Annotated in this window: 54 protein-coding genes and 1 pseudogene (1 of these 55 running past the window's edge); 16 read left to right on the top strand and 39 right to left on the bottom strand. The window is 42.4% G+C overall.

Features of this window, described 5'->3' with window-relative positions:
- Positions 1 to 581, bottom strand: the 5' end (the start) of a protein-coding gene (locus tag MKI85_RS14470) for a DUF2339 domain-containing protein (RefSeq protein WP_241628622.1). Its footprint begins 2,260 nt before the window's first position; the window shows 581 of its 2,841 coding nt (coding positions 1-581); its start codon is at positions 579 to 581; its stop codon lies beyond the left edge, outside the window.
- A 202-nt stretch (positions 582 to 783) separates the two neighbouring features.
- Here MKI85_RS14470 and polA point away from each other — a divergent pair, with 202 nt between their 5' ends.
- Positions 784 to 3,546 carry a DNA polymerase I gene (gene polA, locus MKI85_RS14465; protein WP_241628621.1) on the top strand — a complete coding sequence of 921 codons (2,763 nt, stop codon included), beginning with the start codon at positions 784 to 786 and terminating at the stop codon, positions 3,544 to 3,546.
- Between the two features lie 68 nt (positions 3,547 to 3,614).
- Here the strand turns inward: polA and MKI85_RS14460 are convergent, their stop codons facing one another.
- From MKI85_RS14460 to ppx, 5 genes are read right to left on the bottom strand one after another with little or no spacing between them, the layout of a single operon-like run.
- On the bottom strand, positions 3,615 to 4,184 hold the full coding sequence (locus tag MKI85_RS14460) for a YggT family protein (RefSeq protein WP_241628620.1): 570 nt from the start codon (positions 4,182 to 4,184) through the stop codon (positions 3,615 to 3,617).
- 26 nt (positions 4,185 to 4,210) lie between these two features.
- A complete protein-coding gene (gene proC / locus MKI85_RS14455; RefSeq protein ID WP_241628619.1) occupies positions 4,211 to 5,041 on the bottom strand; it encodes a pyrroline-5-carboxylate reductase in 831 nt (276 codons plus the stop codon).
- Between the two features lie 24 nt (positions 5,042 to 5,065).
- The gene (gene tilS, locus MKI85_RS14450; protein ID WP_241628618.1) at positions 5,066 to 6,421 is read right to left on the bottom strand and encodes a tRNA lysidine(34) synthetase TilS; all 1,356 of its coding nucleotides are present in this window, start codon (positions 6,419 to 6,421) and stop codon (positions 5,066 to 5,068) included.
- Complete coding sequence (locus MKI85_RS14445) at positions 6,358 to 7,182, bottom strand: acetyl-CoA carboxylase carboxyltransferase subunit alpha (RefSeq protein WP_241628617.1); 825 nt, start codon at positions 7,180 to 7,182, stop codon at positions 6,358 to 6,360. The genes tilS and MKI85_RS14445 overlap by 64 nt, the downstream gene beginning before the upstream one ends.
- Before the next feature lie 35 nt (positions 7,183 to 7,217).
- Positions 7,218 to 8,738 carry an exopolyphosphatase gene (gene ppx, locus MKI85_RS14440; RefSeq protein ID WP_241628615.1) on the bottom strand — a complete coding sequence of 507 codons (1,521 nt, stop codon included), beginning with the start codon at positions 8,736 to 8,738 and terminating at the stop codon, positions 7,218 to 7,220.
- A gap of 265 nt (positions 8,739 to 9,003) precedes the next feature.
- Here ppx and trxA point away from each other — a divergent pair, with 265 nt between their 5' ends.
- The 3 genes from trxA to MKI85_RS14425 all read left to right on the top strand — a co-directional run bounded on the left by trxA (position 9,004) and on the right by MKI85_RS14425 (position 11,573).
- Complete coding sequence (gene trxA, locus MKI85_RS14435; RefSeq protein WP_016166116.1) at positions 9,004 to 9,330, top strand: thioredoxin; 327 nt, start codon at positions 9,004 to 9,006, stop codon at positions 9,328 to 9,330.
- Positions 9,331 to 9,653: 323 nt separating this feature from the next.
- Complete coding sequence (gene rho, locus MKI85_RS14430) at positions 9,654 to 10,922, top strand: transcription termination factor Rho (RefSeq protein ID WP_241628613.1); 1,269 nt, start codon at positions 9,654 to 9,656, stop codon at positions 10,920 to 10,922.
- A 408-nt stretch (positions 10,923 to 11,330) separates the two neighbouring features.
- Positions 11,331 to 11,573: a hypothetical protein gene (locus MKI85_RS14425; RefSeq protein WP_241628611.1), complete on the top strand. Its 243-nt coding sequence runs from the start codon at positions 11,331 to 11,333 to the stop codon at positions 11,571 to 11,573.
- Between the two features lie 122 nt (positions 11,574 to 11,695).
- On the opposite strand, the gene MKI85_RS14420 is transcribed toward MKI85_RS14425, so the two are convergent.
- The 3 genes from MKI85_RS14420 to pheS all read right to left on the bottom strand — a co-directional run bounded on the left by MKI85_RS14420 (position 11,696) and on the right by pheS (position 15,471).
- Positions 11,696 to 11,992, bottom strand: coding sequence for an integration host factor subunit alpha (locus tag MKI85_RS14420; RefSeq protein WP_016166119.1), 297 nt, complete (start codon positions 11,990 to 11,992; stop codon positions 11,696 to 11,698).
- Positions 11,989 to 14,370, bottom strand: coding sequence for a phenylalanine--tRNA ligase subunit beta (gene pheT / locus MKI85_RS14415; protein ID WP_241628609.1), 2,382 nt, complete (start codon positions 14,368 to 14,370; stop codon positions 11,989 to 11,991). Before pheT ends, MKI85_RS14420 begins: the two co-directional genes overlap by 4 nt.
- 120 nt (positions 14,371 to 14,490) lie before the next feature.
- Positions 14,491 to 15,471 carry a phenylalanine--tRNA ligase subunit alpha gene (gene pheS / locus MKI85_RS14410; RefSeq protein WP_100242091.1) on the bottom strand — a complete coding sequence of 327 codons (981 nt, stop codon included), beginning with the start codon at positions 15,469 to 15,471 and terminating at the stop codon, positions 14,491 to 14,493.
- 155 nt (positions 15,472 to 15,626) lie between these two features.
- Between pheS and MKI85_RS14405 the strand changes: the two genes are divergently transcribed.
- On the top strand, positions 15,627 to 16,646 hold the full coding sequence (locus tag MKI85_RS14405; protein WP_241628608.1) for a hypothetical protein: 1,020 nt from the start codon (positions 15,627 to 15,629) through the stop codon (positions 16,644 to 16,646).
- Between the two features lie 110 nt (positions 16,647 to 16,756).
- On the opposite strand, the gene MKI85_RS14400 is transcribed toward MKI85_RS14405, so the two are convergent.
- The 3 genes from MKI85_RS14400 to rpmI all read right to left on the bottom strand — a co-directional run bounded on the left by MKI85_RS14400 (position 16,757) and on the right by rpmI (position 17,698).
- Positions 16,757 to 16,969 carry a hypothetical protein gene (locus MKI85_RS14400; RefSeq protein WP_241628605.1) on the bottom strand — a complete coding sequence of 71 codons (213 nt, stop codon included), beginning with the start codon at positions 16,967 to 16,969 and terminating at the stop codon, positions 16,757 to 16,759.
- Between the two features lie 163 nt (positions 16,970 to 17,132).
- The gene (rplT, locus tag MKI85_RS14395; RefSeq protein WP_004675688.1) at positions 17,133 to 17,492 is read right to left on the bottom strand and encodes a 50S ribosomal protein L20; all 360 of its coding nucleotides are present in this window, start codon (positions 17,490 to 17,492) and stop codon (positions 17,133 to 17,135) included.
- Between the two features lie 11 nt (positions 17,493 to 17,503).
- Complete coding sequence (gene rpmI / locus MKI85_RS14390; protein ID WP_001096359.1) at positions 17,504 to 17,698, bottom strand: 50S ribosomal protein L35; 195 nt, start codon at positions 17,696 to 17,698, stop codon at positions 17,504 to 17,506.
- Between the two features lie 236 nt (positions 17,699 to 17,934).
- Between rpmI and MKI85_RS14385 the strand changes: the two are divergent.
- Positions 17,935 to 19,184: pseudogene (locus MKI85_RS14385) on the top strand (MFS transporter).
- Between the two features lie 105 nt (positions 19,185 to 19,289).
- On the top strand, positions 19,290 to 20,027 hold the full coding sequence (locus MKI85_RS14380; protein ID WP_241628603.1) for a TonB family protein: 738 nt from the start codon (positions 19,290 to 19,292) through the stop codon (positions 20,025 to 20,027).
- 84 nt (positions 20,028 to 20,111) lie between these two features.
- On the opposite strand, the gene MKI85_RS14375 is transcribed toward MKI85_RS14380, so the two are convergent.
- The 5 genes from MKI85_RS14375 to thrS all read right to left on the bottom strand — a co-directional run bounded on the left by MKI85_RS14375 (position 20,112) and on the right by thrS (position 24,489).
- Complete coding sequence (locus tag MKI85_RS14375; protein WP_241628601.1) at positions 20,112 to 20,540, bottom strand: YqaA family protein; 429 nt, start codon at positions 20,538 to 20,540, stop codon at positions 20,112 to 20,114.
- A 4-nt stretch (positions 20,541 to 20,544) separates the two neighbouring features.
- Complete coding sequence (locus MKI85_RS14370; protein WP_241628599.1) at positions 20,545 to 20,838, bottom strand: hypothetical protein; 294 nt, start codon at positions 20,836 to 20,838, stop codon at positions 20,545 to 20,547.
- A gap of 359 nt (positions 20,839 to 21,197) precedes the next feature.
- Entirely contained in the window at positions 21,198 to 21,815 is a 618-nt protein-coding gene (locus MKI85_RS14365; protein WP_241628597.1) for a glutathione S-transferase N-terminal domain-containing protein, read from the bottom strand.
- Between the two features lie 194 nt (positions 21,816 to 22,009).
- Positions 22,010 to 22,561 carry a translation initiation factor IF-3 gene (gene infC, locus MKI85_RS14360; protein WP_241628636.1) on the bottom strand — a complete coding sequence of 184 codons (552 nt, stop codon included), beginning with the start codon at positions 22,559 to 22,561 and terminating at the stop codon, positions 22,010 to 22,012.
- Between the two features lie 5 nt (positions 22,562 to 22,566).
- A complete protein-coding gene (gene thrS / locus MKI85_RS14355) occupies positions 22,567 to 24,489 on the bottom strand; it encodes a threonine--tRNA ligase (RefSeq protein ID WP_241628595.1) in 1,923 nt (640 codons plus the stop codon).
- 492 nt (positions 24,490 to 24,981) lie between these two features.
- On the opposite strand from thrS, the gene MKI85_RS14350 reads away from it, so the two are divergent.
- On the top strand, positions 24,982 to 26,625 hold the full coding sequence (locus MKI85_RS14350) for an acyl-CoA synthetase (protein ID WP_241628593.1): 1,644 nt from the start codon (positions 24,982 to 24,984) through the stop codon (positions 26,623 to 26,625).
- Positions 26,626 to 26,714: 89 nt separating this feature from the next.
- Here MKI85_RS14350 and yjgA read toward each other — a convergent pair whose 3' ends face one another.
- From yjgA to cysM, 13 genes are all read right to left on the bottom strand, one after another.
- Positions 26,715 to 27,248 carry a ribosome biogenesis factor YjgA gene (gene yjgA, locus MKI85_RS14345; RefSeq protein WP_241628592.1) on the bottom strand — a complete coding sequence of 178 codons (534 nt, stop codon included), beginning with the start codon at positions 27,246 to 27,248 and terminating at the stop codon, positions 26,715 to 26,717.
- 2 nt (positions 27,249 to 27,250) lie between these two features.
- A complete protein-coding gene (locus MKI85_RS14340; RefSeq protein WP_241628590.1) occupies positions 27,251 to 27,520 on the bottom strand; it encodes an HPr family phosphocarrier protein in 270 nt (89 codons plus the stop codon).
- The gene (rapZ, locus tag MKI85_RS14335) at positions 27,517 to 28,368 is read right to left on the bottom strand and encodes an RNase adapter RapZ (protein WP_241628588.1); all 852 of its coding nucleotides are present in this window, start codon (positions 28,366 to 28,368) and stop codon (positions 27,517 to 27,519) included. The genes MKI85_RS14340 and rapZ overlap by 4 nt, the downstream gene beginning before the upstream one ends.
- A 22-nt stretch (positions 28,369 to 28,390) precedes the next feature.
- A complete protein-coding gene (gene panC / locus MKI85_RS14330; RefSeq protein WP_241628585.1) occupies positions 28,391 to 29,239 on the bottom strand; it encodes a pantoate--beta-alanine ligase in 849 nt (282 codons plus the stop codon).
- Between the two features lies 1 nt (position 29,240).
- Positions 29,241 to 30,050, bottom strand: a complete 810-nt coding sequence (panB, locus tag MKI85_RS14325; protein WP_241628583.1) for a 3-methyl-2-oxobutanoate hydroxymethyltransferase — start codon at positions 30,048 to 30,050, stop codon at positions 29,241 to 29,243.
- Positions 30,051 to 30,093: 43 nt separating this feature from the next.
- Entirely contained in the window at positions 30,094 to 30,582 is a 489-nt protein-coding gene (gene folK, locus MKI85_RS14320) for a 2-amino-4-hydroxy-6-hydroxymethyldihydropteridine diphosphokinase (RefSeq protein WP_241628582.1), read from the bottom strand.
- A complete protein-coding gene (gene pcnB / locus MKI85_RS14315; RefSeq protein WP_241628581.1) occupies positions 30,579 to 32,030 on the bottom strand; it encodes a polynucleotide adenylyltransferase PcnB in 1,452 nt (483 codons plus the stop codon). The genes folK and pcnB overlap by 4 nt, the downstream gene beginning before the upstream one ends.
- A gap of 133 nt (positions 32,031 to 32,163) precedes the next feature.
- Positions 32,164 to 32,568: a ComEA family DNA-binding protein gene (locus MKI85_RS14310; protein ID WP_241628580.1), complete on the bottom strand. Its 405-nt coding sequence runs from the start codon at positions 32,566 to 32,568 to the stop codon at positions 32,164 to 32,166.
- Between the two features lie 24 nt (positions 32,569 to 32,592).
- Positions 32,593 to 33,348, bottom strand: a complete 756-nt coding sequence (gene mazG / locus MKI85_RS14305) for a nucleoside triphosphate pyrophosphohydrolase (protein WP_241628579.1) — start codon at positions 33,346 to 33,348, stop codon at positions 32,593 to 32,595.
- A gap of 77 nt (positions 33,349 to 33,425) precedes the next feature.
- Positions 33,426 to 35,732, bottom strand: coding sequence for a RelA/SpoT family protein (locus tag MKI85_RS14300; protein WP_241628578.1), 2,307 nt, complete (start codon positions 35,730 to 35,732; stop codon positions 33,426 to 33,428).
- A 29-nt stretch (positions 35,733 to 35,761) separates the two neighbouring features.
- Positions 35,762 to 37,153 (bottom strand): 23S rRNA (uracil(1939)-C(5))-methyltransferase RlmD, encoded by a 1,392-nt coding sequence (rlmD, locus tag MKI85_RS14295; RefSeq protein ID WP_241628577.1) that lies wholly within the window; start codon positions 37,151 to 37,153, stop codon positions 35,762 to 35,764.
- Between the two features lie 6 nt (positions 37,154 to 37,159).
- Positions 37,160 to 37,978 carry a 3'-5' exonuclease gene (locus MKI85_RS14290; RefSeq protein ID WP_241628576.1) on the bottom strand — a complete coding sequence of 273 codons (819 nt, stop codon included), beginning with the start codon at positions 37,976 to 37,978 and terminating at the stop codon, positions 37,160 to 37,162.
- Positions 37,979 to 38,004: 26 nt separating this feature from the next.
- The gene (cysM, locus tag MKI85_RS14285) at positions 38,005 to 38,934 is read right to left on the bottom strand and encodes a cysteine synthase CysM (protein WP_241628575.1); all 930 of its coding nucleotides are present in this window, start codon (positions 38,932 to 38,934) and stop codon (positions 38,005 to 38,007) included.
- Positions 38,935 to 39,087: 153 nt separating this feature from the next.
- Here cysM and MKI85_RS14280 point away from each other — a divergent pair, with 153 nt between their 5' ends.
- The 5 genes from MKI85_RS14280 to rsfS all read left to right on the top strand — a co-directional run bounded on the left by MKI85_RS14280 (position 39,088) and on the right by rsfS (position 44,980).
- The gene (locus tag MKI85_RS14280) at positions 39,088 to 41,898 is read left to right on the top strand and encodes a GacS-like sensor histidine kinase (protein WP_241628573.1); all 2,811 of its coding nucleotides are present in this window, start codon (positions 39,088 to 39,090) and stop codon (positions 41,896 to 41,898) included.
- A gap of 91 nt (positions 41,899 to 41,989) precedes the next feature.
- Complete coding sequence (locus tag MKI85_RS14275) at positions 41,990 to 42,778, top strand: crotonase/enoyl-CoA hydratase family protein (protein ID WP_241628571.1); 789 nt, start codon at positions 41,990 to 41,992, stop codon at positions 42,776 to 42,778.
- A gap of 36 nt (positions 42,779 to 42,814) precedes the next feature.
- The gene (locus MKI85_RS14270) at positions 42,815 to 43,684 is read left to right on the top strand and encodes an NAD(P)-dependent oxidoreductase (RefSeq protein ID WP_241628570.1); all 870 of its coding nucleotides are present in this window, start codon (positions 42,815 to 42,817) and stop codon (positions 43,682 to 43,684) included.
- A 24-nt stretch (positions 43,685 to 43,708) separates the two neighbouring features.
- Positions 43,709 to 44,503 (top strand): hydroxypyruvate isomerase family protein, encoded by a 795-nt coding sequence (locus tag MKI85_RS14265; RefSeq protein ID WP_241628569.1) that lies wholly within the window; start codon positions 43,709 to 43,711, stop codon positions 44,501 to 44,503.
- Between the two features lie 75 nt (positions 44,504 to 44,578).
- Positions 44,579 to 44,980, top strand: a complete 402-nt coding sequence (gene rsfS, locus MKI85_RS14260) for a ribosome silencing factor (protein ID WP_016166152.1) — start codon at positions 44,579 to 44,581, stop codon at positions 44,978 to 44,980.
- A 136-nt stretch (positions 44,981 to 45,116) separates the two neighbouring features.
- Here the strand turns inward: rsfS and MKI85_RS14255 are convergent, their stop codons facing one another.
- From MKI85_RS14255 to MKI85_RS14230, 6 genes are all read right to left on the bottom strand, one after another.
- Positions 45,117 to 45,725, bottom strand: coding sequence for a hypothetical protein (locus tag MKI85_RS14255; protein ID WP_241628568.1), 609 nt, complete (start codon positions 45,723 to 45,725; stop codon positions 45,117 to 45,119).
- A gap of 13 nt (positions 45,726 to 45,738) precedes the next feature.
- On the bottom strand, positions 45,739 to 47,079 hold the full coding sequence (locus MKI85_RS14250; protein ID WP_241628567.1) for an ammonium transporter: 1,341 nt from the start codon (positions 47,077 to 47,079) through the stop codon (positions 45,739 to 45,741).
- A 307-nt stretch (positions 47,080 to 47,386) separates the two neighbouring features.
- Positions 47,387 to 47,665: a DUF3303 domain-containing protein gene (locus tag MKI85_RS14245; protein WP_241628566.1), complete on the bottom strand. Its 279-nt coding sequence runs from the start codon at positions 47,663 to 47,665 to the stop codon at positions 47,387 to 47,389.
- 313 nt (positions 47,666 to 47,978) lie between these two features.
- On the bottom strand, positions 47,979 to 49,433 hold the full coding sequence (locus MKI85_RS14240) for an NAD(P)(+) transhydrogenase (Re/Si-specific) subunit beta (protein ID WP_241628565.1): 1,455 nt from the start codon (positions 49,431 to 49,433) through the stop codon (positions 47,979 to 47,981).
- A gap of 3 nt (positions 49,434 to 49,436) precedes the next feature.
- Positions 49,437 to 49,760 (bottom strand): proton-translocating transhydrogenase family protein, encoded by a 324-nt coding sequence (locus MKI85_RS14235; RefSeq protein WP_241628564.1) that lies wholly within the window; start codon positions 49,758 to 49,760, stop codon positions 49,437 to 49,439.
- Positions 49,761 to 49,771: 11 nt separating this feature from the next.
- Positions 49,772 to 50,899, bottom strand: a complete 1,128-nt coding sequence (locus MKI85_RS14230; protein ID WP_241628562.1) for a Re/Si-specific NAD(P)(+) transhydrogenase subunit alpha — start codon at positions 50,897 to 50,899, stop codon at positions 49,772 to 49,774.
- A 934-nt stretch (positions 50,900 to 51,833) separates the two neighbouring features.
- On the opposite strand from MKI85_RS14230, the gene MKI85_RS14225 reads away from it, so the two are divergent.
- Positions 51,834 to 52,760, top strand: coding sequence for a DMT family transporter (locus tag MKI85_RS14225; RefSeq protein ID WP_241628561.1), 927 nt, complete (start codon positions 51,834 to 51,836; stop codon positions 52,758 to 52,760).
- 36 nt (positions 52,761 to 52,796) lie between these two features.
- Here MKI85_RS14225 and soxR read toward each other — a convergent pair whose 3' ends face one another.
- Positions 52,797 to 53,321, bottom strand: a complete 525-nt coding sequence (gene soxR, locus MKI85_RS14220; RefSeq protein ID WP_281070042.1) for a redox-sensitive transcriptional activator SoxR — start codon at positions 53,319 to 53,321, stop codon at positions 52,797 to 52,799.
- Between the two features lie 67 nt (positions 53,322 to 53,388).
- Between soxR and MKI85_RS14215 the strand changes: the two genes are divergently transcribed.
- Together MKI85_RS14215 and MKI85_RS14210 are read left to right on the top strand one after the other, a co-directional pair.
- Positions 53,389 to 53,811: a RidA family protein gene (locus MKI85_RS14215; RefSeq protein ID WP_241628560.1), complete on the top strand. Its 423-nt coding sequence runs from the start codon at positions 53,389 to 53,391 to the stop codon at positions 53,809 to 53,811.
- Between the two features lie 21 nt (positions 53,812 to 53,832).
- Positions 53,833 to 55,035 carry an MFS transporter gene (locus MKI85_RS14210; protein ID WP_241628558.1) on the top strand — a complete coding sequence of 401 codons (1,203 nt, stop codon included), beginning with the start codon at positions 53,833 to 53,835 and terminating at the stop codon, positions 55,033 to 55,035.
- Positions 55,036 to 55,101: 66 nt separating this feature from the next.
- Here the strand turns inward: MKI85_RS14210 and MKI85_RS14205 are convergent, their stop codons facing one another.
- Positions 55,102 to 55,746, bottom strand: a complete 645-nt coding sequence (locus MKI85_RS14205; protein ID WP_241628556.1) for a HEPN domain-containing protein — start codon at positions 55,744 to 55,746, stop codon at positions 55,102 to 55,104.
- A gap of 178 nt (positions 55,747 to 55,924) precedes the next feature.
- A complete protein-coding gene (locus tag MKI85_RS14200) occupies positions 55,925 to 57,475 on the bottom strand; it encodes an arylsulfatase (protein WP_241628554.1) in 1,551 nt (516 codons plus the stop codon).
- Positions 57,476 to 57,671: the final 196 nt, after the last annotated feature.

Genomic DNA, 57,671 nt, shown 5'->3' with positions numbered 1-57,671 from the left:
CAATCCAGTGCAGGTTGCCACCATGACGGATGCTGCGGGGAAGGTGCTGTATTTTGAATATCTGAACTTTGCTGCGGTTGCTGTACCGTTGCATCTTGTTGCTGGGTTTGCGTCAATTGCCCCTGAATTGGCACCGCGGATGTAATAGGCTGTTGTGCAACTATCGGCATGGAAGCTTGTATCGGTGGTTTAGATGACACTTGCTGCATCTGCTCCAACTGAGCCAAGCGGTTCTGAAATGTACTCATCAATTGAATGAAGCAGAACAGTAAAACCAGCACAGCCCCACCCAAGACCCACAGCCACATATTGGCATAAGCCCATAATGCCACCGCAGCTGCACTATAAATCAGAAGCTTCTGCACCCCAATTCCTGTGGATTGAATCAAAGTATTGGATGTCGCTTGTTCTAATTGCACTAAACGCTGATGAATATTCGAAATCGACTGCACTATTACGATGGTCAATCCGATCGCTGCAGCGAACACTGTAGATTGCCATTGCATACCAATCGCAACGACCAACAAGATGCTTATGGCGATTAAGAGTAGGAGCATTCCCTGCTTATCTTTTTTATACATGAGTCAATGAGTTACTCAACTTCAATTCATTTATCTTACTTGATCAGGCTTCAAGCAGATCATTTCACATACAAAATACTGCAATTTTATAGACTTGAAGCTCACCTTCCAAAGCTGCTGCGGTGCTGAGTGACATTCGGAATAAGACAGATTTGCCTTTTTCACGTAAGATAAGCCCTAATTCATAATCAGGATTTGCAGCATGCCACCATTTGTATTGGTCGATGGGTCATATTTCTTATTTCGCGCCTTTCACGCGGTCCCACCTCTGACAACTTCTACGGGGTTGCATACCAATGCTGTACGTGGCGCAATTTCTGCCATCCAGAAGTTGATGCGTCGCACACAACCCACGCATATGGCGGTGATTTTTGACACACCAGAGCCAACCTTCCGTCATGAACTTTCACCAATTTATAAGGGTGACCGCCCAAGCATGCCAGATGAATTGGCACAACAAATTCCTTACTTACATGCTCTGATTCGTGCTTTAGGTATTCCCGTGCATATGCTACCAGGTGCAGAAGCCGATGATATTATCGGTACACTGGCAAAACGTGCAGAAGCTAAAGGTCAGCAAGTTCTGATCTCGACGGGCGATAAAGACATGGCGCAGTTGGTGACTGAAAAAGTCACGCTTGAAGACAGCTTCAAAGAAAAGCCCATGGATATTAATGGTGTCTTTGAAAAGTTTGGGGTCTGGCCAAACCAAATTATTGACTATCTCACTTTAATGGGCGATGCCTCCGATGGCATTATGGGTGTCCCAGGTGTGGGTGCCAAAACTGCGGCAAAGTTACTGACTGAATACGGCTCGATTGGCGGGATTTTAGAAAATGTCGACCAGATTAAAGGTAAAGTCGGTCAAAATATTAAAGACAATGTTGAAGGCATCGCAATAGACCATCAGCTTGCCAGTATTGTCTGTGATTTAGAAATGGGGATTTGCTACGAAGATTTAGCCATTCAAGACCCGAATGTGAATGAATTACGCCGTTTATATACCGAGCTGGAATTCCGTAACCAGTTACAATCGCTTGATCATCCGAACAACCCAAACAATAAAAGCTATAAACAAAGCAGCGAAATCATTCAGCCTGCTTCAGCGCCGGCACCGATTGAAACTGAAGATCAAGCCACTGTAACCAGTGTCGATGATCAACTTGGTCAAGCCAGCTACCATACAGTGTTATCTGCCGAGGTTTGGGAAACACTGTTACAACGCATGCAGACTACCAGTAAGTTTGCGATTGATACCGAAACTACCAGTCTGGATTATCGTATTGCAGAAATGGTCGGCTTCTCGATTGCGTTTGATGCTGAAGATGCTTACTACGTCCCGCTCGCACATGATTATGAAGGTGCACCTGCGCAATTAGACCGTAATAGCGTTTTAGCACAAATCAAACCGATTTTAGAAAATCCTGAAATCAAGAAAATTGGTCATCACCTGAAATATGATGCGCATATTTTTGCTAATCATGGGATTGAACTGCAAGGTTGGTATTTCGACACCATGCTGGCATCCTATGTCTTAAACTCTGTCGCGACCCGTCACGGCATGGATGATGTAGCACGTCTTTACTTAAGCCATCTGACTACCACTTATGAAGAAGTTGCAGGTAAAGGGGCGAAACAAAAGACCTTCAATCAAATCGAGATTGAAACAGCGGCACACTATGCAGCCGAAGATGCCCATGTAACCTTCCGCTTATATGAAGTACTGGATAAAAAGCTTAAAGTACATCCTGAACTGATCAATATTTTGCATAATATTGAAGTGCCTGTAGCGCGTGTTCTCACCCTGATGGAAGAAAATGGTATCCAGCTAGATCTCCAATTCCTAGATCAATTAGGTGAAGATTTTTCCAAGACCATGCAGGATTTGGAAAATCAGATCACCGAATTGGCGGGTCAGCCATTTAATGTCAGCTCACCAAAACAGGTGGGTGAAATCCTGTTTGAAAAACTGGGCTTAAAAGGCGGCAAGAAAACCTCAACGGGACAATACAGCACCAGCGAAAGTATTCTAGAAAAACTGGATCATCCGATTAGTGCCCTGATTCTGGATTATCGTGGTTTGTCCAAACTGAAAAGTACCTATACTGACGGTTTATTGAAGCAAGCCAACAACGATACCCATCGCGTACATACCAGTTATCATCAAGCCTTAACTGCGACAGGACGTTTATCTTCGACCGATCCAAACCTGCAAAACATTCCCGTGCGTGAAGAAATTGGACGTCAAATCCGTAAAGCCTTTATTGCACCTGAAGGTCGAGTACTACTCGCAGCCGATTACTCGCAAATTGAACTGCGTTTAATGGCGCACTTCTCTCAGGATGATGCCCTTCTTGATGCCTTCCGTCATGGTCAGGATGTGCATCGTCGTACTGCTTCAGAAGTTTTGAATATTCCTTTGGATCAAGTAACTCACGATCAACGTCGTCAAGCCAAAGCAGTTAACTTTGGTCTACTCTATGGCATGTCAGAATTTGGGTTGATTCGTCAGTTGGGCTTTACCCGTGAAGAGTCGCAAAACTATATCAAACAGTATTTCCATCGTTACCCTGGCATTTATGAGTATATGCAACGTACTCGCCAAGTCGCATTGGAGCAAGGGTTTGTGGAAACTATTTTGGGTCGTCGTTTGTACACGCCAGAAATTGATGCACGCAACATGATGATCCGTAAAGCGGCAGAACGTGCTGCCATTAATGCACCACTGCAAGGTAGTGCCGCGGACATTATTAAAATGGCAATGATTGAAGTCGATAAGATGCTGCCGAAAGATCAAGCCAAAATGCTGTTACAAGTACACGATGAATTAGTCTTTGAAGTGGATGCCGAAATTGCAGATGAATTAGCACCTCAACTGGCTGAAGTGATGCAATCCGTATTGGAAATTTCAGTTCCTCTGCTGGTTGAAGTCGGCAAAGGCAAAAACTGGGATGAAGCACACTAAGCTGTGGTAAATTTCAGAATCATAAAAAAGGACTCTATTTAGAGTCCTTTTTTAATACGGTGAAAATCTTATAAACCAGTCAACAAGGCGATTGCGACTTCATTCATAATGATTTCAGCAATATATAACGCCAAGAATGCAATAATTGGAGACAAATCAATCATGCCCATATTCGGCAACAAACGACGGAATGGCGCCAATAAAGGCTCAGCCAACTCTTGAATTACTTCAATATAAGGTGAACGTGACTGTGTAAACATCACCACCCAACTGAGAATAATAGTGGCAAAAATCAAGTAACGACAGAAACGAATTAAATCCTGAATCATGGTGACAAAAGTCAAAATCACCAAGTGAATCGGACTATTCGGCATCGCTCCTGATAAATACATGATGCCAAATATTTTGAGTAAATAAAGCACCACTACTAAAGCCAAGGCTGCGGAGTTCACACGTCCCTTGCCCAGTGTCGGGAAAATACGACCAAAAATATCTACAATCTTGGTGGCTTTGACTGTCGACATCACCACAGGATTGTAGGGATTAACCGCGGCCAACTGCATTAAAAAGCGGAAGAATACGAGCAAAATCGCTACGTTAATAATAATGCCAAAAATTAGCGCAGAGTTTGCACCCATATTAAATTATTCCTAATTAAAATCAATTATTTGCTGCTTTCACTTAATTCTTGTGCCAACTCTTGGCTACGCTTTTTCGCAGCAGCCAAAGCAGACTGAATATTTTGTGAGATTTGCGCACGATCAAAGACTTCTAAGGCAGCCTGCGTCGTACCATTGGGTGAAGTGACATTTTTACGTAACTCTGATGGCGAACTTGCACTGGTTATGGCCATTTGTGCAGCACCTAAAGCTGTTTGCAAGGTCAAAGCTGTTGCAACTTTTTCATCTAAACCTAAGTTCTTACCTGCACGAATCATACTTTCCATCATATAGAAAAAGTAAGCAGGACCAGAGCCAGAAACTGCCGTCACAGCATCAATTTGCGCTTCAGAATTCACCCAGATGGTTAAACCTGTTGCAGCCAAAACTTGGCTAGCCAACTCACGGTCTTTTGCATCAACAACATCAGTCGCATATAAACCATGCGCACCCGTTTGTACTAAAGCTGGCGTATTTGGCATCACTCGGACAATACGATCAGTACCCGATAACGTTGCCATGGTTGCAATTTCTGCACCTGCAACAATTGAAATCACCAGCTTGCCATCCAGTAAACCATGCAATTGCTTCAATACATTTGCAAGTACCTGAGGTTTAACCGCCAAAACAACAATATCTGCTTTCTCAATCGCAGCAATATTATCATCTGTGACATGCACATCTTTTTCTTGTAAAAGTTGACGTACATTTTCAAAAGGATCAGCAACTGTAATACGAGTAGTCGGCATGCCTCGTGCAATTAATCCGCCAATTAAGGCTTGCGCCATATTGCCGCCACCAATAAAAGTAATATTACAATTTAAAACTGCACTCATGATTTACGCTCGTTATTGAGTATTCTATTGCCCTGAAACTAATTTCGGCTGCCATCCATCTGCAACTAGATATTCAGATTCAGCCAACCAAAAACCTTTGGGTGTAAAAACCCCTAGCATAACATTATCTATGCTTAATATTTGAATTGTATGACGCAACCACGGAAAAATTTGTGCTTGTTGCAGTGCTTTTTTTAACGGCCAACTCCCAACTCGACCATGTAGATGGATTTTTTCGCCACCAACACGTGCCGACAACGTCAATGTTTGCCCCAAAAGTACCTGAGATAACCCTTGATTTTGCATTTCAATGCAATAGTTTCCTGAAGCCAACGAGCAACATTGATCCAACACTAAAGAGAGCGTTTGTCGTGATGGAACAGGATTCTGCTGTTCTGCCAGATAGATCCCTGCATCCAAACGGAAAATCTGCTGTTGATAACGGACAAAATAAAAGCCATGCCAATGCAAAGCCGCTTGCGCATCCTGCTTTGCTTCAATCACCTCTGCGATCAGGCGCTGCACCATCGCAAAATTGGGACGATAGGTTGCCTCACCTTGCATCCAGTGAGAGAGTAATTGACGTTGTCTGGCGATGGACAGTGCCTTTAACGATTCAATATTAAGGAAAGATCGATTTCCACATTGATCAAGATCAGATGCTAAAACTTCAGCTAAAATTTCATCCGCATCTTGCATTAAAACACTAGTACGAGTCAGTGCTTGCTGCATTTTCGGGAAGCGCTGTTGTAAAACAGGCCATAAAATTTGACGACACCAAGCACGATCATAATCTGGATCGGCATTAGTTGGATCCTCAATATTTTGCACATTCAACTGGGTGGCCCATTGGCAAATCTGCTCACGCGATAACTCAAGCATCGGGCGCCAAAGGGTCGTTTTCTCACGTACATCCACCACAGACATGGCAGATAAACCTTGCACACCCGCTCCAGAAAGCAGTCTTAACATCAAGGTTTCAGCCTGATCTTGCTGATGATGCGCTAAAACCAGAACTTCATTATGTTGCAAATGTTCTGCAAAGGCTTGATATCGAGCATTGCGTGCTTGATTTTCCAAATTACCTTCCGCAACGTGGACAGGAACCACGCTACACGGCACCTGCAATTGCTGACAGGTGTTTGAAACAAAGTCGCCCCAAGCCGAACTCATGCTTTGTAGCTGGTGATCGACATAAATTGCACGAACTTTTTGTGGGAATAAAAATGACATAAGATGTAGCAACAGCATGGAATCCACGCCACCGCTACATCCTATGAGATAAGAACGCTGTTCTGTAAAGGACTGTGCCTGTGTTAAGACGTTAGACCTAAATTGTCGCTGCCAAACTTCATTAAACGTTGGTAACGTGCTTCGCATCGTTCTTGGGCATCCATTGGTTGTAACTCATCCAATGCTTGTTTGAGTACGACCTTTAAGTTTTCCATGACTTGTTCAGGGTTTAAATGCGCACCTTGACCTTCGTCAACAACGTATTCAACAATCCCAATCTGTTGTAAACGGTCCGCAGTTAACGCCAATGCTTCACTGGCTTGTTCTGCTTTTTCTGCCGTTTTCCACAAAATAGACGCACAGCCTTCAGGTGAAATTACTGAATAAATACTGTGTGATAACATAATCACACGGTCAGCAACACCAATACCTAAAGCACCGCCTGAACCCCCTTCACCCAACACTGTTGCAATAACAGGGACTTTCAAGTTTGAAAGTTGTGCAAGGCTGGTGGCAATTGCTTCTGCTTGACCACGCTCTTCAGCACCAACACCTGGGTACGCGCCCATAGTATCAATAAAAGTGAAAACAGGTAAATTAAAACGCTCAGCCATATCAAGCAAACGTTGTGATTTACGATAGCCTTCAGGGTTACACATCCCGAAGTTATGCTTTAATTTTTCGCGAGTGCTACGACCACGGTGTTGACCAACAACCATTACAGGTTTGCCGTCAAAACGCGCTAAGCCACCGACCATCGCACCATCATCACCAAACAAACGATCCCCATGTAAAGCATCGAATTCAGTGAAGATTTCACCAACATAGTCCAAAAATTGCGGGCGATCTGGATGACGTGCAATTTGGACTGTTGTCCATGCTTTAGATTGAGCAGCTTTATTTTTCATAGGTCGACTATTATCCCTAAATTAACCAATCAGTGTTAATCGATAAATTGTTCCGACTGAATATTCAATTCAATATCCCAATGCTTGAATTGCAGTTGTTCATCATGCAAATCAGCTACAAGCAAAGGCCATTGTTTGGCATCGCCAGAAACACAGAGTTGCCATTGTTGCGCATTGCCAATGCTTAATTCAATGGCAGGAAGCATCGCATCGCTTCGACTATGATTTAGTAAAACTGCTAATCGAAGCAATAGACATAAGTGTACAAGTTTGCTACCACCGACCTTCATCACATCAATTTTGGCATCACTGCGCAACTTACGACGATGATGTGCAACTAGATGTGAAATATGATTTTGGTCAATTTGTGAGAAGCCCGCAATATCTGAATGTTGCAATAAATATGCGCCATGACGGTGATACCCTCCATGACTAATAGCCAAACCTATTTCATGCAAATAGGCGGAACGACGCAGTAAGTCACTGTCATCACTGGTTAAATTGAGTGATTCAGCCACACCATCAAATAAATGCTGTGCTGTTTTGACCACACGTTCCGCTTGTTTTGGATCTGCACCATAACGCCCCATTAAGGCTTGCACACTACGGTCACGAATATCTTCATGCTGGAAACGTCCAAGCAAGTCATACATCACCCCTTCACGTAACGCACCATCTGAATACACCAGCGCTTCGATGTCTAATAATTCAAATACTGCACACAGAATAGCGATTCCAGCTGGCAAAACTGCTCGACGGTCTTCTTTTAAACCCTCAAAATCCATTTCTGAGATATGTTTGAATTTGAGCAATTTGTCTTTGAGTTTTTCCAGCCCTTCGCGGGTCAGGTTTTCCTGTTCATTACTCCAACCCATATTGACCGCAATTTGGCGACAGGCTTTAATCGTGCCACTCGAACCTACTACTGTATCCCAACCTGCTTCTTTATAAGTATTCGCAATCGCAGAGAGTTCTTTACGTGCAGCAACTACTGCTTTATCAAAGCTTTTTTGATTAATCTCGCCATCTTGGAAATAACATTTGGTGAATGCCACACAGCCCATCTGTAATGATTCAGTATGAATCGGTTCAAACTCTTCACCAATAATCAGTTCAGTTGAACCACCACCAATATCAACCACCAAACGACGACCACTGTTGGCCATGGTGTGAGAAACACCCAAATAAATTAGACGCGCTTCTTCACGCCCAGCAATAATTTCAATCGGTTTTGGCAGTATTTCTGCGGCTTTTTGAATAAATTCATGTCCATTTTTGGCTTGGCGTAAAGCGTTGGTCGCCACAATTCTTAAACGATTAGGCTGAACTGAACTTAAACGCCCGACAAAACGCGCTAAACATGCCAAACCACGTTGTTGGGCAGCTTCTGTTAAATTTTTATTTTCATCAAGTCCAGCTGCCAACTGAACTTTTTCTGACATTGATGCAACTTTTTTAACTTCACCATGGTCTACACGCGCAATCGCAAGGTGAAAGCTGTTCGATCCCATATCGATGGCAGCAAGTAATTCTTCATCAATCAAAAAATCAGACATTCTTCAAATAAACCTGTACAGAATTGAGCCTAGAGTAATGCACATACATGCAATTTAAAAGCCATTTATGCTGTTAATAGTATGTACTTTTTTATTTTCACCATATATGACAATTGCGTTACACGATTAGCATCATCGTGAGCATCAATTAGACAAAATCGTTGGAAAGGCTGAAAATTTACATCTAGTACTACATTGTTAAAGATGGCTATGTAATACTTAGAGCCATTAGCTATCTTTGAATATAATTTTTGGAGCATATTCCATGTCAGGCAATATCATCAATACGACAGATGCAAACTTTGAAGCAGATGTTTTAAATTCAGACACTCCCGTTCTTGTTGATTTCTGGGCAGGCTGGTGTGCACCTTGTAAAGCAATTGCGCCTGTATTAGAAGTGCTTGCAAACGAATACGAAGGTAAAGTTAAAATTGTTAAAGTCGATGTGACTTCATGTGAAGCAACAGCGGTAAACTACAACATTCGTAACATTCCAGCATTACTCATGTTCAAAAATGGTGAAGTTGTAGCACAACAAGTGGGCGCTGCACCAAAGTCTAAATTGACTGCATTCATTGAAGACCACATCTAATTCGCACATTGCAATTAGACCAAATGCGTTATGTCCTATAGCGCATTTTTTTCGTCTATAAATTGACAAACTCAACAATCTCTCTTATATTGCATGTTCAAGAAAGAAAGGATTTCAAGTCCATCATTTTCTTACAAGACACAACACATAAGATCGCCGCTCGGCAACAGAAATTGTTACATACTTTTTCTCTTCGCAACAATTTACCAGACCTCCGCATTGTTATTTTATCAATACGATGCCGTCATTTTATTGCTGTATGCGACCGAATGTTGCTCTCCTTCCAACCTGTTTCTAGAATGATTTATTCTATCTGACCACCTATGAATTTAACCGAACTCAAGAAAAAACCAATTGGCGAACTCATCAAAATTGCAGAGTTTATGGGCCTAGAAGGAATGGCGCGTAACCGCAAGCAAGATATTATCTTTGCCATCTTAAAGCGTCATGCGATGAATGGTGAAGAGATCTTTGGTGACGGCGTTCTCGAAATTCTGTCAGATGGTTTTGGTTTCTTACGCTCTGCTGCAGGTTCATATCTTGCAGGTCCAGATGACATTTATGTGAGTCCTTCACAAATTCGTCGTTTTAACTTGCGTACAGGTGACACCATCACAGGAACGATTCGCCCACCTAAAGAAGGTGAACGTTATTTCGCCCTACTGAAAGTTAATCAGATTAACTACGATACGCCAGAAAACTCACGCAACAAGATTTTATTCGAAAACTTAACGCCTTTATTCCCAACCGAACAACTGGTGATGGAATTAGGTAATGGTACGACTGAGGATTTAACTGCACGTGTGGTCGACTTGGTCGCACCGATTGGTAAAGGTCAACGTTCAATTATTGTTGCTCCTCCCAAAGCGGGTAAAACCATGTTGCTACAGAACATCGCTCAGTCGATTGTACGTAACAACCCAGAATGCTTCCTGATCGTTCTTCTGATTGACGAACGCCCAGAAGAAGTGACTGAAATGGAACGTACAGTTCGTGGTGAAGTGATTGCATCTACTTTTGATGAGTCACCAGCCCGACACGTTCAAGTGGCTGAAATGGTGATTGAAAAAGCAAAACGTCTGGTTGAGCACAAGAAAGACGTCGTTATTCTACTAGACTCAATTACCCGTTTAGCGCGTGCTTACAACACCGTCGTACCTTCATCAGGCAAAGTATTAACAGGTGGTGTAGATGCGCATGCGCTCGAGCGTCCTAAGCGTTTCTTCGGTGCTGCACGTAACATTGAAGAAGGTGGTTCACTCACTATTATCTCGACTGCCTTAATTGAAACTGGCAGCAAAATGGATGAAGTCATCTACGAAGAATTCAAAGGTACTGGTAACCAAGAAATTACCTTGGATCGTCGTATTGCTGAAAAACGCGTCTTCCCTGCCATGAACATTAAAAAGTCTGGTACACGTCGTGAAGAACGTTTAATGTCTGAAGACAATTTACGTAAGGTTTGGATTCTACGTAAACTCCTTCACACCCAAGATGAATTGGCAGCAATGGAATTCTTATTAGATCGCATGAAAGAAACCAAAACCAATGATGAATTCTTTGATCAGATGAAGCGTAAAGCAAGTAATTAATTTACATTAAAAATTAAAAAAGTCGCCCATGCTGGCGACTTTTTTATTTGGTTGACTTTTTTAACATAAAAACACAATTCATTTGATCTTGTGTAAGCATATTTTCAAATATTTGATTATCAAAATATTGCTTAGAAAAACTGCTTTATTTTTAAAAGCTTAAAAAGTATTTATCCAATATAAAGCGCACTCTTAATTGTTATTTTCTGTTAAAAAATAGCAAATATTTGCTTATTTTTTGGTTTTTTTCACACAGACCAGTAGTAATTCAAAATGGGCAGTGATAGCATATTCGCAGACCAGTTAAGCTGCTCCTGCGTTGTTACTACCTAACAAATTTAGGAAGAATAAAAGCACATAACAGCTGACCTTGGTTTTTTTTAATCTCATATTTTAGAGAGTGATGCCATGTTATTCAAAAAAATCGCTATTGCTGCTGCAGTTGCTACTACTTTAGCTTTCGTTGGCTGTGCTAAAAAAGAAGAAGCTCCTGCAACTGAAGCTGCTGCTTCTGCTGCATCTGAAGCTAATGTTGCCGCTTCTGCTGCTGACGCCGCTGCTGTTGAAGCTGCTTCTGCTGCTGACGTTGCTGCTTCTGCTGCTGACGTTGCTGCTTCTGCTGCTGCTTCTGCTGCTTCTGCTGCTAAATAATCATTACGATTATTTAGTCGTAAAAAAAAGAGAGCATTTGCTCTCTTTTTTTTACGACTAAATTTAATTAAAAAACAAAATTAAAATTTAAAACTGCTCTAAACAATTATAAAAAAAGCAGATCAATCGATCTGCTCTTTCCCAACGCGCTGTCTAAACTTCTGACCTGCACGGAATGTTACAACACGACGAGCCGAAATCGGAATTTCCTCACCCGTTTTAGGGTTTCGACCTGGTCGTTGACGCTTATCACGCAACTCAAAGTTCCCGAAACCCGAAAGTTTAACCTGTTCCCCAGAAATGAGCGCTTGGCTAATTTCATCGAAGAATAATTCGACCATTTGTTTTGCTTCACGACGGTTTAAACTCGTGAGCTCACTTAAATGATCAGCCATTTCTGCTTTAGTTAATGCTGTCATGAAGCCCTCAATGTCGCCTGATAAGTGTTCTGCAACACTTCTATGATTGTATCCATACCCGATTTGATTTCAGCATCTTCCAAGGTACGCGACGGATGTTGCCATAACAAAGCAAATGCTAATGAGCGTTTACCTGCTTCAACCCCTTGTCCAGTGTACACATCGAAGAGCCAATTCGAGTTTAACAGCTCCCCACCCGTATTAGTGATAAGTTGCTGAATTTCACCAATATTAATCTTATCACTAATTAAAAGCGCAATATCACGTCTAACCGATGGAAAACGTGATAATTCTGTAAAATTAGATACATAAGTTTGCAAAACTGCTTTTTGATCAAGTTCTGCCACCCAAGTCGTACCTAAATCCAATTCTGCCTCTAAAGATGGATGTAAACGACCTAAATAACCAATCGACTGACCATCAACCATAATCTCTGCTGACTGACCTGGATGTAACCATACACGCTCAGAACGTACATATTCAACCTGCACACGCCCTGCCGCTAAAACCTCTTCTACTTCACCTTTGAAATCAAAGAAATCCATCGCTTGTGGCTTACCATGCCAAGACTCTGCTTGTTTTGCACCCACCGCAACCATGGCTAAAGTTGGAATCTGTTTTAAATCATGGATGTTACTCGCATCCTGATAATCAAAACGCAACCCCAACTCAAAGAAACGCACACGACTTTGTTGACGGTTAATATTATATTGAACGCAAGGAATCAAACTTGAAAGCAAAGTCGAACGCATCACAGCCAAATCGCTTGAAATTGGATTTGCCAACGCCAATGGATTGACTGCAGGATTGAGTTGCTTTTCAAGTTTCAAATCTGCAAAGCTAAAACTAATCGCTTCTTGATACCCCAATGTCACCAAGGTCTGACGCAATTGCGCCAGTTCAAATTGATCTTGATACTTCGCAAGCTGTGCATCAATGACTGGTAGACTGATTTGAATATTGTCATAGCCATGAATACGCGCAACTTCCTCAATGAGATCTTGATAGATCGCCATATCATAACGATGCGACGGAGGAACTACAGACCACTGACCTTCTGCTTTAATCGCAACCTCACAGCCTAAACACGTTAATGCATCAGCAATAAACTCGCCTTCTACACGGTATCCCAACAACTGATCGACTTGTGCTTGTTCAAGCTCAATCGCTTCACGTTTTGGCAATACATCTGCTTGCTCAGCAACAGTAATCGGACCAAATTCACCACCAGCGAGTTCAGCAATCAATTGTGATGCACGGTGCATCGCAATCATTGGTAATTCAAAATCCACACCACGCTCATAGCGCTGAGAAGCATCGGTATGCAAACCAAAGCTACGAGCACGTCCTGCAATATGTAATGGTGCAAAGAATGCAGATTCTAAGAAAATTTCAGTGGTTTCATCGGTTACAGAAGAAGATAATCCCCCCATGATGCCCGCAATCGCCAATGCTTTTTCATCATCAGCAATAATCATCACTTTTTCATTCAGTTCGACTTCTTGCTCATTAAGCAGCAGCAGCTTTTCAGCAGCCGTTGCTTGACGCACATGTACCGCACCTTGAACTTTACCAGCATCAAAAGCATGTAATGGTTGACCCAACTCCATCAGCACATAGTTGGTAATATCCACCAAAATACTGTGTTGACGAATACCCGAACGCGCAAGTGCACGCTCCATCCATTCTGGCGTTGGTGCTTTGGTATTTACATTTTTGATCACACGACCTAAATAGCGCGGGCAACCTTCAGTGCTGACAATGACTTTTTTCTCATCAGTAATTGTCGCAGCCACTTCTTTAACCTCTGGCGCAACCGCAGTCATTTGGTTAATCACTGCAATTTCACGTGCTATACCACGAATACTAAAACAGTCACCACGGTTTGGGGTGATGCTAATATCAATCACATGATCATCTAAATCTAAATATTCACGAATATTGACACCTACAGGTGCATCTGCAGCTAATTCTAAAAGACCATCAATTTTATCTTCGAGGTCAATTTCTGAAGCGCCACATAGCATGCCTTGCGATTCAATACCACGCAGCTTACCTTTCTTGATTTTAAAATCACCCGGTAACACCGCACCAATCGTCGCTACAGGAGCTTTCATGCCGACACGGACATTCGGTGCACCACATACGATTTGTAATGGATCACCTGAACCAATGTTCACGGTAGTCACACGTAAACGGTCTGCATCTGGATGTTGCTCTACGCTAAGTACTTCACCGACCACTACGCCTGTAAATGGTTTTGCTGCTGGAGATAAATCATCAACCTCCAGACCCAGCATGGTCAGTTGATCAGATAACGTTTCGCTATCAATGGCTGGGTTGACCCATGTGCGTAACCAATTTTCGCTAATTTTCATTTCTGTAAAAACCTATAAATCTAATACTTCAATTCCTCTGCACCCTCATCATCGTGAGTGTTTCTCAATTCATTCAAAATGATCACACTCAAATAATCAGGAAGAGGTCAAAAATTTGTCTTAAGCAAATTGGCGTAAAAAACGCACATCGTTTTGATAGAACATACGCAAGTCATTGATGCCATAGCGCAACATGGCAAAACGCTCTACCCCCAAACCAAAAGCAAAGCCTTTGTATTTTTCAGGATCAATCCCAGCCGCTTGCAAGACATTTGGATGCACCATACCGCAACCCAAAACCTCTAACCATTTACCACGTTCATCCATAATATCCACTTCTGCACTTGGCTCTGTGAATGGGAAGTAAGATGGGCGGAAACGAACTTTTAGGTCTTTTTCAAAGAACTCATTCAGCAAGTTCACCAGTAATCCTTTCAGTTCAGCAAAGCTGGTATTTTCTGCAACATACAAGCCTTCAATCTGGTGGAACATTGGTGAATGGGTTTGATCTGAGTCACAACGATAGACACGACCAGGACACACAATACGGATTGGTGGTTGTGAGGTTTCCATGGTACGAATTTGCACACCCGAAGTATGCGTACGTAACAAATGATTTGCATCAAAGTAGAAGGTATCGTGCATCGCACGCGCAGGGTGATGCCCTGGAATATTTAATGCTTCAAAATTGTGATAGTCATCTTCGACTTCTGGTCCTGTTGCGACCGTAAAACCCGCTTTAGTAAAGAATTGACAAATGCGCTCCTGCACTTGTGTAACGGGGTGAATACTTCCAATGGTTTGACCACGCCCTGGCAGGGTAATGTCGATGGTTTCACTCGCAAGCTGCTGTTCTAATGCCGCTTTTTGTAATTGTGCTTGACGCTCAGTCAATGCAGCATTAATGGCTTCACGCACAGCATGAATTGCAGCACCCTGAACTTTACGCTCCTCAGGGTCCATTTTACCTAGCGCTTTCGATTGTTCTGCAAGCTGGCTCTTTTTCCCTGTAAATTGCACACGTACCAGATCGAGTGCAGCAAGGTCTTGAGCTGCTGCAATGGCAGCAAGCGCTTCGGTGGTCAGGGCTTCCAGTGACATAGTAACTCTCAAAGCAACAATTTAATAATAAGATAAAACCCGATATTCTATCAGTTTTTAACAAGATTGATGAGTTTCCAATTAAGGAAAATTTGATTAACATCCGAAATTAGAAAAAGGATAAGATAAACCCAATTACAAAGAGATCATTATCTATGGCCCTAGATCAAATCTGGAAACAACAGCTCACTTTAGTCACTTATGGCAATGAATTCCTCACTAAAGAGCTGAGTTTTAATCGTTGGAAACAACATCCGATTTTTGATCAGCAGCTATTTGCATTTCGAGACCTGCTCTCACAACATTTACTGGCTCAACATTTCCAAGTCTGGCTCGAAGGACTAAAAAAGCAAGGCACAAAACGCTTGAGTTTACACAGCTCAAGTCTGTTAAATGATGAACAAAACCCAAATGCCAATGTTGAGCTGCTTCCTTTTGCGCATTTCATTGTCAGCCATGAAGGTAGCAAGAAAACGGCTTGGATTTTAGGTAAAGAATTGCCAGAATGGTATAACGCAGATAATGATTTTGAAGCTCCAGTTTCACAACAAAATCCCTTACGTCATGAAACCTTTTGGCGTTTTGAACTCACGTCTAAACTTGCCAAACGTATTGAAGCAGACTTACAACGCCCAAATTGGGATGACATTCAAAGTTATACCCAAGCCGAACTATTCAATAGTCCCTATGCTCTCGGTTTTGTCGAACCAACACCATCGAACTTACCCTATTATGGTTATGTAGCCAAAACTATTACCGAAAATGGCAGCGACTTAGATTCGCAAAAACTAGCCTTATTGCCTACAGATTACCCAGCGGATTTTGCACACAAGTCACTGTATCGCATTGAAGCCTTAGAAAAATATATTCAAAACAAATTACAACATCCTCAACACGAAGATGGTTCTCTACTCAGTGCCGATGAGCAACTCAACCTACGCCACTTTTCGCAAAAACTCGAAGATCTTCAGGCAAAATTTATTGTCAAAGTGACCAACCACTACCAAACAGCCCAACTCACTTCAGTTGCAGTCAATAACCCCTTAGAAGGTGCCCCAGTTGCCACAGCAACATCCGCACCACATCAACACCATAAAATTGGTTCTTCTGCAGTTTTCAAACTCATTCTAATTACCGTGGTGATTTGTATTGTGGCTTACTATTTCGGCTTATAAAAACAAAGCCTCATGAGGTCGCGTTCTTCATCAAGAATAAATAGACAAATGATTTGACTCTGGAATTTATTTTTCCAGAGTCCTGAACAACATCTCTGCGCCAAATTCAATCACGATGTAATCAACAAATTAAAGGGACGTATTTCAATGCGTACTTTATGCTCATCAGCATGCTGATTAATATAATGTTGTACCGCGACCACCTCTCCTTCCAATTGTGCATCAGGTCCATACATGATTTTGACAGACTCACCAATTCTTGGAATCATTTCTAGTTTGACTGTAATCCGTGCCTGATTCACACCAATAATATCCGCAAGCATCGCCCCATTCCTTTTTATGATGACTTCATTCCATTAGGCATCCAAGCTGATCTAATTTAAAGATAAATTATGTAATTCAAACCCAATGCCATCTTGTGTATCGAAAAACACAAGGCAATAAAAAAGACCGCATAAAGCGGTCTTTTCAATCATCCGAAGATGATTAAGCAGCTAATGCGCCTTTAGCTTTTTCAGCTAAAGCAGCAAATGCAACTGCGTCATGCATAGCGATGTCAGCAAGTACGCGACGGTCGATGATCACTTGAGCTTTTTTCAAGCCATCGATCATACGGCTGTAAGACAAACCGTTTAGACGAGCACCAGCATTGATACGCGCAATCCATAGAGCACGGAATTGACGTTTCTTCTGACGACGGTCACGATAAGCGTATTGACCTGCTTTGATTACTGCTTGGAACGCTACGCGATAAACGCGTGAACGAGCACCGTAGTAACCTTTAGCACGAGCAAGAATTTTTTTATGACGGCGATGAGCCTGTACACCACGTTTTACACGAGCCATTTATAATCTCCTTAGATGTATGGGCACATACGGCGAACTGAAGCAACGTCACTTACGTGAACCATTACACAGCCGCGTAACTGACGAATACGCTTAGCAGATTTTTTGGTCAAAATGTGGCGTTTGAACGCTTGTTTACGCTTGAAACCGTTTGCAGTCGCTTTGAAACGTTTAGCTGCACCACGGCGAGTTTTTAACTTAGCCATAACAACCTCTTTAAACACCTGTTCGGCACGTCTGCACCATTGCAAAAACGACCTGCAGGTAAGGAAGGCGCTATTCTAAATCATCTTTGTACAAAACAAAAGCAAAAACCATATTATTTAGGGAATAAATCCACGCAGAAAGTTGAGTGTTTTTTCAGCACAAATATGACTGTTATTCAGTATGGGGATAACTTATAGCCACTCTAATAATCATAGAACGATAAAACAAAAAGATTATGAAGCCAACCACCGATGCTTTTGCCGCATTAAGATATCGCGATTTTTCGATTGTGACTTTAAACCAATTCTGCCTCACCCTCGCGATTCTGATGCAAGAAATTATTGTGGCGTATTCTCTATATAAAATTACCAAAGATCCGCTTACCTTAGGATTGATTGGACTTGCTGAAGCCATATCCTTTATCGCACTTTCCCCATGGGGTGGATATTTCGCCGATCGGTTTAACAAACAAAATATCATGAGAATCTGCTTGTTCTTTGCAGCCCCCCTCCCGCTAGTTTTATGAGGGTTATTTCATGCCTTTGGCTTAGGGCTGATTGGTATTCAGTCTTTATCTTGGGGCATCTATGCCGTTATTTTTGCATTAGGCACCATTCGAGGGTTTATAATCCTTCAGCAACATCTTTAAAACCTTTTTAATTCCACGTCAGCTTTATGCCAATGGTGCCACTTGGACCACTATTGGCTGGCAAAGTGGTGTTATCTTAGGTCCAATGTTGGGTGCTTCATGTTTGCGTATTTGGGCCGTGAAACCAGCCTACTTAGTGTTGCCGTATTACTCAGCATTTGTTTTGTTCTGATTAACTTATTACAAAGACGCAATTTTCCCAGCATTGAAACCGAAAACCTATGGGCAAGCCTTGGTAATGGCTTTCACTTTATTTGGAACACAAAAATTGTGTTATGGGCAATTTCACTAGACCTCATTTCCGTACTATTTGGCGGTGTAATTGTCTTACTGCCTATTTTTGCAGAAGACATTCTCAAAATAGGTCCAGAAGGTCTGGGTTATTTAGGTGCAGCACCTTCTATCGGAGCACTCATCACCATGATTGGATTGACTAGATTTCCACCTACTCATCATGCGTGGCGTAATATGTTGCTTGCTGTTGCTGGCTTTGGTGTTTTCACTCTCGTCTTTGCCTTTTCCAACCATCTATGGTTTTCCTTGTTTGCTTTAGCCATGACAGGCGCATGTGACAGTATTTCAGTTGTGGTACGACAAACTATTTTGCAAATTTATCCACCAGAAAATATGCGCGGGCGTGTTGCTGCGCTAAACGGCATGTTTGTTTCCTCTAGCAATGAACTTGGAGCATTTGAATCTGGTCTGGCAGCCAAATATATGGGCACGATTATGGCGACTGTGTTTGGTGGATGTATGACCCTACTGGCGGTCGGGCTAAGCTGGTTAAAACTTCAGATTTATTTGGGGTTGATATCACCCTAGGAAAAGATCAATAAAACATGAATTTAGACTTGCCAGTATTTCTAAATCAGGAAATACTGAGCAACAATTCAGCCACCATTATGCATGAGCATTCTTGAACGAATGTCCTATTTGACCTTATGAAACAATTGCTTTGTTTTTCCTTGATTCTGAGCTTCCCATTTGTACATAGCTATAGCGCAGAAAAAGCCAGCACCTCACAATTGACGGTACAAAAAAGTACGGCTTTACCTGCCCATTTAACGACACGTATTCAATGGACCACGCTTCCTCAACCTCAATATAACAATGAGGATTTGAAGGGACAGAATCGCGCGGCCATCTTACGTATTTATGCAGATGAGACTGGAAAAATTACACAAGCCAGTGTGCAGGAAAGTACAGGATTAAAAAACCTAGATGAGGTTCTGATTCAAGCGGTACGCAAGGCGCGTGTACAACCTTATACAGTGGAAGATACCACGCTACCAATTATTGGCTATCAAACCTTTAGTTTAAATTTGGAACAAGAACAGGCGGAATGCAACTACGGCTTTAATTCTAAAAACTGGCTGGCACAACAACAGCAGCAAAAAGTGAAATTCTCATACATGAAGCAACCCCAACTTGAACTCAGCCGTGATGATTTGAATCAACATGACCGCAATATCAAGTTTAGCTTTAAAGTCGATAAACACGGTGATGTAAAAAAAGTCAAAATCAACCAAGGTTCTGGTCTTTATGCACTCGACCAAAATATAATCCAAGCCGTAAGTAACAGCCAAGTGACTGTTAAACGTAGCGCTTCCACCTTGTGGCTTTATAAAAAGTCCAGCTTCAAAGATGAAATTCAGTTCAAACTGAACCAATGTTCTTAAGCGATTGAGGGAGGGAACTATTCCTCCCTCTTGATTACTTCGATAGATTTTTCATTAAGCTTAATTAGTGCAGCTACAAAAAACCTAAAACCAACCGATAAAAATAAAATACAGCACCACATAACGTCCAGTTTTCGCCAGGATCACCATCAACAAAAAGCGGATAAAGTTTTCTTTTAATAAGCCTGCAATTAAGGTAATCGGATCTCCGATAAGCGGCACCCAACTCAACAACAACGACCAAAAGCCGTATTTTTGATAAATGCCTTGTGCTTGCAGCATTTTTTGTTCAGATACGGGAAACCACTTCTTGTGCTTATAATGCTCAATCTTGAAGCCCAAATACCAATTTACACAAGAACCTAGAATATTCCCTAGACTTGCCACTGCAATCAGTACAACAACAGAATGACTTCCCTCTGCCAATAAACCCAGCAATACTGCTTCGGACTGTAAGGGCAATAAGGTCGCAGCTCCAAATGCAGAGAGAAATAAAAGCCCTAAAGTCCACATAAAATTATGAAGATAAACCTAGTTTTTTCTTTGTCGACAAATATTCATAGCCCGACCAAATAAAGGTGAATATCAATAACACGCTACGCGCCACTGTGTATTTATCTGAAATCGGCTCAATCGCTGCGCGTAATATAGCTTGATCCTTAGTATTCAGTAATTCCACAATTTTTTGGACATGTACGGCTTCTGCGACAAATAACATACAACACCCCGCGATCCCCACAATAATACTGATATAAATTTTAGGATTCGCTTCAATGATTCGGGTTAAATTTAAAAAAAATGCTTTCATCACAACCTACTGATTTTCAAATTTGAAAATCACAAAAAATGCTGGGTAAGTTGCAGATATTAACATAATGCAGGTATCCGTCTAAGAACAGATCATCTGCTCAATAGCTCAGATACAAAAAAGACTCAAATAACTGATGAATAAAATAAATCTCAAGAAGCAATGAAATATTCCTTAAACCTTTAAAAAATACATCAAAAACCAAGCTGTTAATGTTTGAATAAATTATACCTAAGACGCAATTACTGCTTTGGAACTCAAAAAATTATTATTATCAATTCTGTATTTTTATTAAAAGATTCAAAGCCTGCAAATATACTTTCTTGTGGAGGGTTATAGCTCACAACACTCCACACTTGATATTAAACCTTAATCGCTAATGCTCTTTGCACGGCTGGACGCGCAGTTAATCGTTCATAATACTCTTGTACATTAGGATAATCTTCCAATTGAATCTGCTGCCATTCATGTCGCAGAATCCAAGGTAAAATTGCCATATCTGCAATTGAATACTCGCCCGCAACATAGTTCTGACCAATCAACTGTTTATCCAAAACCCCATATAGGCGTTTGGTTTCATTCACATAACGTGCAGCGGCGTAAGGAATATGTTCTGGTGCAAAACGGCTAAAATGATGATTTTGCCCCAACATTGGTCCAAATCCACCTTTTTGCCACATTAGCCATTGTTCAACTTCTACCCGTTGCTGTTCATCCGCTGGATAATACAACCCTGTTTTACGCCCTAAATATTGCAAAATCGCACCAGACTCAAATACTGAAATTGATTCACCTTTGGGTCCATCCTGATCCACAATGGCAGGAATTTTATTATTCGGAGAAATCCTTAAAAAATCAGGCTGAAACTGATCATTTTCTGAAATATTGATGGGAAAAATTTGATACTCCAAGCCCATTTCTTCTAAAGCGATGGTAATTTTATGCCCATTGGGTGTTCCCCAATAATATAAATCAATCATTTTTACCCTATCTTTTTCTTTGCTTGGTTTAATGAAGCTGTAGTTATAACATGCTTTTTCTTGCTACAGCAGTCTCAAATGATGAATTTCATCTCTAGCTATATCGTCAAAAACCTGAATTAAACAACATCAAATTCTCTTTCTTTTTTGTAAAAAAAAGCACTGCTAATGCAGTGCTTTTTTCAAACGGAGTCTTACTTTTTCTTTTTCGGTCCAAGCAACATACCCATTTGACGACCTTCCATTTTTGGTGCTTGCTCAACAACACCAAACTCAGCTACGTCGGCTTCAATTTTTTGCAATTGAGCTAAACCTAACTGCTGGTGAGCCATTTCACGACCACGGAAGCGTAATGTGATTTTTACCTTGTTACCTTCTTCAAGGAACTTGATAATTGCACGTAATTTTACGTTGTAATCACCAACATCCGTTGCAGGGCGGAGCTTGATTTCTTTAACCTGCACTTGATGTTGTTTTTTCTTCGCTTCTTTCTGCTTTTGCTTCAGATCAAACAAATGCTTATTGAAGTCCATGATTTTACAAACAGGTGGTTCAGCGTTTGCCACGATCTCTACAAGATCAAGCTCAACACTTTCAGCAGCGCGCAATGCATCTGCCAAGCTCACAATACCTTTTTGCTCACCATTTTCGTCTACAAGACGAACTTCTTTCGCACGAATTTCATCATTCAAAGCAGGACGGTTTGATTTGTTACCGCCCTGTTGATTACGGTCAGGCTGTTTAATCGCTGTTACTCCACAATGTACCGGCCGCGTTCGGCAACGGCTGCTTTTACTAGGTCAACGAAAGCGTCGATTGACATAGTACCCAAATTTTTTCCAGAGCGGGTACGCACGTTTACGGTACCTTCCTCTACTTCACGGTCACCAAGAACCAATAAGTATGGAATACGCTCTAATGTACGTTCACGAATCTTAAAGCCGATTTTCTCATTTCTCAAGTCAGAAATCGCGCGAATACCGCTTTCTTTAAGTTTAGCAACGACAGACTCACAAGCTTCAGCTTGAGAATCGGTAATATTCATGACACATGCTTGAACTGGCGCTAACCATGGTGGCATAAAGCCCGCATAGTGTTCAATAAGTATACCAATAAAACGTTCGAAACTGCCAAGAATTGCACGATGCAACATCACAGGCTGATCACGATCATTGTCTTCAGTGACATACGAAGCATCTAAACGTTCTGGTAAGTTGAAGTCACACTGAATTGTACCACATTGCCATACGCGACCTAAGCAGTCTTTTAGCGAGAATTCAATTTTCGGGCCATAGAACGCACCTTCGCCCGGTTGCAATTCCCAAGCCAGACCCGCAGCATCTAAAGCATCAGCTAAAGATTTTTCTGCCATATCCCAAAGTGCATCATCACCGACACGCTTTTCTGGGCGAGTCGATAATTTCATTTGAACTTCTTCAAAGCCGAAGTCTTTATACACATCAAGCGTTAACTTAATAAAGTCAGCAACTTCTGGTCCAATCTGCTCTTTGGTACAGAAAATATGAGCATCATCTTGCGTAAAGCCACGAACACGCATAATACCGTGTAATGAACCCGATGGTTCGTTACGGTGACATGAACCAAACTCTGCTAAACGAATAGGCAAATCGCGGTAAGATTTCAAGCCTTGGTTAAACACTTGCACGTGACATGGGCAGTTCATTGGTTTTACTGCATAGTTACGACTTTCAGAATGAGTCGTGAACATGTTGTCTGCATAGTTTGCCGCATGACCAGACTTTTCCCACAGCGTAAAGTCTACGATCTGCGGAGTTTTAATCTCAAGATAACCATTGTCCTGCTGAACTTTACGCATGTATTGCTCAAGGACTTGGTAAATAGTCCAGCCATTTGGATGCCAGAACACCATACCAGGTGCTTCTTCTTGCATATGGAACAAGTCTAAGGCTTTACCAATTTTACGGTGGTCACGCTTTTCAGCTTCTTCAATACGTTTCACATAAGCAGCAAGCTGTTTCTTGTCCGCCCACGCTGTACCATAAATACGTTGTAGCTGTTCATTCTTCGCATCACCGCGCCAGTAAGCGCCAGAAATTTTAGTCAGCTTGAATGATTTTAAGAATTTGGTGTTGGGTACGTGTGGACCACGGCACATATCCAAATAATCTTGATGGTAGTACAAGCCCATTTGTGTTTCTTCAGGCATGTCTGCGATCAAGCGTAACTTATATTCTTCACCACGCGCTGTGAATTCTGCAATCACTTCGTCACGCGGAGTCATTTTTTTAATGACATCATAGTCTTGGTCGATGAGCTTTTTCATACGCTCTTCGATGGCTGCCATATCATCTAATGTAAATGGACGTGGCATCCAGATATCATAGTAGAAACCTTCTTCAATGACAGGACCAATCACCATCTTTGCTTCAGGGAAAAGCTGCTTAACTGCGTGACCCACCAAGTGCGCACAAGAGTGACGAATGATTTCAACACCTTCATCATCTTTAGGCGTAATAATTTGCAGTGTTGCATCTTCGGTAATTAAATCCGATGCATCCACCAAACGGTCATTCACACGACCTGCGACTGTATTTTTTGCAAGACCAGGACCAATGCTTAAAGCAACGTCCATCACAGATACGGCTTGATCAAACTGTTTTTGATCGCCATTTGGCAAAGTGATAATTGGCATAAAAAAATCCTTAAGGAGTGATGCCCCGTACCATGGAGCATGTCACCGCGAGATTATGATCGAGGCAGAACCTCAAAAGATAAAAACGGTGTATAAAAAACTGCTAAGAATTTTACACGTGTTCAGGGTTGGATAAAACCTTTTCGCCCTATAAATCTTGTCCCAACCAGAAAATAGTCATTTTTTATGCATTTGAACCCTTTAGAATCATTTTAGCGTTGTTGTCGTTCATATTTATTTTTAGCTACTATAGATTGACTTCACTTACAAAAAAAGATTAAAAAACGAACACACATTCTTCCTTTTTATATATTATTGAATTTAATCATATTTATGAATTTAGATTCATTAAATTAAAACATTAAATTATTTCTACATAAAATTCATTATCTTATAAATAAACATTCACTCGACTAAAGCATAAATGCACTTCGATTCTGAAAGGCTTATCTTTAAAACATCGATGATAATAAATATACATGGAGTTGTTACATGGTTGCTGCCTATGATGAACTACCGCGCACCCCCGCGAATTTTGTAGCGCTTTCTCCGCTGCGTTACTTAGAACGCGCGGCTTATATTTATCCGCATCAAGATGCGATTGTTCATGGCAAGCGACATATCAGCTGGCGAGAAACCTACAACCGTTGCCGTCAGTTTGCACATCAGTTGCAAAATTTAGGCATTGGTAAAAACGATACGGTGTCTGTACTGTTACCCAATATTCCTGCCATGATTGAAGCCCACTTTGCTGTGCCAATGATTGGTGCGGTACTCAATACTTTAAATACCCGCTTAGATGCTAAAACCATTGCCTTCATGCTGGAGCATGCCGAAACTAAAGTCCTCTTGGTCGATCCTGAATTCGCAGCGCTCGCCAAAGAAGCGTTGAGTTTGGTTTCGCATTCAATTTATGTGATTGATGTGGATGATGAGGAATATGAACAATGCTTCTCCACCCCAATCGGGCAAATTGAATATGAGGACTGGCTTGCCGACGGTGATGCTGAATTTGAATGGCAGTTACCAAACGATGAGTGGGACGCCATTAGTTTAAACTACACCTCTGGTACCACGGGTAACCCTAAAGGGGTGGTTTATCACCATCGCGGGGCATACATCAATGCTGCCAGCAACATTATCGCCTGTGGCATGACCCCTCGTGCCACATATTTATGGACTCTCCCTCTATTCCATTGCAATGGCTGGTGTTTTGCTTGGACCATGGCGGCCAATGGTGGTACCAATATTTGCTTACGTAAGGTTGATCCAGAACTCATCTTTAAACTGATTGCTGAACACCAAGTGGATTATTTCTGTGGTGCTCCAATCGTATTATCAATGCTGATTAACACACCAGAACAACAGCAAATCAAGCTCGAACATCGTGTCGAAGTCATGGTGGCGGGTGCTGCGCCACCTGCTGCCATTATTGAAGGCATGCGCAATATCGGCATAAATGTCACTCATGTCTATGGTCTTACCGAAACTTATGGTCCATCTGCTCTCTGTGCATCGCAAGCGGGCTGGAGTGAATTAAGCATTCAAGAACAAGCTCAACTGCATTCGCGCCAAGGTGTGCCTTATCCACTTCAAGACGGCATGAAAGTGCTTGATCCAGAAACTTTAGAACCTGTACCCAAAGATGGCATCACCATGGGTGAGATCATGTTCCGCGGTAACATTGTCATGAAAGGTTATCTGAAAAATCCTGAAGCCACGGCAGAAGCCTTTAAAGGCGGATGGTTCCATACAGGTGATTTGGCAGTTTGCCAACCTGATGGCTATGCCAAAATTACCGACCGCTCCAAAGATGTGATTATTTCAGGTGGTGAAAATATTTCATCCTTAGAAGTTGAAGAAGTGCTGTATCGACATCCAGCCATTCTGACGGCTGCTGTAGTGGCCAAACCTGATCCACGTTGGCAAGAAGTCCCATGTGCCTTTATTGAGCTGAAAGAAGGAAAATCTGTGACCCCTGAAGAAATCATCAGCTTCTGCCAAGAACATTTGGCACGTTTTAAAGTACCGAAAGATATTGTGATCACTGAAATTCCAAAGACCTCGACAGGCAAACTACAGAAATTCGTGTTGCGGGACTGGGCTAAAGAACGTGCTATTGGTGAGTTTAGTTAAATTCATCTTTAAAAGCAGTGACGTCTAAAAGATGACTCCAATAGCAATAAAAAAGCACTTCAAATGAAGTGCTTTTTTGTTCAACTCGATTAGTTATCAGAGAGCAAAGCAACCTGCTGCACATAGTTGAAGAGTTTGAGCTTTGATTCAGCCAATTCTGCTTCAGTTATCTCTTTTGCCATATCACGGTGAATACGCAAAGCATGCTGACGTAGAGTGTGACGCTCTGCCGCATTATGGACTTTACAGAACTCATTGATGATCGGATCACCTTCTTTAATAATCCGATCCACCCAACGCTGCAGCTGAGCAGTTTTCTTTGCACCTTGCTGCGGGGTTAAATACGACAAGATCACAGTCTCATCTTCGTTACGTAATAACTTACCCACACGTTGAAATTGGCGACGACGCGCTTCATGCGAGGTAATCGTTTGCGCATCCAAAATGGCATCAATTAGACGCTCATCCACAGGAAGTTGCTGAATTTGTTTTGGACTCAGTTGCGCCAACTGTTCACCTAAAGCAGCCATACGCTGAACTGCTTTCTTTTGTTCGGTTTTACTTGCACGTCCTTCTAAAATTTCGAAGTCTTCGTCAGTAAAACGGTTCGGTCGACGTGCCACGGTTAATCTGCCTCGTAAAATTTTGCTGCAAATAGTGCTTGAACTTCGGACAGTGCTTTTTCCTCATCTGTCCCATCAATCACTAAACGTAAAGTGGTGCCTTTACCTGCGCCTAGCATCAGTAAAGACATAATGTTTTTCGCATCGACCAGTTTATCACCTTTTCCAATTTGGATAGATGATTTGAATTTGGTGGTTACTTCAATGAGTTTGCCAGATGCACGCGCATGTAACCCTAGTTTATTAATTACGTCAACAGTTGTGTCAATCATGACCAATGCTTCATTTCTCGATGTAGGACCTGAATAGACCAATTTTCCTCAAGGGCTTTTTTCAGTCTATCCACAATATAAACAGAACGATGCTGTCCACCTGTACAGCCGATAGAGATCGTGATGTAGTGACGATGCCCTTCCGCAAATGCAGGTAACCACTTGTCCAAAAAATGATAAATGTCTTTAAACATTTCATTGGTCTGTGGGCTTTGTTCTAAAAAATTTTGTACTGGTACATCTAAACCAGAATATTCCCGCAACTCTAAATCCCAATGCGGATTCGGTAAATGACGCACATCAAAGACGTAGTCGGCATCTAAAGGAATACCGTGCTTGTAGCCAAATGACTGCAAAATCACAATTAAGTTATCGGACTGTCCAAGTTTAGACAATAAAGTATGCTTCAAATCATGCACACTTTTATCAGTTGTATCAATATGTACTGTAGAACGCAATTGTATCGGAAGTAATAATGTTTTTTCTTCCTGTATACATTCATTCAAACTTTTAAAACGATTGGATAACGGATGCGGACGTCTGGAAGCACTAAAACGTGCAATCAGCTCCTGATCACGTGTGGTCAGATAAATAATGTCGACCACCCCGTGCCTTAACAACAGTTCAAAAACATGATCGAACTCTTGTAAATCTGCACGGGTACTACGGACATCAACGCCAAGTGCGAGCTGCTCTAGATTATTTTCATGATCCAGCTTCTCGACAATCTCGGGCAGCAATGCTAAAGGCAAATTATCAATGCAGTAATAACCTAAATCTTCCAGTACCTGCAATGCAGATGACTTACCTGAACCAGATTGTCCCGTCACAATCAAAATGCGCTTCATGGCAAAGCTATTCCTTGATGTTTTATGCTGCAGTATGCTTAACCTGCAAATTATCGATGAGTCGGGTTGTGCCCAATTTTGCTGCCACAAACAAAACAAGATCCTGATTGAACTGATCAATTGCTTGCAAGTTTGGTGTACGTGCTTCCACATAGTCCACAACCAGACCCGCGGTTGTCAATGTGGTTTTAATATTCTCTAACACTTCTGTTAAATCAGTGCCTTGCTGTAACTCTGCTTCAGCTTTTTTCAAACTTTGAAAAATAACAGGTGCCGTTTTGCGTTGCTCTTCGCTCAAATAGCCATTACGCGAACTTAAAGCCAAGCCATCTTCAGCACGAGCAATTGGCACACCAATCACTTCCAGTGGAATGTTCAAGTCACGTACCAACTGGCGAATGACTGCCAACTGCTGAAAGTCTTTCTGACCAAAGAAAGCATAATTCGGCTGAACGATATTAAATAACTTTGTTACCACCACTGCAACGCCATCAAAATGACCTGGACGCTGTTTACCGCACAAATCATCGGTGATATTTGAGACGCTAATATTGGTTAAACGAGGCAGTTTGCCGTACATTTGCTCGACCGATGGGGCAAAAATAATATCACAACCCACATCTGCCAAAAGCTGACTGTCTTGATCCAAAGTACGTGGATAATTATCAAAGTCTTCATTCGGTCCAAACTGGATTGGATTAACAAAGATACTCACCACCACTACATCACAAAGTTTGCGTGCTTCACGCACAAGGTTCAAATGACCTTGGTGTAAATTCCCCATGGTCGGCACAAAGCCGATAATTTTTCGCGCAGTACGAGCTGGTTGTAATGATGCCGCTAAGCCTTGTATTGTTGTTTCAGTCTTCATATTACAGCTCTACTTGAAAAGTATGTTCTTTGGCTGGAAAGGATTGATCAAGCACCGCTGCATGATAGGCTTTAAATGCATCTAAAATTGCAGTTTCCCCAGCTTGTTCTTTCATAAAATTGCGTACGAATTTCGCTACACGTCCGAAAGTCAAACCGAGCATATCTTGCACCACCAAGACTTGTCCATCGGTTTCCACCCCGGCACCAATCCCAATCACAGGAATATGCGGGAAACACGCTGTAACTTCTTGACCCAATTGTGCTGGCACACACTCAAGCAATAATACTGCCGCACCTGCATCAACGACTGCCTGACAATCTGCAAGCAATTTATCTGCTGCTTCACGTGAACGTGCTTGTAGTTTATAGCCACCCAAAACATGTACTGACTGAGGAGTTAAACCCAAATGCACACAGACTGGAATACCATTACGTGTTAATACCTCAACGGTTTCACTTAACCATGCACCGCCTTCAATTTTGACCATCTGCGCGCCTGCTTGCATCACAGTTTTGGCACTCACTAAGGCATCATTAAGTGTTGCATAAGACATAAATGGTAAATCGGTCATAATCAACGCATGTTGATTACCACGGCGAACGGCTGCCGTGTGATACGCCATGTCTTCAACAGTTACAGGTAAAGTTGAATCACGACCTTGTATCGCCATTCCTAAAGAGTCACCAATTAAAATCGTATCAACTTCAGCAAGTTCCATGGCTTTTGCCATGCTCGCATCGTAGCAAGTTAAGCATGAAAACTTACGTCCATCTTGTTTAAATTGTCTTAAGTCACTCAGACTAATCATGAGATGTTCCTCTTTAGAAGTTCCTAGAACATACCTTTAGTGATTAAATATTGGCCCAGCATTGATCAGCAACTTCAGTTAAAGTTGTATGCTGTAATAACGCCAGATTATCTAATCGGTGTCCCTGTATATGTAAGTTTGGGTCTAAATCCAATAAGGGAATAACCACAAAATCGCGCTCTAAAATGCCAACATGAGGCACGGTTAAACGTTCATTTTGAATCTGTTGATTGCCATAGAGCAACACATCCAGATCCAAAGTCCGTTCCCCCCAACGGCGCAGACGCACACGCCCAGCTTCCTGCTCAAATTGCTGTAATTGATCCAGCAAATCTAATGCAGATAACTCTGTTTCTAAACGAGCGACCGCATTCAAATAATGCGGCTGATCTTGAGGACCCATTGGTGGGCTTTGATACAGTTTGGAGGTTTGAACTGAGCCTAAGCTTGCTAATTTTTGAATGGCTTCAGTCAAGATTTGGCGTGAATCACCCAAATTACTGCCCAAGCCGATATAGCTAACAATCATCATTGTGTCGGTCCAAAAACAACTTGGCTTAAATCACGCTGCACACGCTTTCTTTTGAGAATTGGATGATCGTGACCTAATTCAGATGCACCCTGAGTGACATTCTGTGAATTGCTTTCAGGCGCTTTGGCTTTTCGACTACGACGACTTCGGCTTTCCTGCTCTTGAACCAAAGGCTCAATTTCCACACCAGTTTTTACCTCTGGCACATCCTCATGTGTCGCTGCTTTACGACGAATTTTCGCGCGCTGTCGATTATATTGACCAATCGCACGCTCTTTTTCGTCAGTCGACATCAGCTGATAAGCATCCCACCAACTACCCATGGATTGTGTGGTGTTATCACCTGCTTTTTCACGCAGCAACAGGAAGTCAAAACCAGCACGGAAACGCGCATGATTAGACAATGCCTCAATTTGTTGTGGTTTCGGGTTTAATAAGCGGGTTTGCATTTCCCAGACTTCCCGAATAAAGGTTTCCGCAAAACGAGGAATGACCGTACGCGTTGCTTGACGTTTCAACACATCTAGTCCCGCTTGAGCACGTGCTTCTGCGGGTACTACACCTTTTTGCAGATAAAAATCACAACGCTCTAAGAAGGGTTTCCATAACAACACTGCATAGAAAAATGCAGGGTTAATGGTTTTACCGATTTGAATCCGTTGATCGGTGTTTTTTGCGGCACGCTCAATAAATGGCGTAATTTCAGGACGAATCTCTGCAAATAACTGACGCCAAATCCCAAAATCAATCAACATTGGTAACACTTGATATAAGTGTCCCATCGTAAATAGTTTTTGTGACTCATCATAAAGACGGTGCGGTGAAACATCACGCAATAACTGCGTCCGTTCAGGGGTAAAAATTTCGAGAATTTTTGGATCAATACTGAATTTTAATTTGGCTGAAAAGCGCAATGCACGCAGCATGCGCACTGGATCTTCCTCAAAACGTAATTGAGGATCGCCCAGTAAACGTAAGGTGCGACTTTGAATGTCTTCGACCGCATGACAGAAGTCGAGCACAATCCCTTTACGTGGTTGGTAGTACAGTGCATTGATCGAGAAGTCTCGACGGGCAAAATCTTGCTCGATCGTACCCCAGTTATTATCACGCAGGATCATCCCAGCGGCGGAAGTCACTGCTTTTTTTGGTGGTGCACGGAATGTCGCGACTTCAATCAGTTCGCGCCCAGAATAGACATGAGCCAACTCGAAACGACGACCAATAATACGGCAACGACGACCAAACACTTCTTTAATTTGTGAAGGTGTAGCATTGGTTACGGCATCATAATCTTTTGGATTAAGGCCTAACATTAAGTCGCGAACCCCGCCCCCTACGATATATGCTTCGTAGCCTGCCTTGGTTAAGGCATCAATCACATCAAGAATAGTAGAGGGTAATTGAGCGGTGGATAAACCACATTTTGACGCGCGCAAAGTTTGCAAAAGACGCTGTCTCCTACGCCTGAACGTAAAATATCTAAGATGGTGCTAATCATATCTCTAACACAATCAAAGGGCAATTTGATTATCTCAACACAATCATGAATATTGCATATCAATCCTCCAAAACCCAAGTTTAGAGGGCTAATCGATCCTTATTTTTCTGTAATAATTTAGGCCCTATCCCTTTGATATTCTGTAGCTCTTCGATGGTTTTGAATTTTCCATGTTGTTGCCGATACTGCAATATCGCTTCAGCTTTTTTCTCACCAATCCCAGATAACTGTTGCAATTGCTCAGCGCTTGCACTGTTTAAGCGGATTTTGTTGCCCGATACAGGAGTAAGACTCGGTTTGGACAGATAATAATTTGCATCGGAGCTAGAGTTTCCTAGCCGAGCATCTTGTGCCTGTTGTTGTGCTTTCCAATTCAGATATTGCTGATCAAAGTTTTGTGCGATTGCATGATCCAATCCCAAAACCATCAAGATAAAAAGCGTGACGACTCGTACAATACGATGCCGATTAAAATTTCGCTGCATAAAATGCCTATATTTATTATCAAGTCATAAGTTTTTCGCCTGCTCCCACAAGTGGTCCATTTCAGCCAAAGACATCTGCGCTAAGGTTTTATTTTGCAGGTGTGCCTGATCTTCAATGTAAGCAAAGCGTGTTCTAAATTTATCGATCGTGCCTAACAGCGCGATCTCATTATTAACGCCTAGTTTACGTCCAACATTGATTAAAGAAAACAAACAGTCGCCAAATTCTGCCTGTATTTCATAGAAATTTTGTTGTTGCATGGCTTGTTGTAATTCGCCCAATTCTTCTTCCAATTTGGCATAGGCATCTGCAACAGTTGGAAAGTCAAAACCAATCTGCGCTGCATTTTTTTGAATGTGTTCCGCTTGTTGCAAGGCTGGACCATGCTTAATCTGATCCAAACGTGCTTGCGGCTTGCCCTGTTTTTCTTGTTGCTTGATTTGCTTCCACAGGGATGACACTTCTTCTGCCGTAAGTTGATTAAATTGTTCAGACTGAAACACGTGTGGATGCCGACGAATCAGTTTTTCGGTAATCCCATGTACCACATCCTGAAAATTAAATGCTCCCTGCTCGCTGTACATTTGTGACTGAAACACCACTTGCAACAACAAATCACCCAACTCTTCCTTGATATGCTGCATATCACCTGAACGTACAGCCGCTTCAACCTCATAGGCTTCTTCAATCGCATAAGGCGTTAAACTATTTGGCGTTTGCTTTTGATCCCATGGACATTTTTCACGTAATTCACGCATCACCGCCAAGAGTTGTTCCATCTCTCACTTGCTCTCTATTTAATATTGTTTAAACCCAGCTATAAAAAAGCCTGCTCTCGGCAGGCTTTTGAAGGCGCTTAATTCCCTTGAATTAAACGACGTGCACTAATAATACCAGGTTGCTGCTCTAAGCGCGCCAATAAACGTGACAACTGCGCCAAGCCTTTAACTTCAATCAACAGCTTCATATTGGCAATACCATCCGCTTCAGAAATGGTATTCACCTGACGGATATTGATCTGATCTGAGAAGATCACTTGGGTTAGATCTTTGAGCAAACCACGGCGGTCATAGGCTTCCACCACAATTTGCACGCTTTGACCGCGGGTCGGCTGCATTTCCCAATCCGCTTCCACAGCACGCTCAGGTTCCTGACTGATCATACGCACATAGTCTGGGCATGCCACTTTATGGATGCTGACCCCACGATTCAGGGTGATATAACCGCCAATCGATTCACCATGTACAGGCTGACAACATTGTGCAACGTGCAGTTCTACATTATCCAAACCATCAATCAGAATGCCATGTGCCGATAAAGTATGACTGGCACGTGGATTCAAGGCAGGCTTGAGCACCAGCTCAGGCTCATCCTGATCCAAATGCATATGACGATTGACCTGATTCATCAAGGCGTGCAGGCTAATATCCCCGCTCACCAAGTTAATCAGAATGTCATCACCTGTTTTCACATTGAAGTGATTGCAGTAGTCGCTTAAATCGATACTTTTAGGATGGATCGCCAGACGCGAAAGTTCTTTGTTCAGAATATCGCGACCGATTTCCAGATTCTTACTACGATCTTGCTGACGGAACCAGTGGCGCAACTTGTCACGCGCACGTGCAGTTTTGATATAACCCAAAGAGTTCACCAACCAGTCACGGTTTGGCTCACGGTCTTTCTTGGTTAAAATCTCTACTTGCTCACCCGTTTTCAAGGTATAAGTCAGCGGTACATAGCGCTGGTTCACACGTGCCGCATAGCACTTGTTACCGACCTCAGTATGCACATGATAAGCAAAATCCAGCACAGTCGAACCACGTGGCAATTCTTTGATATCCCCATCACGGCTAAACACATAGATTTTCTCAAAATCCTCAAACTCTTGAATCTGTTCAAAGTTTTCAGAATCTTCATCTTCTTTATGTGCGCTGGCATCATTTCGCTCTTGGTAATGTTCCAATACAGAACGTAATGAATGCAAACGATGATTGAAAGAATGGTCGGTAGTTTTCGCACCTTCTTTATAATTAAAGTGCGAACACACCCCGAGCTCTGCTTCTTCGTGCATATCACGAGTACGAATTTGCACTTCCAGAGATTTGTTTTCCGCAATTACAGCGGTATGCAAAGAGCGATAACCGTTGGCTTTCGGATTCGTAATATAGTCATCAAACTGATGCGGGATATGTCGCCAAATTTGATGCACAATACCCAGTGAGTGGTAACATTCTGGAACTGATTTCACCAATACGCGCACTGCACGAATGTCATACAGCTGATCAAAGCTCAGGTTCTTACTTTTCATCTTGCGATAAATCGAATAGATGTGTTTCACCCGACCATTGATTTCGGCTTCAATACCATGCTCAGCCAATTCATTCTTGAGTTTATCAATCACAAACTGAATATAGTGTTCACGCTCTAAGCGCTTCTCATTCAGTAATGAAGCAATTTCTTTATAACGTTCTGGCGCCAAATAACGGAAGGCTAAATCTTCCAGTTCCCACTTTAATTGTGCAATCCCCAAGCGGTGTGCCAACGGTGAGTAGATGGTGAGAATTTCTCGTGCCACACGCTCTTGGCGCTCACGTGATGAATTTGCCAATTCACGTAGAGCATAAGTACGTTCCGCCAATTTAATCAGTACAACACGAACATCTTCAGTGACTGAAATCAACATCTTATAGATGCCAGTCAAATGTTCACGCTGATCATTATTAAAATGATCTTCTAAACGCTTATTTTGTTCGATTAACTCGGAAAGCTTACCCATGGACAGGGTACCTTTAACCAAGCTAAAGACTTGTTCGCCAAAATGTTCCCGTACAAAATCAATGCTCATGAGTCCTTCACGAACACTGCGGTACAACATTGCAGCAGAAAGGGTATCTTCATCGACATGTAAATGCGCCAAAATATCAGCCATTTCAATACCTGTATAAAAGGTATTCGATCGATGATTGGTGGTAGATTCTAATGTTGTTTGCAGCGTCGCTTTGGCAACTTCTTCGAGTTGTTTGAGCGCTGCCCCATCTAAAATGCTGCGTACTCGATCTAACCATTCGGCTAGATCCAGCTGAGCTTGTTCGGCATGCTCTACAGTCGCTTCCTCAGACAACTCATTGAGTCGTCCAGGCAATTGCTCACGTACTGTGACCATACCCTTCTCCTACAAAATGATCATTCATATTATAAATCGTTTATCTCTTTTTCTTGCTCAAATAAGGCAATTGATTCGACATGCTCAGTATGCGTAAACATATCCATCACACCCGCCTTTTTTAATCGATAGCCATGTTGTGCCAAAACACCCGCATCCCTTGCCAATGTTGCTGGATTACATGATACGTAAACGATTTTTTTTGCATTAAATTTAGGAACATAATGCATGACCTCTTCCGCACCAGAGCGCGGAGGGTCTATCAATAATGCATCAAATCCCTGTTTTGCCCAAGAATGATGCGAAAAATCTTTTGTTAAATCTTGTGAAAAGAACTCAACATTGGTCATGGCATTGCGTTGCGCATTGTCTTGCCCACGTTGAACCATTTCATCACTTCCCTCAACTGCAATCACCTGTCCTGTCGGTCCGACACAACGCGCAAGCGGTAAAGAGAAGTTTCCAAGTCCACAAAAAAGATCCAAAACGCGATCACCGTGTTGCAACTGAAGCAATTCACATGCCAGCTTAACCATTTGCGGATTTACAGTGGAGTTCACCTGAGTAAAATCCAATGGACTAAAGCTAAAATTCACATCAAAGTCGGTTAAAGCATAATGTAAACGCATTTCTGCCTGTGCCTGATCCACACGTTGTAAGCTGTCTGGACCCGCGGGCTGCAAATACAATTGCCATTGTTTCTGTAACGTAAACTGTTTTAATTGGTTGACATCATGGTCCGATAATTTTTCTGTATGACGAATCAGTAAGGCAATATCCTGATCCCCCATCGCCAATTCTATATGCCCAATCGCGGCTTTGGCTGTTAGACTTTGGAGTAACTGCTTTAAACGGGTAATCGAACCAAAAGCCTGATCCAGTACCAGACAACGGTCAATCGACGTCAGTTTATTACTTTGCTTTTCACGAAATCCCACAATCAGTTGATCACGCTGCGGGAAATAACGCACCCCAATCCGGGCTTTACGGCGGTAGTCTTCTCGCAAAGAACGAATCGGTGCCAGCCATTCTTCAGGTTGCAGACCTGCAAAATGCTGTAAATGTGATTTCAACACATCTTGTTTAAAACGAATCTGCTCGTCTTTTTCAATATGTTGCAAACTACAACCGCCACAAGCATCAAAATGTGGACAGGCAGGCTTTACTCTTAACGCAGATGGAGTCCCCAAAACTTCGAGACAATCGGCTTCTTCTAAGCGTTTATTACTATGGGTAATTTTAGCGCGAACAGTTTCCCCTGGTAATGCCTGAGCAATAAAGACTTTCTTGCCGTGCTTTTCAACAGGGTGTGCGGCATCCGTACCATAGTGGGCAATTCCACGTCCTTCATGGGAAAGGGTCTCAACCTGAAAAGTATAAATCGGTTGCTGACTTGGACGAGTTTGCTGACGATGCTTCATGAAAACCTAGTTAAAATGGTGAAAATCGGATGCTGTAAATTCAGTCTGTTGTGACGTTTTACGCCATATATTCAGAAAATCAGCATGTTGTGGATGAGATTGCAATAATTGAATACTGGCTTGAATCCAAGCTTGGTGCTCTTGCTGTTGTAATTGACCTTTCAATAACAACCAGCGTAAATAGATTAGCCATGTATTTAATACATCGCCTTCACAATAGCCAGTTAAATCCTGCCATTGTTGTAACCGAACATATTCAGGCACATGATAAGCACCATCACCACGCTTACCAGGTAAGCCGAAGAGATGAGCAACATCATCGAGTTTTTGAAAATGACGAATATTAAACATCGCCATCACATCCATTAAATCGACATGGCGATGATGGTAACGGTTCTGGTAGTTATTATACTTCTTCTGCTGATCAATCTCACCTTGATCGAACAGACTCGATGCCGATAATCCATGATACATGGCGCGGAATAGAATCACAGGCAAATCAAACTGCGAACCATTCCAACTGACCAAGGTCGGATGCTTTTTATCAAAAATGGAGAGAAATTTCTTTAATATTTCGGCTTCTGAATACTGTTCTCGACTGAATGAAAACAGCTTCATTGCACCTAATTCATCCACCCATAAACCAGAAATACAAGCAATTTCATGTAAGGGGATGCGTTGAAAGTCCATGCCAGATTCTTGGCGACGCAACTTGGTCAGTGCTTGCTGCAAATCTGGCTCTGGCAAATCCAGACCATATAGATGCGCCCCTGACTTTAAGTCAGTCATGGTTTCAATATCAAAAACTAGAACAGGTAAGCGCATCTAAACTCTCTATGATCAATTTATAATTATTCAGGATCTTGTACCGAGAATAGTCCCGTAGATAAATAACGGTCACCACGGTCACAGATAATGCAAACAATCACTGCATCTGGATTTTCTTCAGCAATACGCAACGACGCCCACACAGCACCACCCGATGACGTTCCCGCACTGATGCCTTCTTTTTGCGCCAGTTTGCGCATGGTTTTTTCCGCTTCAATTTGCGGAATATCCATAACACGGTCAACACGACTACGATCAAAAATCGTCGGCAAGTATTCTTGAGGCCAACGACGAATACCCGCAATACTTGAGCCATCTTCAGGCTGCAAACCGACAATTTGAATATCTGGATTTTGTTCTTTTAAATATTTTGACACGCCCATAATGGTGCCTGTGGTGCCCATCGCGCTAACAAAGTGAGTAATCTTACCCCCTGTTTGTTGCCAGATTTCTGGACCCGTGGTCAAGTAATGTGCTTCGACATTGTCTGGATTTCCAAACTGGTTTAACACCAAACCTTTGCCTTCGGCTTGCATCTGCAATGCCAAATCACGTGCGCCTTCCATCCCTTGTTGCTGAGTGACTTCAATCAACTCTGCCCCATAGGCACGCATGGCATCTTTACGCTCTTGGCTCATATTATTCGGCATAATCAGCTTCATATGATAACCGCGCATGGCAGCCACCATCGCCAAGGCAATACCGGTATTACCACTGGTTGCCTCAATCAAGGTATCCCCTGGTCGAATTTTCCCACGCTTTTCTGCTTGCATAATCATGTTATAGGCTGGGCGGTCTTTGACTGAACCCGCTGGGTTGTTGCCTTCTAATTTTGCCAATACTGTTGCTTGCGTGTGACTTGCCAGACGCTGTAAACGCACCAGAGGAGTTTTTCCTACATAGTGGTCCAACAAAAATTCATCTGCTTGAAAATCGGGGGTTGTGTTACTCATGGTGTGCACCTTGATCGAGGTGCGGGTATTGTATGAAAAAATGCATGTCCCTGCACCCATTTCGCAGGGTTTTTCATGAAAGTGCTTAAAGCACAGTCAGTTTCAAATAAAGCATGCTAATATGCTGAGCATAGGAAATTTACTACGTTTGCCATGCCGAATATCAATAAAAAGTTATTTAAACGCTTACACTTAAATCATGCCTATGGGCAATTGATTGCCATGATTTTTGTGCCAATTATGATTTTGGCATGTGTAGGTGCGGCATTGGTCTTGACCGAAACCTCAAATGCAGCCAAAGCGCAGCAGCGCCAAATGGCAATTGCGATTTTGACCCGCTATCAAAGTACCGCAGAATCTGCGCTGGATTTATTGAATCGTTACCCGTGGCACTACGACCAAGCACAAAATGCCATGCAGTATATGTTTAATGAAAAGTTGTTAAATCACGCAACGATTATTGACCATACAGGTGCAGAACGGATCCATGTTGGCGGTGATGCACAAGCGCAATGGCCCCAATATCCTACAGATAAAAACTTTTTTGGTCCGCTCAAATCCAATGGCAACCATGTGTATGGCATGCAGATTAATGATTCTCCGAATCATAAAGGCTGGCTGCTGATTGAGCTGGACAATCAGCCCTTACAGATTGCACGTTACCGCGTTCTGATTGTGTTGATCGCAACAGGATTATTAACCCTGTTACTACTATTGCTGTGTTTGAATTTCTATTCGCGTCGCTGGATTGCCCCGATGTACGAAATTCGCATGCAATTACAACGCCTGAATGCTGATACCCTTGATCAACACATGATCATTAACAGTACTGGTGAGTTACGCCTGCTACAGCGTGACATAGCCAATGTGGTGAAACGTCTTCATTTCAGTTTTTTAGAATTAAAAGAACATACCGAACAAACCGAGGATGACTTAAGACGCACCCTTGATACTCTTGAAGTTCAGAACATTACCTATCGTCAAGCACGTGACCAAGCGATTTCTGCCAACCAAGCCAAATCAGTTTTCTTAGCCAACATCAGCCATGAACTCAGAACCCCGCTTAACAGTATCGATGGCTTTATTCATTTGCTGTTGCGTCAGGGCAATTTAAGTAACGAGCAAAATCTATATTTACAGACCATTCGTAAATCTTCGGCACATCTATTAGCACTGATCAATGATGTTCTGGATTTCTCCAAAATTGATGCAGGTAAGTTGGAACTAGAAACCGCGCCATTTGATCTGGAAGAAGCGATTTTTGATGTGATGGATATGCTCTCGCCATTGGCGGCGCAAAAGCATATCGATATGGCGTTCTACTATGGCGATGATGTTCCGAAGCAAGTGATTGGCGACACGCTACGCTTTAAACAGATTCTGACCAACCTGATTTCCAATGCGATTAAATTTACCCCTGATGGTGAAATCATCGTGCGGGTCCGCATGAAACATGATGATATTGGACAATGTTTGCTGCATTTTAGTGTACAAGACAGTGGTATTGGCTTAAGCGGCACAGACCGCAAACGTCTGTTCGAATCCTTCTCTCAAGGCGATGCTTCGGTGACGCGTCAATTTGGCGGAACTGGTCTCGGCTTGGCAATTTCGAAACAGCTGGTGCATTTAATGCAAGGTCAAATTGGTTTTGAAGATAACCAAGAGCGTGCGCCAACTGAGAAAGGTTCAACCTTCTGGTTTACCGCCATGTTTGCAGTAGATGACGAATACGAAATTGTGCATCCGCAATTCGAGCATATGAAAGTGGTGTCTTATTTGGCACATCCAGCGGCTGCACATGTGCTGCGTCATTATCTTGAGAACTATCAAGTTGGACATATTGAAGCAGCGTCAATTCTGGATTTATTTAGCCGTCTGAATCAAATTCAGTCGCAACAAGAGAATACCTGGCTGATTGTGGATCATAGTGGTGACACTGAAGCCATGCTGAAGGAAATTCGCAGTCGCTATACAGGCAGTCTGGCTGTATATGGTTACCAAATGGCACTCGACCCGAATATGCTGAATGAATATCGTGCGCGACCATTGTATCAACCTTTAAGTCGTAGCGCCCTGATTCAACTGTTAAGTAATCAAGCGGTATTCCAATCGGAACACCATGAAAACTTTGATGGTCAGGGTTTACATATTCTGGCGGTCGATGACCACTTACCGAACCTAATTGTGCTTGAAGCGCTTCTCAGTGAACTGAATGTGACCACCACCAAAGCACAAAGTGGTCAGGAAGCCATTGATATTCTTCAGGCTCGCCTAGAACAAAAACAAAAACCGTTTGATTTGGTCTTCATGGATATTCAAATGCCTGTCATGTCAGGGATTGATACCACGCGTGCCATTCGTGCGTTGGAGTCTACTTTAGAAGAAGATATGCATTTACCCATCATTGCCCTAACTGCACATGCCTTGGCTGATGAAAAGCAAAAATTATTAAAAGTCGGGATGGATGATTACGTCACCAAACCCATCCAGATTGAACAAATCATTCAGATCCTGACCCACTGGACCAGCAAAAGTTTCGATAAAGCTGCCATCGTTGAAAAGAATATTGTGATTGAGGCACTGGATCCGCACATTCTGAATTGGCAGCACAGCCTACAACTGGCAGCCAACAAAGAAGACTTGGCAATTGATCTACTGAAAATGCTGGTCGACAGTTTTCAGACTGAGCTGGATGAAATGCAACAACTGATTGAACTGGAAGACTTTCCACAACTGGAACATGTACTGCATCGTCTCTATGGTGCAACCCGCTATGTGGGTGTGCCGAGTCTACAAGAATCTTCAGGATCATTTGAACAGTTCATCTCAACCTTGCGTAAAGAAAAGCGTCGCGCTGATGAGCAGTTTATTCAAGAAGCGCTGCAACGCTTTGATGATCTTAAACTGATCATGCAACAGGTGAAGCAGGCAGCACAGTCCATTTTGAACAAACAAATGCAATAATTTCAGAAAAAAAAGATGTGACTGAGCTGTCATGCATGGGCATCCATGCACATGCTATGCTCCGAAGCAAAGCAAAATTAGAGTATCCAACATGGCTTTATTACGTGTAGAAAAACAGAATGGAATCGCAACAGTCAGTTTAAACCGTCCAGAAAAACGCAATGCCATGAGCTTTGCTTTACTGAATGAACTGGTCAAAGTCGCAAAGCAACTGAAAAAAGATCGCAGCATTCGCTGCGTGATTTTAACTGGTGAAGCCCATGTATTTAGTGCAGGGATTGATCTTGCCGACTTGAACAACCCTAAAAACAGAGCCTATGCGGCGTGGGAATTGGTTAAACCAGGACAAAGTCTCTTCCAAAAAGCGTTTTTAATTTGGCAAGAACTGCCTGTTCCTGTGATTGCGGCTTTAGAAGGTTTTTGTTTTGGTGCGGGCATGCAATTGGCGTTGGCAGCAGATATCCGAATTGCCCACCCAGATACCCAAATGTCAATTATGGAAAGTCGTTGGGGATTAGTACCTGATATGGGTTTAAGCCGTTCACTGAAAGGCGTGATTGGGCTGGATTTAGCCAAAGAACTCACCCTGACTGCCCGTATTTTCGACGCCAATTATGCCAAACAGATTGGCTTAGTGACGCATTTGTCTGAGTCGCCACTTCAACAAGCCCAAGCCCTTGCAGAGGAAATGCTGCAACGTTCTCCAGATGCCCTCGCCGCAGCCAAACAGGTGCTGGATGCGATGGAACATCAACCGCGTAAATCTTTACGTTTAGAAAAAATCTGGCAATTGAAACTTTTATTAGGTAAAAACAGTCAATTGGCACGCAAAAAAGACAAACAACCCGAGGTTCAATTTGTGCCGCGCCAGTTCCAATAATTTTGCGCAACAAGAATAAGCTATAGAGAGATTCCAATGAGTTTTGATCGTAATACGAAAATTGCATTTCTAGGCATGGGACTCATGGGCAGCCGTATGGCAACCCGATTGATTCAGGCTGGATTTGAAGTGGCTGTATGGAACAGAACCGCTGCTGCATGTGATGTACTGATTGATTTAGGTGCCACAGCCTTAGAATTGGACAAGATTGCAGACTATCCTGTCATCCTGACCTGCCTTTCAGATGATCACGCTGCTGAACAGGTCATTGAGCAAATTCGACCATTCTGGACAGCAAATCAAGTCATTGTGGATTTCTCTAGCTTATCTGTAGATAAAACCAAAGCCTTAGCAGTACTTGCACAACAAGATGGTGTGCATTGGATTGACTCCCCTGTCTCTGGCGGTACAGCGGGTGCAGAACAAGGGACTTTGGTGATTTTTGCTGGCGGAGATGCTGAAATGATTCAAAATCTCAGTCTTATCTATAATGTGCTGTCTCAACGTGTCACCCGTATGGGTGAAACAGGCACAGGGCAAGCCACCAAAATTTGTAATCAATTGATTGTTGCTGCCAACAGCACCTTAATTGCAGAAGCTGTTGCCTTGGCACGCCAAGCAGGTGTGAACACCACCTTGCTTGCACCTGCACTTGCAGGTGGTTTTGCCGATTCAAAGCCGTTTCAAATTTTAACACCAAGAATGGCCAATCATCAGTTTGAACCTGTACAATGGAAGGTGCAGACTTTATCAAAAGATTTAAATAATGCGGTGCAATTGGCTGAAAAATTCCAATTAGATATCCCCGTAGCAAAAAAAGCATTATCGCAATTGCAGACACATCAGAATAAAGGCTATGCTGAATCAGACTTAGCCACAGTAATTCAACAGGTTGAAGCAGAATAATAATGCAAATGCAGGAGCACACTCATGACTAAACTCGCAGTGAATCTTTCCATGATCTTTACTGAAGTGCCACTCATTGAACGTTTTGCACTTGCCTATGCTCATGGCTTCAAACATGTTGAAATTCAATTCCCCTATGAACTCAGCATTGCAGATATTCAAAAGCAACTGACCCAACATGATTTAAGCCTGTGCTTAATTAATGTCCCTGCGGGAGATTTGATGCAAGGCGGAAATGGTTTGGCAGGTATTCCGGGCAAAGAAATTGAATTTCACCAAGCGCTTGAATTGGCAATCCAATATGCTGTGGCGTTAAAAGTCCCCAATGTGAATATTTTAGCAGGCAAGCAACCGTTGGATTGTGACCTACTCCCGTGTCTAAACACCTTAGCTAAAAACTTAAAACTTGCCTGCTTTATGCTGGCAGAACACCATATTCAACCCGTATTTGAAATCATTAATGGCACTGACATGCCACGCTTCTTAATTCAGAATATCGCCCAAGCGCAAGAAATTCTGGAAGCTGTGCAACACCCCGCCCTTAAAATGCAATATGACTGTTATCACATGGCGATGATGGGCGAAGATGTCTTGGAAGAATTGAAAGAAAATATTCTTGAGATTGGACACATCCAGTTTGCTGATTGTCCTGGGCGACATGAACCAGATACTGCACAAATTAACTTTAAAGAAATTTTCGACTGGTTAAGCCATAGTGATTACGCAGGTTTTATAGCCGCAGAATATCGCCCGCAAGCCCATTCAAATCACTCATTTGCATGGAAAAACAAGTACTTTGCTGAACATCCACAAAGTTAAAAAACAGACAATTGAAATTTGGTGATAAAACCGCTATATTAGAACATGAGTTATTGTCAGGAATTATGACCCTTTATGAATTTAGAACCATCGCCCAGCGCTTCTAATTCTCTCGATCTCGCAATGAATTCTCAAGCTCAAGACGTACAAGCTTGCTTAAAAGTTGTACATGAAGCTCTATTAGATGTAAAAGCAAAAGATATTATTGAACTTGATGTGAGCAGCATCAGCAATGTCGCAGATGCGATTGTGATTGCTAGCGGTACATCAACTCGTCACGTCAAAGCACTTGCTGACAATGTCGCTGAAGAAGCGCGTAAAGCAGGCTTCCGCCCTATTGGTGTGGAAGGTGAACGTGATGCAGAATGGATCTTGATTGACCTTGGACTCGTTGTGGTTCACGTCATGTTACCGACTGCGCGTAAATTTTACGATCTCGAAAGTTTATGGCGTACAGCTCCAGAATCTGTAGCATAAGAAAATGACCGATTCGGTCTAAAAAAGCCAGTTCGTACTAAGACGAACTGGCTTTTTTATTTTCTATCTTCTACTGAGCAGATAGATAAAGCACTCCTCTCTTGAAGCACCTTACCCCTCTGTATATGTATGTCCGCTAGATCAATTGATGCAGATCGACATCCATAAATTGCTGCTTAATCTGTTCTTTTGCTCGCGCAAAAATAAAATCAGCTTTACTCGGTCCATAGAACTCGCAATACACTTCATAAATTGTGGTGAGCACTTTGGCATAACTAGTTACAGGCAAACATGCTACAAAATCATCTTCATGAATGGCAACAGGTGAAGCTATGACATAACCCAAATCAGCTAAGCGTGCTTTTACATCCTGATCAAAATCGGGATAGTCCGACTGCGGAACACCTTTCACCACAAACAAAACGAACTGCATAAAGGCATCGATTAATTGAGCCGAAACCGAAGCTTCTTCTTTGGCTTGCGGTTTGATTTGCAGTAAAACTTGTTTTTCCACCTCAGAGATTTCAAACAACACCTGACGCAGCATATCTTTACGATAAAAACGCAACTCTTCGGTATTACAGACTTCGCTTAAAAAACGATTCAGCACAAAAGAAGGCTTATCACCATATTCTTGCTCCCAATAACTCAGGACGCGCTCCAGCGCAATTCCTGTTAAATATTGGCTTAATCCCCGCTCAATCGCAGTGCGTTTTTGTCCTATCGTCAATAATTCATTCGGCATACTTATGAACTCCTTAGTGACGTTTGGCCATACCATCAGTTTCAAAAGTCACATCTCGTTGAAACTCTGGATATGACAACTCGGCATGTTCGGTATAGTCCAGTCCACGCTGTTCATGTTGTTTACTGACACGCAATCCACCCAAAACTTTTTCCAATACTTTGAACACCACAAATGCCACACCAAAACCCCAGACAAAACCAGCAATGATGCCTAAAATCTGAATGGAAATAATTTGAGAGTTAAATGGACTTGCTTCATAAAACAGCCCAGCCGCCAATGTACCCCATGCCCCACAAAAACCATGCACCGTGACTGCATCGACCACGTCATCGAGTTTTAATTTTTCAATCAAAACAGGCATTACACTGACGACTAATCCAGCAGCTAAACCTGTCACCACCGCATATAACGGCGACATGGTGGCACAACCCGCAGTAATTGCGACCAAGCCCCCCAAAGAAGCATTAATCGTGGTTCTGATTAAAATAGCCTTACCACGCATTAAAGCAAACATCATATAAGCAACAGCTGCCGCACATGCCGCCAAGTGCGTATTCAATGCAATACGACCAATACTGACTGTCGCATTCACGGTAGACGCGGCATTAAAACCAAACCAAGCCAACCATAGAATAAAACCACCCAGCGCCACCAAAGGTACGTTATGACCCGCCAAATAATGTGATTGACCATTTCGCCCAAAGCGCCCCAAACGTGGACCTAGCACCACAATACCTGCCAAAGCCACCCAGCCGCCAATCGAATGCACCACGGTTGAACCTGCGAAATCAATGAAGCCCAGTGACTTTAACCAGCCCTCACCCTCAAACAGACTTCCCCATGCCCAACTACCAAAGACCGGATAAATTAAGCCACTAACCACAGCCGCACTGACCACATAAGCCACAAAGTGAATCCGCTCCGCCATCGCACCACTGGCAATGGTGGTTGCTGTTGCCGCAAACATCATTTGAAAGAACACCAAGTTCCAATGCCAGTCATCCAAAGCATTAGGAGCAAAGTGACTTGCACCAAACCAACCTGTGGTATTGATTCCAAACATCAAACCAAAGCCAATTAACCAAAAGACTAAGCCCCCTAAGCATGCATCCATATAGTTTTTCATCAACACATTGACCGTGTTTTTACCCCGCACCGAACCACTTTCGACCAAGGCAAAACCCGCCTGCATAAAAAAGACCAAAATCCCTCCCATGACCACCCAGACACTGTCGAGCGAAATGCGAATTTCTTGAATGTTTTGTGCTTGTGCTGTTGCAGGGTCTACAGCAAAACTTGTTGTAGATAAAACCCATAACAATATGAAGTAGATATAGTTTATTTTTTTCATGAACAATCCCCCAAAGATCTGTTCACAAAATGCAAAATCAATGCCAATCAAAACACATATTCAGTATGTAATGTATGAATCTGCTCTTTTTAATCCCCTGTATACCCCCAATTAAATTTCAGACATAAAAAACCATCCTACAGGATGGTTTTTAAAGTTCGTTAAGTCATAATAAGATACAACAGGATGGCGCTGATGATGCCTTCAAGTACTTCTCAAACATCAGCATCAATTACGCTAAACATTCCAAAACTCATCTAAAATCAATATTAAACAAACAGTGGAAGGCAAACTACTAATACGCCCTTTACTTTCCTAGAGCCGCCGCCATAAGTGGACCAGCTTGCTCATCGGTTAAAGCGGGCAATACCTCCATGGAGAGAAGATCATTCCATTCCATCGCCCACTGTTGTAACAACCCTGCATCATCTGCTTCAGCAACCGCAAAACCAGATTGCTGTGCCACAACAAACCATCTTCCTAGCATATTTACACCAGCAGGCGGTTTACCTCCTGTCTTCAGAAAACGTTCAATTGCTGCATTACGATTTTCTGGACGACTACTCCACTTGAAAATAAATAACATACGTCACCTCTTCAAGCTCATTGGCACACCTTTATTCCATAGATGTAGGAGCGCACCGAGTCCCCCATAGATTTAATTACTCTTATTTACCAAACAAACAATATGCCTCTTTAAAGCATTTAACATAATTATTTTGACTGCTTTTTGTCTTTATTTCGCTGATGTTTTGATTATATTTTTGATTGCTTTTTGCTTATATTTACATCGAGTTATAATGATTCAAAATCATACACCCCCTAAGCGCATGAAATGATGAAATTGCTCCCAATAAAAAAACCATCCCGAAGGATGGTTTCTTAAGACTCGTCCAATCTTAGTGACCGCCACCATTAATTGCTTTAGTCATATCTTCCACAACTTTCTTGGCATCACCGAAGACCATCATGGTTTTTTCATTGTAGAACAAGTCATTATCCAAGCCCGCATATCCTGTTGCCATAGAGCGTTTGATCACCATAATGGTACGTGCTTTATGCGCTTCAAGAATCGGCATACCATAAATCGGTGATGTTGGATCATCTTTCGCTGCTGGGTTTACTACGTCATTCGCACCAATCACCAGCACGACGTCTGTTGCAGGGAAGTCAGAGTTAATCTCATCCATTTCCAAGATGTCTTCATAAGCAACATCAGCTTCTGCAAGTAATACGTTCATGTGACCTGGCATACGACCTGCCACTGGGTGAATCGCGAAGCGAACTTTTACGCCCTGCTCTTTCAAGATTTCACACAACTCTTTTACTGCATTCTGTGCACGACCTTGCGCCATACCATAACCCGGTACAATCACAACGCTGTCTGCATTTGACATTAAGAAACCTGCGTCATCTGCTGAACCAGAACGGTGGTTACGTTGAACTTGCTCACCTTTATCTGCTGCTGCCACTGCTGCACCACCCATCGCACCACCAAACAAGACGTTGATGATTGAACGGTTCATCGCCTTACACATGATGTAAGACAGAATCGCACCAGAAGAACCCACCAGTGAACCCGCCACGATTAACATATTGTTTTCAAGTGTGAAACCAATACCTGCCGCAGCCCAACCAGAGAATGAGTTAAGAAGCGATACCACAACTGGCATATCACCACCGCCCACTGGCGCAATCCACACCCAACCAAATGCGAGTGCAAATGCAGTCATCGCCCAGAACGCAGTCATGTTGCCTGTGGTGAAGAAGTAGAAACCGCACGCCAACATTGCAATAAAGATGGTCGCTTGAACAGGTTTAACCCATGCACCCGAAATGGTTTTTGCCCATTTTTTCGCAGCCAATTTACCATAAGCAAATACAGATGCAGTAAAGGTGATGGCACCGACGAAACAACCCACGAACAATTCAAATAAATGCACTGAACTCATGTGCGCATGCTGAACACCCGCAGCAGTTAACGCCGCTTCATTTTGTTCAAACAATACAGTCAATTGGTTGTTGTGCAGAATTGCCGCAATCGCAATCAATACCGCAGCCAAACCGACCAATGAGTGCATTAGAGCAACAGTTTCAGGCATTTGCGTCATTGGAACAGTTTTGGCACGCGCGATACCTACTACCGCACCCAACACCATTGCACCACCAATCATCCAAACCACTGGATGCTCAGCCACAAAGAAGGTAGTGACTACAGCAATCGCCATTGCGATCATACCGTAACGGTTACCTTGAATTGCTGTTTTAGGACCAGACAAACCACGTAAAGTGAGGATAAAAAGGACGGCACCAATCAGGTAGAACCAATCCGCATAGTCTCGAATAAATTCCATCAATTAGCCCTCTTTTTTCTTTTGCTTTGGCTTGAACATTTCAAGCATACGCGCAGTTACCGCGAAGCCACCGAAAATGTTAATACTCGCCAAGAACACAGCCACAGCGCCTAATACGCTCACCACATTGACACTTTGGAATGCAACATTCGCTTCAACACCAATCGCAGGCATACCGACAGTTTGCAGCATTGCACCCACAACAATGATGGATGACAATGCATTGGTAACTGCCATTAATGGCGTATGTAATGCTGGCGTTACGCCCCATACCACGTAATAACCTACGAAGATGGCAAGGACGAAAATAGTAATCGTTTCAACCATGAGAAATCTCCTTAACCACGCTTCAGCAGTACTTGACCGCCATGAGTGACCAATAGGGCTTTTTGAATTTCGTCTTCTTGATTCAAGACAAAGTTTTTGTCCTTATCAAATAAAGTTTCGACAAAATTAAAAACGTTACGTGCATACAGTGCAGATGCTTCGGTAGACACGGTAGATGGAATATTTGGAACACCCAAAATCTTCACACCATTTTCAGTCACAACGGTTGTGCCACATTGTGAACCTTCAACGTTACCGCCAGTTTCTACCGCCATGTCCAGAATCACTGAACCTGGTTTCATCTTGGCAACTGTTTCTGCCTTGATTAAACGCGGCGCATCACGACCGGGTAACAATGCCGTGGTAATCACGATGTCTGCATTCGATACTGCTTTATCAACAATCGCCGCTTGGTCTTTGATGTACTGCTCACCTGGCATCCATCCATAACCATTTTTCGCGGCATCTGCTGCACGTTGTTGCTCTTCTTCAGACATTGGGACGTCTAACCACTTACCACCCAAAGATTCCACTTGGTCTTTCGCAGTTGGACGTAAATCTGTGGCTTCAACCACTGCACCTAAACGTTTTGCTGTCGCAATCGCTTGAAGACCTGCTACACCCACACCCATGATCACGACACGCGCAGGTTTTACTGTGCCCGCTGCAGTCATTAACATTGGGAACATGCGTTGATATTCTGCTGCTGCCAAAAGTACAGATTTATAGCCTGCAAGGTTGGCTTGAGAAGACAACACGTCCATGTTTTGTGCACGAGATAAAGTACGTGGTAACAGCTCCAATGCAAATGCAGACACTTGTTGTGATGCAAATTGATCGAGTTCGGTGTTACGGTATGGATCAAACATTGCCACCACGGTGGTGTTTGCTGCCATTTTTTGAATTTCCTCACCCTTTGGGGCACGGACCTTCAAAATCAGCTGACTACCGGTATAGGCATCGTCTGTAATTTTGGCACCGACTTGTTCATAAGCACTGTCAATATAAGCAGCCTTAACACCAGCACCACGTTGAATGACCACCGTATGACCCGCGTTGATCAACTTCTTAACTGTCTCTGGCGTAGCGGCTATACGATTTTCACCGACGACAGTTTCGGTTGGGATTCCGATTTGCATGAGCGTTCCTCAAGCTAATTTTTCTATCTAGCAAACACCGTCAAAAACGATGTTCCCCCAGGATGTGTTCTTGTTGAATTTTTGGATTCTAATTGAACTGTTTTAAATTACCACCCAATATTTATTTAATAAATACCCATATTTTGAACTGATGATTCATAAATATAATCATACGATATATCATCCATCAGTTTTGCCTAACACCTAGATCTGCTGCATAAGCATACAGTTCGGCTATTTTTATCATTTTGAGCTGCAGAAATGCCCGATTTGAGGCTCAACCCTGTATTGGTGATTTGAGCTACTGGTATTTTCGACAAAATTCAACCTTTGAGCATCATTCTTCAGATTCATCCCTGTTCTACACAATTTAAGCAATTCTTGCTTTTTTATGCGCAAAATTAACTAATATGACCTTTTATAAAGCCCTCTGCCGAAATTGGATTGACTGAGCTTTGCTCCATTTTCAGTTTTTTTAAATCAACACCTGTATGCGCAAAAATCCGAGTTTGATTCTTAGCTTAAGAGGATTTAAAGACACACCGATGAAATCCCACAAAAAACTTATAAAGCAGGAAATTTAATTAAAAAAAATTTTCAAATCATTTAGCCAGATGATGCAATATGTTTCACCTGTCATATTTTGCACTATTTTAGGTCACTAATCGTTCACGTGACTTGAATGACATCTTTACGCTTAAAATCAAATACGACAGACCACAATCCATTCAAATTCCAAAATAAAAAAATTATAATTATCAAAAAATTAGATGAATTTAATTGATCGATTTAATAATTTAATTCTATATATTGTTAATTTTATTATTCCAAATAGTATGCAAATCTATCATTTTTTTGCATTTTTAACTTCCCCCCCGACCACCTATACTGAGCATCAACCCTAGCTTGCTAATGCCAACACAGTCTTATTTGCATGAATTTCACTTTATCTCGCGCACAACTCGGCAGTTTATTCGCCATTGGTGCTGCCTTTTTGTTTAGCAGCAAAGCCATTTTCATTAAACAAGCCTATGCTCTATCTCCTGTGGTGGATGCCACACTGCTGATGGCAATTCGCATGGCATGTGCCTTACCCTTCTTTTTACTGATTTGCTGGTTGAATCGGGAAAAAAGTAAAGGTTTAAAAGCCAAAGATTGGGGACTACTGATTACCGCAGGCTTAATGGGCTATTACTTTGCCAGTTGGCTCGACTTTCTGGGCTTGATGTATATTAGTGCTTCTTTGGAACGCATCATTTTATTTCTCTACCCGACCTTAACCGTCTTGGCATCGTGCGCTCTGTATCGTCAGAAACTGTCGTTTAAAAGTGTGATTGCAATCCTGCTCAGTTATGGCGGAACGGTGTTAGTCATGCTGCAAGAACAACAAAATGCACCTGTACAAGAACATTTTTGGCTGGGTGCCAGCTTTGTGTTTGCCAGTGCGATAGCCTTCGCCGCGTATCTATTACTTACACCACCACTAATTCAAAAGTTTGGTTCATGGAATTTTACAGGTTTGGCGTTAAGTACTGCCTGTATCGGTACACTGGTGCAATTTTTCTGGGTCACGCCACATCCGATGTTGTTAATTCAACAACTGCCACATGCCGTACTTTGGTATGGTTTAGCTTTAGGCTTCTTTGTAACGGTCGTGCCTACAGTATTGTTAATGCAAAGTATTGAACGCTTGGGTGCCGCTCAGTCCGCTATGATTGCCTCGATTGGTCCCATACTGACCATTTTATTGGCGGTGGCATTTTTAAATGAACATCTGAATTTCTGGCAATGGGTCGGCTGTGTACTCAATATCGTCGGGGTGATGATGATTACCTTATCCAAAAAGAAATTAGCCAAATAAACATTAGCTCACTACATGACATTCTATCTGTGTAAATTAAGTGGTTTCGTCATTGCTGCGTAGCGACAACTCGCAATGCTCTGGATCAATTTGCATGAGTAACTGCTGAAAATGTGCGCCTGCCGAAGTTTCAGCAAAGACATCATTTGGATTACGCAAAGGGCATTGCTCTAGGGACAAACACCCGCAACCAATGCACCAATCCAGTTGTTGGCGTAGCTGTAATAGACGCACAATCTGCTGATCTAACTGTGCTTGCCAGTTTTTGGACATCTGTTGCCAATCTTGTTTGGTCGCATTACCTTGTTTAGGTAAAGCAGCAAAGGCCTCTTTAACCTGTTGCAATGAAATCCCCACCTGCTGTGCGGCCTTGATAATTGCAACCCGTCTTAACATGGAACGTTGATAACGACGCTGATTACCTGAGGTTCGGGTACTCCAAATCAATTCTTTTTCTTCATAAAAACGTAAAGTAGCGACACTGACATCGCTGCGCTTTGCTAAATCTCCAATACTTAACCATGCTTGCGTAATTGAAGCAGGTTGCGAAATATCTGACACAGGTCTTGACCTCAAGTTAACTTGAGCTTTGATACTAGCAAAAATTCAAGAGCAAACAGGACTTTTTATGCAACAGGCGAACGCAGCATCTGCATTTCAATTGATAAACCCAAACACACTGTATAATCCACGTCCTTTTGCCTATAGTCACATGGCTGAAGTTCGGCACTTTTCACGTATACTTCATATTTCAGGACAAGGTGGTGAAAACCAACGAGGACATTTATCTAAAGATTTCGCAGAGCAAACGCATCAAGCATTTGAAAACCTTAACCATGCTCTTCAATATGCGCACGCTTCTGTTTTAGATATTGCAGTTTTAAGAATTCTGGTGGTTGATCATAGCCCCAAGAAACATCAGTTTTTAATTCAGGAAATACAAAAGCGCTGGAAACAACATGACTTTCCTGCCTGCACACTGATTCCTGTTCCGTGTCTTGCCTTATCAGGGATGCTAATAGAAATTGAAGCAACCGCTTATTGCAATTAACCGAACAAGCCAAGGAACGTTATGAATTCTCCTCGTGATATTAGCCAAGACAAACCTTTGCTGTGGCTTATGGCTGTGGCTTGCGGTCTATGTGCTGGTGCCAACTACTACTGCCAGCCTTTGATCCATTCGATTCAACAGTATTTTGATGTCCCTGAATCTCAAGTTGCCTTAACCGTGACCTTTGCCCAAGTGTCTTATGCACTGGGCTTACTGCTCATTGTTCCGATTGGCGATATGGTGAATAAAACCAAATTTATTCCGTTGCTGATGTTTCTGGCGGCAATTGGTTTGTTTATCTGCGCCTTTGCGGTCAATTTACCCATGCTTTGGCTTGGTACCAGTATTGTTGGACTGTTTTCCGTGGCAGCTCAGGTGCTCATCCCTTTGGCAACCATGGCGGTTAAACCCGAGAAAACAGGTGAAGTGATTGGCTTTTTAATGAGTGGCTTATTGGTCGGTTTGCTGCTTTCAACCAGTTTGGCGGGTTTACTCTCTAATTTATTCCATTGGAAACTGATTTATATCTTAAGCGGCATTTCGATTTTAATTCTGGCTTTTTTACTTCAATCCCGCTTGCCTTATGTGATGTCATTCAAGATGAGCTATCCGCAAGTGTTTCAGTCCATGGGACTTTTACTTAAGGATGAACGTCGCCTTGTCTTGCGTGCTTTGATTGGTGGTTTTGCCTTTGCTGCCATGAGTATTTTATTCTCCACCATTGCCCTGTTACTGACTTCGGAAACCTATCAACTGCCTGATGTACTGGTCGGGGTAATCCCGCTGATTGGTGTATTCGGCGCACTGTCTACACAATATGTGGGGAAATTGGCAGATCAAGGCTATACCACGGTACTCACTTGGACAGGCTGTGCCATCATGGCAATCAGCTGGTACTTCCTGTATTTAGGTGGGCAGCATCTATTGAATTATATTATTGGCTACGGTCTGATTAACTTGGGCTTAGCCGTAGTACATAGCAGTAATCAGAACATTATTTTCCGTATTCGTCCTGATGCAAAATCGCGTATTAACTCGATTTATATGACCATGTATTTTATTGGCGGTGCCTGCGGTTCCGCATTGGGTGTGTATGCTTGGCATCATGGTGGATGGAGCATGAGCTGTCTGGTGGGGATCTTATTGGTGGTTGGCGCTGCCATTTTTGCATTGATTGATTTACTCAGCTACAACAAACCGCTGAGTCCGCATAAGCCAATCTAGTCGCGTACCATTGTTCAACCTGCCCTACAGCCTGAATTTAGCTGTAGGGCAAAAATCTAAAATAAATCATGAGACTTGCATGACAGGATAGAATGGTTTGTCCGTATCCAACTGTTCGGCATTTTCCAGCAAAATATACATAAAAATTGGAATCAGGGTCGATAAAATACTGCAACCATCTACTATAAAACGACGGTTCACGACACTGTTATAAGTCACCCCACCTTGCAAAATCTGATTACGCAAGGTGTTTAAACGAGCGAATAAAAAGGACAAAATCTCTGTAATTTTTCTGCCCTGCAATGCCTGATGTACCACACGTTGCTCGGCTTCAAACTCGGTTTTCCACGATGCCTGACTGATTTTATGATTGTGATAATCCCAAAAACCCTGATAAATATAAGGATTATCTAAAACAACCTGAATGGTTTGCTTACATTTATGTCCCAGCACATAGTCAATTTTATGTTCCCGATCCAACTGGCTTAGCGAGCCTAAAAACTGCTTAACCCCCTGCTGTGGTTGCAGCACAGCACCTTCACGTGCATAAATGGCATTAAAGGCAATCCATAAACTGATAAATTTTAAATCGAGATCTTCATCCAATAGCATCGCTTTTTTAAACCAACTAATCCCACGATGGAGTCTTAAATTAAAGGCATCGGAATGTTCTGCTTTTTTATTTTTAAATACTTCTTCGAGTACTAACATATTCATCTCCTTTTCTTTATTCTTTTCTATCATTTACCTTAACCAATTTAACGCTCGCACTCAATCAAAAAACGCATATCCCCCCGTTCATTAAATCAATTTGATTGCAAAAAATCATTTAACATCAATAAAAAAACAGCCCAGCGAACCGGACTGCTTACTTCATATTCGATGAATTTTATTTCTTTTGTGACAGTAAATTTTCAACCAATTTACTGAAATCCAGCGTGGTGGCTTTTTGTACAGGCGGGTAATCCATCAATGACTTCACATGCTCGCCTAGTAATGCTTCTACAGGTTCACCCAGCCATAATTTTTGCTGAGTAATTTCAGAACGGTCTGTAGTGCTATCAAATGACTCATATGGATCCTGACGAATGTTGAAGATCAATGGAATCTTCTGCTTTTGATAGCCACCGTAATAGTCTTCACTGGTTTCTAAATGAATCTTCCACTGGTTGATTCGAAGAGCACGCAGGGTAGATTCATGGTAATACAGGTAATTATTACGCTTACTTTCAGCCGACTTACCTGTCCAGTAATCAAGGTTATTTAAACCATCAATGTATTGTTTACGATTGGTTTTCATGTCTTCCACAACATTTGGATTACCCGCTACAGTTGCCAAAGTCGTGAAAAGATCCATATTCGCCTGAATCCCAGTTTTCACCTGTCCCGCAGGAATGTGTCCAGGCCAACGGATCATCATTGGAACACGTACGCCACCTTCATAAGTCGTCATTTTCTCGCCACGGAATGGCGTGGTTCCACCATGGTTTTTGGCACTGTGTTCAGGACCATTGTCCGTGGTATAAACAATAATGGTGTTATCCAACACCCCCATCTTCTTCATTTCATCCAGCACATGACCAACTTGCATGTCATGCTCAATCATGCCGCTACCGTACAAATCTTCTTCAGAAGTAGCTTTTGACGCCAGATGACGATGTGAGTCACGCAAATGTGTGAACACATGCATACGACTTGGGTTTAACCATACAAAAAACGGCTTGTCTGCTTTTTTACTGCGCTTCATAAAGTCTAAGCTGGCTGCAATGAATTCATCATCCACCGTTTCCATGCGTTTACGCGAAAGTTCACCCGTATCTTTACATTTTTGCTTACCCATTTTACCAAAACGCGGATCAGTCGTTTCATCATCTGTAGTGTTTGCATAACAGTGTAGAACGCCACGAGTACCAAATTTTTGACGGAATTCTGGATCTTTTGGATAATCAAATTGCTCAAAAGTCTCCTCAGTATTGAGGTGATACAAATTACCGAAGAACTCATCAAAACCATGCACGGTTGGTAAATGTTCGTTACGGTCACCCAAGTGGTTTTTACCAAACTGACCACTCATATAACCCAAAGGTTTTAGTACTTCTGCCAGCGTTGGTGTTTCTGGTTTAATCCCTAAAGGCGAACCTGGTCGCCCTACCGTGGTCAAACCTGAACGAATTGGATACTGACCCGTAATAAACGATGCACGACCTGCGGTAGAACTTGGCTGTGCATAATGATCAGTGAACATAATGCCTTCTTTGGCAATACGGTCAATATTCGGCGTGTTATACCCCATAACCCCATGGCTATACGCGCTGACGTTTGTCATGCCCACATCATCCGACATAATCACCAAGATATTCGGTGCTTTTGCCATCAGGGCGGTTGAAAGCAAAGCTCCACCAGCCAGAGCGATGGAACGTGCAATAATTTTTTTACGCATATGTTTTCCTTAACAGTTTTTGGAACAGATAAAAAATCACTTGCAAACAGTTGTATCCACTCAACCATTTGATACTTCATCATTTATGGGCGACGTTCTGCCCTACGTTATTACGGTTCTTTTAATGTGCTTGTAAGCGTTTCGCAATCTCACTTTTGGAAGTGGTTGCGGTATGAAAAAATTTCTTTAAGCCCGA

This window comes from Acinetobacter zhairuonensis (assembly GCF_022601715.1).
In the GTDB taxonomy this organism is placed as follows: domain Bacteria; phylum Pseudomonadota; class Gammaproteobacteria; order Pseudomonadales; family Moraxellaceae; genus Acinetobacter.
The sequence above is the reverse complement of the archived record's forward strand: the minus strand, read 5'-3'. Positions and strand labels throughout refer to the sequence as shown.

What these genes read in the sequence shown, in the direction of transcription:
- polA (WP_241628621.1), top strand. Translation starts at nt 784, where the DNA reads ATGCCACCATTTGTATTGGTCGATGGGTCATATTTCTTATTTCGCGCC.
- MKI85_RS14460 (WP_241628620.1), bottom strand. Translation starts at nt 4,184, where the DNA reads ATGGGTGCAAACTCTGCGCTAATTTTTGGCATTATTATTAACGTAGCG.
- proC (WP_241628619.1), bottom strand. Translation starts at nt 5,041, where the DNA reads ATGAGTGCAGTTTTAAATTGTAATATTACTTTTATTGGTGGCGGCAAT.
- tilS (WP_241628618.1), bottom strand. Translation starts at nt 6,421, where the DNA reads ATGCGAAGCACGTTACCAACGTTTAATGAAGTTTGGCAGCGACAATTT.
- MKI85_RS14445 (WP_241628617.1), bottom strand. Translation starts at nt 7,182, where the DNA reads ATGAAAAATAAAGCTGCTCAATCTAAAGCATGGACAACAGTCCAAATT.
- ppx (WP_241628615.1), bottom strand. Translation starts at nt 8,738, where the DNA reads ATGTCTGATTTTTTGATTGATGAAGAATTACTTGCTGCCATCGATATG.
- trxA (WP_016166116.1), top strand. Translation starts at nt 9,004, where the DNA reads ATGTCAGGCAATATCATCAATACGACAGATGCAAACTTTGAAGCAGAT.
- rho (WP_241628613.1), top strand. Translation starts at nt 9,654, where the DNA reads ATGAATTTAACCGAACTCAAGAAAAAACCAATTGGCGAACTCATCAAA.
- MKI85_RS14425 (WP_241628611.1), top strand. Translation starts at nt 11,331, where the DNA reads ATGTTATTCAAAAAAATCGCTATTGCTGCTGCAGTTGCTACTACTTTA.
- MKI85_RS14420 (WP_016166119.1), bottom strand. Translation starts at nt 11,992, where the DNA reads ATGACAGCATTAACTAAAGCAGAAATGGCTGATCATTTAAGTGAGCTC.
- pheT (WP_241628609.1), bottom strand. Translation starts at nt 14,370, where the DNA reads ATGAAAATTAGCGAAAATTGGTTACGCACATGGGTCAACCCAGCCATT.
- pheS (WP_100242091.1), bottom strand. Translation starts at nt 15,471, where the DNA reads ATGTCACTGGAAGCCCTGACCACCGAAGCGCTTGCTGCCATTGCAGCA.
- MKI85_RS14405 (WP_241628608.1), top strand. Translation starts at nt 15,627, where the DNA reads ATGGCCCTAGATCAAATCTGGAAACAACAGCTCACTTTAGTCACTTAT.
- MKI85_RS14400 (WP_241628605.1), bottom strand. Translation starts at nt 16,969, where the DNA reads ATGCTTGCGGATATTATTGGTGTGAATCAGGCACGGATTACAGTCAAA.
- rplT (WP_004675688.1), bottom strand. Translation starts at nt 17,492, where the DNA reads ATGGCTCGTGTAAAACGTGGTGTACAGGCTCATCGCCGTCATAAAAAA.
- rpmI (WP_001096359.1), bottom strand. Translation starts at nt 17,698, where the DNA reads ATGGCTAAGTTAAAAACTCGCCGTGGTGCAGCTAAACGTTTCAAAGCG.
- MKI85_RS14380 (WP_241628603.1), top strand. Translation starts at nt 19,290, where the DNA reads ATGAAACAATTGCTTTGTTTTTCCTTGATTCTGAGCTTCCCATTTGTA.
- MKI85_RS14375 (WP_241628601.1), bottom strand. Translation starts at nt 20,540, where the DNA reads ATGTGGACTTTAGGGCTTTTATTTCTCTCTGCATTTGGAGCTGCGACC.
- MKI85_RS14365 (WP_241628597.1), bottom strand. Translation starts at nt 21,815, where the DNA reads ATGATTGATTTATATTATTGGGGAACACCCAATGGGCATAAAATTACC.
- thrS (WP_241628595.1), bottom strand. Translation starts at nt 24,489, where the DNA reads ATGCCAATTATCACTTTGCCAAATGGCGATCAAAAACAGTTTGATCAA.
- MKI85_RS14350 (WP_241628593.1), top strand. Translation starts at nt 24,982, where the DNA reads ATGGTTGCTGCCTATGATGAACTACCGCGCACCCCCGCGAATTTTGTA.
- MKI85_RS14340 (WP_241628590.1), bottom strand. Translation starts at nt 27,520, where the DNA reads ATGATTGACACAACTGTTGACGTAATTAATAAACTAGGGTTACATGCG.
- rapZ (WP_241628588.1), bottom strand. Translation starts at nt 28,368, where the DNA reads ATGAAGCGCATTTTGATTGTGACGGGACAATCTGGTTCAGGTAAGTCA.
- panC (WP_241628585.1), bottom strand. Translation starts at nt 29,239, where the DNA reads ATGAAGACTGAAACAACAATACAAGGCTTAGCGGCATCATTACAACCA.
- panB (WP_241628583.1), bottom strand. Translation starts at nt 30,050, where the DNA reads ATGATTAGTCTGAGTGACTTAAGACAATTTAAACAAGATGGACGTAAG.
- folK (WP_241628582.1), bottom strand. Translation starts at nt 30,582, where the DNA reads ATGATGATTGTTAGCTATATCGGCTTGGGCAGTAATTTGGGTGATTCA.
- MKI85_RS14310 (WP_241628580.1), bottom strand. Translation starts at nt 32,568, where the DNA reads ATGCAGCGAAATTTTAATCGGCATCGTATTGTACGAGTCGTCACGCTT.
- mazG (WP_241628579.1), bottom strand. Translation starts at nt 33,348, where the DNA reads ATGGAACAACTCTTGGCGGTGATGCGTGAATTACGTGAAAAATGTCCA.
- MKI85_RS14300 (WP_241628578.1), bottom strand. Translation starts at nt 35,732, where the DNA reads ATGGTCACAGTACGTGAGCAATTGCCTGGACGACTCAATGAGTTGTCT.
- rlmD (WP_241628577.1), bottom strand. Translation starts at nt 37,153, where the DNA reads ATGAAGCATCGTCAGCAAACTCGTCCAAGTCAGCAACCGATTTATACT.
- MKI85_RS14290 (WP_241628576.1), bottom strand. Translation starts at nt 37,978, where the DNA reads ATGCGCTTACCTGTTCTAGTTTTTGATATTGAAACCATGACTGACTTA.
- cysM (WP_241628575.1), bottom strand. Translation starts at nt 38,934, where the DNA reads ATGAGTAACACAACCCCCGATTTTCAAGCAGATGAATTTTTGTTGGAC.
- MKI85_RS14280 (WP_241628573.1), top strand. Translation starts at nt 39,088, where the DNA reads ATGCCGAATATCAATAAAAAGTTATTTAAACGCTTACACTTAAATCAT.
- MKI85_RS14275 (WP_241628571.1), top strand. Translation starts at nt 41,990, where the DNA reads ATGGCTTTATTACGTGTAGAAAAACAGAATGGAATCGCAACAGTCAGT.
- MKI85_RS14270 (WP_241628570.1), top strand. Translation starts at nt 42,815, where the DNA reads ATGAGTTTTGATCGTAATACGAAAATTGCATTTCTAGGCATGGGACTC.
- MKI85_RS14265 (WP_241628569.1), top strand. Translation starts at nt 43,709, where the DNA reads ATGACTAAACTCGCAGTGAATCTTTCCATGATCTTTACTGAAGTGCCA.
- rsfS (WP_016166152.1), top strand. Translation starts at nt 44,579, where the DNA reads ATGAATTTAGAACCATCGCCCAGCGCTTCTAATTCTCTCGATCTCGCA.
- MKI85_RS14255 (WP_241628568.1), bottom strand. Translation starts at nt 45,725, where the DNA reads ATGCCGAATGAATTATTGACGATAGGACAAAAACGCACTGCGATTGAG.
- MKI85_RS14250 (WP_241628567.1), bottom strand. Translation starts at nt 47,079, where the DNA reads ATGAAAAAAATAAACTATATCTACTTCATATTGTTATGGGTTTTATCT.
- MKI85_RS14245 (WP_241628566.1), bottom strand. Translation starts at nt 47,665, where the DNA reads ATGTTATTTATTTTCAAGTGGAGTAGTCGTCCAGAAAATCGTAATGCA.
- MKI85_RS14240 (WP_241628565.1), bottom strand. Translation starts at nt 49,433, where the DNA reads ATGGAATTTATTCGAGACTATGCGGATTGGTTCTACCTGATTGGTGCC.
- MKI85_RS14235 (WP_241628564.1), bottom strand. Translation starts at nt 49,760, where the DNA reads ATGGTTGAAACGATTACTATTTTCGTCCTTGCCATCTTCGTAGGTTAT.
- MKI85_RS14230 (WP_241628562.1), bottom strand. Translation starts at nt 50,899, where the DNA reads ATGCAAATCGGAATCCCAACCGAAACTGTCGTCGGTGAAAATCGTATA.
- MKI85_RS14225 (WP_241628561.1), top strand. Translation starts at nt 51,834, where the DNA reads ATGAATTTCACTTTATCTCGCGCACAACTCGGCAGTTTATTCGCCATT.
- MKI85_RS14215 (WP_241628560.1), top strand. Translation starts at nt 53,389, where the DNA reads ATGCAACAGGCGAACGCAGCATCTGCATTTCAATTGATAAACCCAAAC.
- MKI85_RS14210 (WP_241628558.1), top strand. Translation starts at nt 53,833, where the DNA reads ATGAATTCTCCTCGTGATATTAGCCAAGACAAACCTTTGCTGTGGCTT.
- MKI85_RS14205 (WP_241628556.1), bottom strand. Translation starts at nt 55,746, where the DNA reads ATGTTAGTACTCGAAGAAGTATTTAAAAATAAAAAAGCAGAACATTCC.
- MKI85_RS14200 (WP_241628554.1), bottom strand. Translation starts at nt 57,475, where the DNA reads ATGCGTAAAAAAATTATTGCACGTTCCATCGCTCTGGCTGGTGGAGCT.